General features: G+C 47.4%; 47 protein-coding genes and 1 pseudogene (1 of these 48 cut by a window edge). 37 read left to right on the plus strand and 11 right to left on the minus strand.

The features are described 5' to 3' along the window. Nucleotides 1–427 precede the first annotated feature (427 nt). The 3 genes from speB to FS373_RS00480 form a co-directional block, all read right to left on the minus strand. Complete coding sequence (speB, locus tag FS373_RS00470) at nucleotides 428–1,381, minus strand: agmatinase (RefSeq protein ID WP_152828845.1); 954 nt, start codon at nucleotides 1,379–1,381, stop codon at nucleotides 428–430. 68 nt (nucleotides 1,382–1,449) lie between these two features. Then, nucleotides 1,450–2,856, minus strand: coding sequence for a YjiH family protein (locus FS373_RS00475; RefSeq protein ID WP_144047602.1), 1,407 nt, complete (start codon nucleotides 2,854–2,856; stop codon nucleotides 1,450–1,452). A gap of 461 nt (nucleotides 2,857–3,317) precedes the next feature. Then, nucleotides 3,318–3,989, minus strand: a complete 672-nt coding sequence (locus FS373_RS00480; RefSeq protein ID WP_152828846.1) for a DUF2461 domain-containing protein — start codon at nucleotides 3,987–3,989, stop codon at nucleotides 3,318–3,320. Between the two features lie 272 nt (nucleotides 3,990–4,261). Here FS373_RS00480 and FS373_RS00485 point away from each other — a divergent pair, with 272 nt between their 5' ends. Further along, entirely contained in the window at nucleotides 4,262–5,665 is a 1,404-nt protein-coding gene (locus FS373_RS00485; RefSeq protein ID WP_144047600.1) for a sugar MFS transporter, read from the plus strand. Between the two features lie 394 nt (nucleotides 5,666–6,059). Continuing rightward, entirely contained in the window at nucleotides 6,060–7,883 is a 1,824-nt protein-coding gene (locus tag FS373_RS00490) for a S8 family serine peptidase (protein ID WP_152828847.1), read from the plus strand. A gap of 127 nt (nucleotides 7,884–8,010) precedes the next feature. On the opposite strand, the gene FS373_RS00495 is transcribed toward FS373_RS00490, so the two are convergent. After that, nucleotides 8,011–10,053, minus strand: a complete 2,043-nt coding sequence (locus tag FS373_RS00495) for a hypothetical protein (RefSeq protein ID WP_227992490.1) — start codon at nucleotides 10,051–10,053, stop codon at nucleotides 8,011–8,013. A gap of 198 nt (nucleotides 10,054–10,251) precedes the next feature. Here FS373_RS00495 and FS373_RS00500 point away from each other — a divergent pair, with 198 nt between their 5' ends. From FS373_RS00500 to FS373_RS00585, 18 genes are all read left to right on the plus strand, one after another. After that, nucleotides 10,252–16,737, plus strand: a complete 6,486-nt coding sequence (locus FS373_RS00500) for a hypothetical protein (protein WP_152828848.1) — start codon at nucleotides 10,252–10,254, stop codon at nucleotides 16,735–16,737. A gap of 53 nt (nucleotides 16,738–16,790) precedes the next feature. After that, entirely contained in the window at nucleotides 16,791–16,973 is a 183-nt protein-coding gene (locus FS373_RS00505; RefSeq protein WP_144047597.1) for a Flp family type IVb pilin, read from the plus strand. Nucleotides 16,974–17,029: 56 nt separating this feature from the next. After that, the gene (gene cpaB / locus FS373_RS00510) at nucleotides 17,030–17,896 is read left to right on the plus strand and encodes a Flp pilus assembly protein CpaB (RefSeq protein WP_144047596.1); all 867 of its coding nucleotides are present in this window, start codon (nucleotides 17,030–17,032) and stop codon (nucleotides 17,894–17,896) included. After that, nucleotides 17,889–19,286, plus strand: a complete 1,398-nt coding sequence (locus tag FS373_RS00515; RefSeq protein WP_322619443.1) for a type II and III secretion system protein family protein — start codon at nucleotides 17,889–17,891, stop codon at nucleotides 19,284–19,286. Before cpaB ends, FS373_RS00515 begins: the two co-directional genes overlap by 8 nt. 8 nt (nucleotides 19,287–19,294) lie before the next feature. After that, nucleotides 19,295–19,921 carry a CpaD family pilus assembly lipoprotein gene (locus tag FS373_RS00520; protein WP_144047595.1) on the plus strand — a complete coding sequence of 209 codons (627 nt, stop codon included), beginning with the start codon at nucleotides 19,295–19,297 and terminating at the stop codon, nucleotides 19,919–19,921. A 106-nt stretch (nucleotides 19,922–20,027) separates the two neighbouring features. Further along, nucleotides 20,028–20,882, plus strand: a complete 855-nt coding sequence (locus FS373_RS00525) for an AAA family ATPase (protein WP_152828849.1) — start codon at nucleotides 20,028–20,030, stop codon at nucleotides 20,880–20,882. A 125-nt stretch (nucleotides 20,883–21,007) separates the two neighbouring features. Beyond that, nucleotides 21,008–22,228 (plus strand): CpaF family protein, encoded by a 1,221-nt coding sequence (locus FS373_RS00530; protein WP_407695672.1) that lies wholly within the window; start codon nucleotides 21,008–21,010, stop codon nucleotides 22,226–22,228. Then, on the plus strand, nucleotides 22,228–23,160 hold the full coding sequence (locus FS373_RS00535) for a type II secretion system F family protein (RefSeq protein ID WP_227992491.1): 933 nt from the start codon (nucleotides 22,228–22,230) through the stop codon (nucleotides 23,158–23,160). Before FS373_RS00530 ends, FS373_RS00535 begins: the two co-directional genes overlap by 1 nt. Then, on the plus strand, nucleotides 23,157–24,026 hold the full coding sequence (locus tag FS373_RS00540) for a type II secretion system F family protein (protein WP_194165801.1): 870 nt from the start codon (nucleotides 23,157–23,159) through the stop codon (nucleotides 24,024–24,026). Before FS373_RS00535 ends, FS373_RS00540 begins: the two co-directional genes overlap by 4 nt. A gap of 70 nt (nucleotides 24,027–24,096) precedes the next feature. Further along, nucleotides 24,097–24,849, plus strand: coding sequence for a tetratricopeptide repeat protein (locus FS373_RS00545; RefSeq protein ID WP_221937435.1), 753 nt, complete (start codon nucleotides 24,097–24,099; stop codon nucleotides 24,847–24,849). Then, the gene (locus tag FS373_RS00550; protein ID WP_185976876.1) at nucleotides 24,846–25,283 is read left to right on the plus strand and encodes a TadE/TadG family type IV pilus assembly protein; all 438 of its coding nucleotides are present in this window, start codon (nucleotides 24,846–24,848) and stop codon (nucleotides 25,281–25,283) included. Before FS373_RS00545 ends, FS373_RS00550 begins: the two co-directional genes overlap by 4 nt. 4 nt (nucleotides 25,284–25,287) lie before the next feature. Beyond that, nucleotides 25,288–25,884 carry a tight adherence pilus pseudopilin TadF gene (tadF, locus tag FS373_RS00555; RefSeq protein ID WP_194165802.1) on the plus strand — a complete coding sequence of 199 codons (597 nt, stop codon included), beginning with the start codon at nucleotides 25,288–25,290 and terminating at the stop codon, nucleotides 25,882–25,884. Further along, entirely contained in the window at nucleotides 25,859–27,076 is a 1,218-nt protein-coding gene (locus FS373_RS00560) for a vWA domain-containing protein (protein WP_144047589.1), read from the plus strand. Before tadF ends, FS373_RS00560 begins: the two co-directional genes overlap by 26 nt. A 126-nt stretch (nucleotides 27,077–27,202) precedes the next feature. Beyond that, entirely contained in the window at nucleotides 27,203–27,676 is a 474-nt protein-coding gene (locus tag FS373_RS00565; RefSeq protein WP_144047588.1) for a TlpA family protein disulfide reductase, read from the plus strand. A gap of 132 nt (nucleotides 27,677–27,808) precedes the next feature. After that, on the plus strand, nucleotides 27,809–28,483 hold the full coding sequence (locus tag FS373_RS00570) for a DUF4266 domain-containing protein (RefSeq protein ID WP_227992493.1): 675 nt from the start codon (nucleotides 27,809–27,811) through the stop codon (nucleotides 28,481–28,483). Between the two features lie 32 nt (nucleotides 28,484–28,515). Continuing rightward, complete coding sequence (locus tag FS373_RS00575; RefSeq protein WP_152828851.1) at nucleotides 28,516–29,766, plus strand: DUF3570 domain-containing protein; 1,251 nt, start codon at nucleotides 28,516–28,518, stop codon at nucleotides 29,764–29,766. Further along, nucleotides 29,756–30,637 carry an FAD:protein FMN transferase gene (locus FS373_RS00580; protein ID WP_144047586.1) on the plus strand — a complete coding sequence of 294 codons (882 nt, stop codon included), beginning with the start codon at nucleotides 29,756–29,758 and terminating at the stop codon, nucleotides 30,635–30,637. The genes FS373_RS00575 and FS373_RS00580 overlap by 11 nt, the downstream gene beginning before the upstream one ends. Continuing rightward, the gene (locus FS373_RS00585; protein ID WP_144047585.1) at nucleotides 30,634–31,041 is read left to right on the plus strand and encodes a protein-disulfide reductase DsbD domain-containing protein; all 408 of its coding nucleotides are present in this window, start codon (nucleotides 30,634–30,636) and stop codon (nucleotides 31,039–31,041) included. Before FS373_RS00580 ends, FS373_RS00585 begins: the two co-directional genes overlap by 4 nt. A gap of 118 nt (nucleotides 31,042–31,159) precedes the next feature. Here the strand turns inward: FS373_RS00585 and FS373_RS00590 are convergent, their stop codons facing one another. Next, the gene (locus tag FS373_RS00590; RefSeq protein WP_144047584.1) at nucleotides 31,160–34,207 is read right to left on the minus strand and encodes a PKD domain-containing protein; all 3,048 of its coding nucleotides are present in this window, start codon (nucleotides 34,205–34,207) and stop codon (nucleotides 31,160–31,162) included. Between the two features lie 222 nt (nucleotides 34,208–34,429). Here FS373_RS00590 and FS373_RS00595 point away from each other — a divergent pair, with 222 nt between their 5' ends. The 8 genes and pseudogenes from FS373_RS00595 to FS373_RS00630 form a co-directional block, all read left to right on the plus strand. Next, complete coding sequence (locus FS373_RS00595; RefSeq protein ID WP_144047583.1) at nucleotides 34,430–35,152, plus strand: DUF599 domain-containing protein; 723 nt, start codon at nucleotides 34,430–34,432, stop codon at nucleotides 35,150–35,152. Nucleotides 35,153–35,468: 316 nt separating this feature from the next. Then, nucleotides 35,469–36,830: a Na(+)-translocating NADH-quinone reductase subunit A gene (locus FS373_RS00600; RefSeq protein WP_152828852.1), complete on the plus strand. Its 1,362-nt coding sequence runs from the start codon at nucleotides 35,469–35,471 to the stop codon at nucleotides 36,828–36,830. Then, nucleotides 36,831–38,090 (plus strand): NADH:ubiquinone reductase (Na(+)-transporting) subunit B, encoded by a 1,260-nt coding sequence (locus FS373_RS00605; RefSeq protein ID WP_152828853.1) that lies wholly within the window; start codon nucleotides 36,831–36,833, stop codon nucleotides 38,088–38,090. Beyond that, a complete protein-coding gene (locus tag FS373_RS00610; RefSeq protein ID WP_144047580.1) occupies nucleotides 38,090–38,872 on the plus strand; it encodes a Na(+)-translocating NADH-quinone reductase subunit C in 783 nt (260 codons plus the stop codon). Before FS373_RS00605 ends, FS373_RS00610 begins: the two co-directional genes overlap by 1 nt. Before the next feature lies 1 nt (nucleotide 38,873). Beyond that, the gene (locus tag FS373_RS00615) at nucleotides 38,874–39,497 is read left to right on the plus strand and encodes an NADH:ubiquinone reductase (Na(+)-transporting) subunit D (RefSeq protein ID WP_144047579.1); all 624 of its coding nucleotides are present in this window, start codon (nucleotides 38,874–38,876) and stop codon (nucleotides 39,495–39,497) included. A 9-nt stretch (nucleotides 39,498–39,506) separates the two neighbouring features. Next, entirely contained in the window at nucleotides 39,507–40,115 is a 609-nt protein-coding gene (gene nqrE, locus FS373_RS00620; RefSeq protein ID WP_077752588.1) for an NADH:ubiquinone reductase (Na(+)-transporting) subunit E, read from the plus strand. A 73-nt stretch (nucleotides 40,116–40,188) separates the two neighbouring features. Beyond that, nucleotides 40,189–41,406 carry an NADH:ubiquinone reductase (Na(+)-transporting) subunit F gene (gene nqrF, locus FS373_RS00625; protein WP_144047577.1) on the plus strand — a complete coding sequence of 406 codons (1,218 nt, stop codon included), beginning with the start codon at nucleotides 40,189–40,191 and terminating at the stop codon, nucleotides 41,404–41,406. A 452-nt stretch (nucleotides 41,407–41,858) separates the two neighbouring features. Beyond that, nucleotides 41,859–42,115: pseudogene (locus FS373_RS00630) on the plus strand (SulP family inorganic anion transporter); the annotation flags it as partial. Nucleotides 42,116–42,259: 144 nt separating this feature from the next. Here the strand turns inward: FS373_RS00630 and FS373_RS00635 are convergent. Further along, on the minus strand, nucleotides 42,260–43,654 hold the full coding sequence (locus tag FS373_RS00635; protein ID WP_144047569.1) for an endonuclease/exonuclease/phosphatase family protein: 1,395 nt from the start codon (nucleotides 43,652–43,654) through the stop codon (nucleotides 42,260–42,262). Between the two features lie 288 nt (nucleotides 43,655–43,942). Here FS373_RS00635 and FS373_RS00640 point away from each other — a divergent pair, with 288 nt between their 5' ends. Together FS373_RS00640 and FS373_RS00645 are read left to right on the plus strand one after the other, a co-directional pair. Further along, a complete protein-coding gene (locus tag FS373_RS00640; protein WP_144047568.1) occupies nucleotides 43,943–45,001 on the plus strand; it encodes a CobW family GTP-binding protein in 1,059 nt (352 codons plus the stop codon). 143 nt (nucleotides 45,002–45,144) lie between these two features. Next, a complete protein-coding gene (locus FS373_RS00645; RefSeq protein ID WP_144047567.1) occupies nucleotides 45,145–46,329 on the plus strand; it encodes a TonB family protein in 1,185 nt (394 codons plus the stop codon). Nucleotides 46,330–46,403: 74 nt separating this feature from the next. Here FS373_RS00645 and nadK read toward each other — a convergent pair whose 3' ends face one another. Next, the gene (gene nadK, locus FS373_RS00650) at nucleotides 46,404–47,282 is read right to left on the minus strand and encodes an NAD(+) kinase (protein WP_144047566.1); all 879 of its coding nucleotides are present in this window, start codon (nucleotides 47,280–47,282) and stop codon (nucleotides 46,404–46,406) included. 141 nt (nucleotides 47,283–47,423) lie between these two features. On the opposite strand from nadK, the gene grpE reads away from it, so the two are divergent. Next, nucleotides 47,424–48,053, plus strand: coding sequence for a nucleotide exchange factor GrpE (grpE, locus tag FS373_RS00655; protein WP_144047565.1), 630 nt, complete (start codon nucleotides 47,424–47,426; stop codon nucleotides 48,051–48,053). Nucleotides 48,054–48,293: 240 nt separating this feature from the next. On the opposite strand, the gene dxs is transcribed toward grpE, so the two are convergent. The 3 genes from dxs to xseB are packed head-to-tail and all read right to left on the minus strand — an operon-like array spanning nucleotide 48,294 to nucleotide 51,302. Continuing rightward, entirely contained in the window at nucleotides 48,294–50,159 is a 1,866-nt protein-coding gene (gene dxs / locus FS373_RS00660; protein ID WP_144047564.1) for a 1-deoxy-D-xylulose-5-phosphate synthase, read from the minus strand. Nucleotides 50,160–50,180: 21 nt separating this feature from the next. Beyond that, on the minus strand, nucleotides 50,181–51,062 hold the full coding sequence (ispA, locus tag FS373_RS00665; RefSeq protein WP_322619444.1) for a (2E,6E)-farnesyl diphosphate synthase: 882 nt from the start codon (nucleotides 51,060–51,062) through the stop codon (nucleotides 50,181–50,183). Continuing rightward, nucleotides 51,063–51,302 (minus strand): exodeoxyribonuclease VII small subunit, encoded by a 240-nt coding sequence (xseB, locus tag FS373_RS00670; protein WP_144047562.1) that lies wholly within the window; start codon nucleotides 51,300–51,302, stop codon nucleotides 51,063–51,065. It abuts the gene before it with no gap. A 342-nt stretch (nucleotides 51,303–51,644) separates the two neighbouring features. Between xseB and pomA the strand changes: the two genes are divergently transcribed. The 3 genes from pomA (at nucleotide 51,645) to thiI (ending at nucleotide 55,140) form a co-directional block, all read left to right on the plus strand. Next, nucleotides 51,645–52,412, plus strand: a complete 768-nt coding sequence (gene pomA, locus FS373_RS00675; RefSeq protein ID WP_144047561.1) for a flagellar motor protein PomA — start codon at nucleotides 51,645–51,647, stop codon at nucleotides 52,410–52,412. A gap of 4 nt (nucleotides 52,413–52,416) precedes the next feature. Continuing rightward, on the plus strand, nucleotides 52,417–53,394 hold the full coding sequence (locus FS373_RS00680) for a flagellar motor protein MotB (protein WP_144047560.1): 978 nt from the start codon (nucleotides 52,417–52,419) through the stop codon (nucleotides 53,392–53,394). A 291-nt stretch (nucleotides 53,395–53,685) separates the two neighbouring features. Beyond that, nucleotides 53,686–55,140 carry a tRNA uracil 4-sulfurtransferase ThiI gene (thiI, locus tag FS373_RS00685; RefSeq protein ID WP_144047559.1) on the plus strand — a complete coding sequence of 485 codons (1,455 nt, stop codon included), beginning with the start codon at nucleotides 53,686–53,688 and terminating at the stop codon, nucleotides 55,138–55,140. Between the two features lie 216 nt (nucleotides 55,141–55,356). On the opposite strand, the gene FS373_RS00690 is transcribed toward thiI, so the two are convergent. Then, nucleotides 55,357–55,584 carry a hypothetical protein gene (locus FS373_RS00690; protein ID WP_144047558.1) on the minus strand — a complete coding sequence of 76 codons (228 nt, stop codon included), beginning with the start codon at nucleotides 55,582–55,584 and terminating at the stop codon, nucleotides 55,357–55,359. A 182-nt stretch (nucleotides 55,585–55,766) separates the two neighbouring features. Between FS373_RS00690 and FS373_RS00695 the strand changes: the two genes are divergently transcribed. The 3 genes in view from FS373_RS00695 to FS373_RS00705 are tightly spaced (each overlapping or abutting the next) and all read left to right on the plus strand, a layout consistent with a single transcriptional unit that may run on beyond the window. Continuing rightward, the gene (locus FS373_RS00695; protein WP_144047557.1) at nucleotides 55,767–56,678 is read left to right on the plus strand and encodes a transcriptional regulator GcvA; all 912 of its coding nucleotides are present in this window, start codon (nucleotides 55,767–55,769) and stop codon (nucleotides 56,676–56,678) included. Continuing rightward, nucleotides 56,659–57,396 (plus strand): alpha/beta fold hydrolase, encoded by a 738-nt coding sequence (locus FS373_RS00700; protein ID WP_144047556.1) that lies wholly within the window; start codon nucleotides 56,659–56,661, stop codon nucleotides 57,394–57,396. The genes FS373_RS00695 and FS373_RS00700 overlap by 20 nt, the downstream gene beginning before the upstream one ends. Beyond that, nucleotides 57,389–57,671: the 5' portion of a DUF423 domain-containing protein gene (locus FS373_RS00705; protein WP_077752566.1), read on the plus strand. The gene runs 107 nt beyond the window's last position; the window shows 283 of its 390 coding nt (coding positions 1–283); the start codon lies at nucleotides 57,389–57,391; its stop codon lies beyond the right edge, outside the window. The genes FS373_RS00700 and FS373_RS00705 overlap by 8 nt, the downstream gene beginning before the upstream one ends.

Consider the following 57,671-nt stretch of genomic DNA (forward strand, 5'->3'; position numbering starts at 1 on the left):
CATTACTTAAAGACTGATTACAGCCTTCTCTGTATTGACCTGAGTCCGGTGATTTTTATTTCAATTAAGCTGCAAAGCAACTCTTCAGATGACCTAATAATGGGCCAGGAATTTAGTTATTCCTCTCATTCTTAGAACAGAGGTAAGGTAAGTCAGCTTTACTTACCTGTAAATCTACTTATATCGTCATTTTATGACAAACAGATGATTACCGGGTGCCTTTTATCAAGGGGATACCATTGGGGTCAACAAAGTAGCCTTTTAGTTTATTGACTACTGAATCTGCTATGTTCGAGCAATTTTATTTAAGCTGGGCACTAGGGTATTTTGTGTAACTCACTTTTGACATAGGTCCTGAAAGTTTCACGGACAAAGCGCTGGTACCAATTATCGGTACCGAACTCTTCACCTGTTTTGATCTGCTGATCTATTTATATTCAACTTCTGGCAATACGCATAACATTTCAAAAAGTAAATTAGCTGCAAGTAATGATGTATTACCACTTGTATCGTAAGGAGGAGAAACTTCGACTAAGTCGCAACCTATCACATCTAATCCACGGCAACCTCGAATAATTTCTAGAGCTTGAGGAACTGTTAATCCTGCTATCTCAGCCGTTCCAGTACCTGGAGCGTAGGCTGGGTCTATACCATCAATATCAAAACTAATATAGACCGGACCTTTCCCAAGCTTTTCTCTTAGCTCTGACATTAAAAGCACTAGGGATTTATTCCAACATTCTTCTACAGGAACAACTCTGAATCCTTGCTCTCTTGACCACTCAAACTCTTTGGATGAATATCCTGTACCACGTAAACCTATTTGTGCTACTCGGTTTCCATCAATTAGTCCTTCTTCTACTGCTCGTCTAAATGGAGTTCCATGAGCTATTTTTTCACCAAACATATGTTCGTTTGTATCAGCATGAGCATCAACATGGATCATCCCCATAGGGCCGTATTTTTTACTTAGAGCACGCAAGATAGGCAATGTAATAGTATGATCACCACCGAGGGTTAAAGGCTTACAGTTATTCGAGATAATCTCATCATATGCATGCTCAATAATGTCCATACTCTTTTGAAGGTTGAAAGTATTGATGGCAACATCACCTATATCAGCCACTTGAATGCTTTCAAAAGGGGCTGATCCAGTGTAGACATTGAATGGTCTCAACATTCGTGATTCATCTCGAATTTGGCGAGGGGCTAAACGAGCTCCTGGCCTATTAGATGTTCCAATATCCAGTGGTATTCCAATAAAACAAGCATTTAGGCCAACAGTGTTCGTTTGAGTTGGGAGTCTCATCATTGTAGCTGGGCCGCCAAAACGGGGCATTTCATTTCCACTAAGTGGCTGGTTTAACGCTTTTTTACTCATTGCCAATGCTCCATAACAGGGTTAATTGTTTTCTTTTTAATATTTACTCGTTAAGTTTAAAACGAATATCAAGGTACAAAAATATTCCCTAATAAGGTTAAAATCGGTAACGCTATTAGTAGACGAAGACACCAAATTGCGAGTAGGTTTAATAGATTTAAACCTATATTTGCCCTGATAAGTATTATTGCCACTTCAGATAAGAAAATGATTTCATTTATCGCCACACCAGCAACTACAAAACGAGTTAGCTCACTTTCAATGTGGGCACCTAAAATTGAAGGCATTAATATTTCTATTACTCCAGAAAGAATTGCGGTTGCAGCGAGAGAAGCTTCTGGTAGTTGGAGTAAATTAAGTAAGGGAATTAATGGTATTGAAAGGAATTGAATGACGTTGGTATATTCAATTAAAGCAAGCCCTCCTACTCCAATTAGCATCAGTGTTGGAAAAACCGTGATTGCGACATCTGAAGCAGTGTGGATACCGTCTTTAAGTTGTGTCCAGATTGAGGGAGCACAATCCGCACGCTCTATTCCTTTACGAAGTGCGAATTTAAAAGGGTTTCCATCTATATTAATTTCATCGCGAGGAGTCACGGGAGCATTAGTGAAAACATCATTTGGTATTTTTTTAAGTGGCGGTAGTTTCGGCACTATTATTGCGCAAATAATTCCAGTTATTACAACAGAGATGTACCATTGAATAAATAAGTGTTCAAGCTTAATAAACGATAACATGACATACGCAAAAGCAATACTAACGACAGAAAAATTAGTCGTTATCATTGCAGCTTCTCGTTTGGTATAGAGACCTGTTCGGTATTGTTGAATCGTTAGTATCATGCCTACACTAGAGGCTGATAGCCATGATGCAAGGGCATCTACTGCTGCAAAACCGGGTAAATTGAATATTCGTTTAAATCGTTTATTTAATAATGTTCCAATAAATTCCATTAAGCCATAATTTGTCAATAACGGTAAAAAAATAGCACTTAGGAAGTACAAAATTAGCAAGACAGGTGCTACATCTAACAGCATTACGCCACCGGTCTTACGATCCCAAATCCATTCTGGCCCTATATTTAGGTAAATCATAATAATGCTGATGGCACCTAATACCCTAATTAAAATCCAGATAGCTCCCGGATTGAACAATTGAATAAAGCGGTTTTTACTTTTTTCTAAGAGCGGAGTCATAGGAACAATGACTGATAAGACTGCTGATGTAATCGTCAACATAAGCGATATCGGTAGCATATATGCTTTGAAGTAAGCATTAAGGCTGGAGATTAGGTAAGCAATTATAACTGTAAATTTACCATCTATTATGAATGGTGTTAAAAACAATAGGACCCCCACTAAGGAAGGAAAAGCAAAACGTAGTAAGCGCTTTGTTGAATAGTTCTTCACTGCTGTCGCTTCGAGCGGATCAGACTCTGAATTTTTTGAGGCATGACCTATTTCATTATTCATGTGACTACGAGTCCTATTTTTAATTGTTTTTATGTAAGGTTTTAATGTCACAAGCCATATTTAAGAAAAGGCTTAAGCAGTATATTGTTGGAGTTTTTATTTTGAAGTGTTTCTATAGAGTATCTAGGTTTGCTGTGATCTTTCATGGCGATAAAGGTAGATTAGCTAAGATAGGGGGCTGTTTTTACTCGTTAGAAGGCAAAAGTATTGCGCCACAGTTATGCGGGCTTGTGAGTGAGAAACGGTAGTCACCAGAGCCAAATATTCTCAGTTTTTTGAAAGCATAGCCCTCTTGGCTAGCTGTTGTGTCTTGGGCCTTTCAACTTGAAAGGCCCACTCTTATTAGCATAGTTAATGCGATGGTCTTGTGGCTGTGCTTTTAAATGATGAGGGCGATTAAACATGCATATTCTTTTATCATTGTCCGCCAAGACTGGTAGGGCAGGTCATCATTGTTTGCTTTAGTAATCCAAATCTAGTGCGAAGCATAGGTAGCCCATTAGCTTTTGGGTGTGCTTAAATTCGTTGGCACACCAGGAGACAAAGTCTTTATCTGTGATCTGTTTAGCCTCTATCGATTTGATGGCGATAAAGTCTTTACGCTTTAACTCATCTAACATGGGGTGGGTCTTATCATATCCTCTTGGCGGGCGTACCAGGCTGCTGCCCTCCATCTCGAATCCTGCTTCTCGCAACTGAACTAATGCCTTCTTATAGGCATTGGGGTTTTCATCGATACAGGTACGTAGTTTGTTTAATGCCTTTGAGTCGGGATGCCAAATCCCCGCACCGATAAAGCAGCCATCGTTGGCAATATGCAGATATAGGCCTGGAGCGTGGACATCTTTGCCCTGAAAGTGACGAAATTGAATGCCGACATTGGTTTTATATGGGGTCTTGTCTTTACTGAAGCGGGCATCACGCTGGGGACGCATTAAGCTGCCACCGACTTTCTTGGAGGTGGCAGTTAATCTTGGTGATAGCGCCAGCACATGGGGCTGCATGGCTTCGATAAATTTAAGGGCCGGTGTGCGAACTTCATCTTCATATTGGGCCTGATTAGCCTTGAACCATTCCCGTTCGTTATTTGTACTGAGCAGGGAAAGAAAGGAGAAGCTCTTGGTAGTAAACATAGGTACGAGACCCTAATGATTGATAATGAAGTAAAAAATAACATAGGAGTAACAGGATTGGGAGAGTGAAGTGAATATGTGGCCACCTTTGTCTGATCGATGCTGATTAATAAGCCTAATATGGACAATTGACAGCGCTGTCATTAGGCGCTAGTGTGTAATTGATGTTCAGTTGTTAATAAGATGTTTTCTTGTGTTTGACGGGCTCTGTGTCGGTTTAGCCTTAACAGGGGAATGTCAGACAAATAAAATAATAATCTAAGGATGAGAATATGGCTGGCGGAACCCCAATCACGAGCTCAGGCTCTCAGTCACAAGACAGTAAGTCTCGAGTCGGCAGCGTGTTTGTCGCCTCCCAATACAAGGGAGCCATGGTGTTACTGGTCGTGCTCTACTTTATTATCGGTTTCACCACAGTATTGAACGATATTCTTATTCCTGTGATGCGAGAAATTCATCAATTGTCGAACATGGAAGCCATGTTTGTGCAGTCGGCTTTTTTCATCGCATTCGCCATCTGGGCTATTCCCGCAGGACTTGTGATGGAGAAGATAGGTTATAAGCGCTCCTTGGTCCTGGCATTGGGCATCATGGGTATCGGCTATCTCTTGTTTATTCCCGCCGCCCACTATATGGAATACATGGGAGTGTTGTTTGCACTCTTCGTGCTGGCCACTGGTGTCGCATTCTTACAAGTCGCCCTTAACCCTTTAATCGTCAAAGTTGGCCCGGAACAAACTGGATCGGCGCGGATGAATTTAGGTGGCAGCTTTAACTCCTTTGCGACTACGATTGGCCCGGTTATCGGCGGCGCCGTTATCTTATCCAGCGTGCAGGAGATAGACTTTACCTCCCATGGCGAATATATCATCGCCAAGGCGGCTGCGGTTCAAATTCCTTATTTGGTGCAAGCCGTGGCGATTATCGGTATCGCGGCACTTATCTATTTCACCCGACTGCCGAAAATCGACAGTGTTAGTACATCCTCGGCCGGTAGTCAGGTAAAGGGATCCTTTTTCGACCATAAGCACTTGATGTATGGCGCAGGGGGGATCTTCTGTTACGTGGGGGTCGAAGTCTCTATTGGTTCGATTCTCATGTTGTATCTGGCAACTCCAGAGATGGGCGGTCTTGGACACGAGCAGGCTGTGCCTTTGCTGGCGTACTACTGGGGCAGTACCATGCTTGGTCGCTTGATTGGCTTCGTGGTTTGTCAGAAGATCCGCACTCAATATCTATTGCAGATAGTCACAGTGGCTGCGTTAGTACTTATCTTGGGTAGTTTTATGCCCTTCGCACTGGAAAATACCCTGGCTATTCCCGTGTTATTCAGCGATATGGCAGCCATAGAAGTGCCGCTTGCTGCCCTGTTTCTTATTCTGTGTGGTTTGTGTCATTCGGTCATGTGGCCGGCGATTTTTCCCTTATCGATCGCAAATTTAGGCGCGTTCACTCCCAAGGCTTCGGGCCTGCTGTGCACCATGATAGTTGGTGGCGGTATTTTGCCACCACTCCAGGGTTTTTTGGCAGACTCTATCGGTTATAAGTGGAGCTTTATTCTCTGTGCACTCTGTTATGTCTATATCCTGTTCTTTGCCTTCATCGGCTATAAGGCAGGCCAGAGTAGCGAGGTAGATGAAGCAAGTACCGATGAGGTTTCGGTGGCTAGCACCTAAGGTTAGCGCTTGCTAGCAGGTGAGAGTTGACATGTAATCTTGATTGGATTGTTTAAAGAAAAACGCAGCGATGAGCTGCGTTTTTTTATGGACGGATAAAATGTTACTGCAGGTCTATATTGCAGCTGTAATTATAGACTTTGCCTCTGGGCCCAGAACTCTCGCCAAATGGACTGATATTTAATGAAATAGTTAGTCATCCATTGAATCAATATTCGTGAGATTTACATTCGTTATAATTACGTTGTTAACTTGTTGCTACCGTGATCTTCTGTTAGCTTCGGGAGCGTAAGCAAACGAAAATACCGTAAAAGGCGATAGTCGTAGCCGATAATTTGCGGTGTGTTCGAATCTAAATAGTAACTCTAAACAAAAAATATAATGGAGCAAATCTATGAAGTTATCTAAAATTGCAGGCGCAATCATGGCCCTGACCGTGAGTGTGTCTACAAGTGTAATTGCAGATGATGATCGATATATTATTCAAGTCGATAGCAGCAATAAAGGTGTCATTAAGGCACTGACTAAGCAACTCGGTGGTCAAATCCATGTGGACGGCAATGGCTTTATCGCCGCCACTTTTAGCGGTAAAGATCTTGCCCAAGTGAAAGGGCTGCTTAACAACCCACATATTAAGTTGATTGAAGCGGATCAGCGTCGTCAACTTATGTCGGCCTACAGTGATGATGCCGGTAATCCCATGACCGAGCAAGTCACACCTTATGCCGTGTATCAATCTCAAGCTAATCAAGTTGCATTCAATGCCAGTGCGGGCATGAAGGTGTGTATTATCGATTCTGGACTCGATGCCAGTAACACAGATTTTGAGTGGAATAATATCAGTGGCGACAATGATTCAGGCACAGGCAACTGGAATGAGAACGGCGGGCCACACGGTACGCATGTAGCTGGCACGATTGGTGCGGCAGACAATAATGTCGGCGTGATTGGTATGGCACCGGGTGTCGAGATGCACATCATCAAGGTGTTTAACGATGATGGTTGGGGCTACTCATCAGACTTAGCCCATGCAGCAGATCTTTGTAGCGCGGCAGGTGCCAACATTATTAGCATGAGTCTAGGTGGCGGAGGCTCTAACTCTACCGAGTCTAATGCCTTCCAGTCATTCGTCGATGCAGGTGGCCTGGTGGTCGCTGCTGCGGGTAACGATGGTAATAATGTTCGCTCATACCCTGCGGGTTACCCATCTGTGATGATGATTGGTGCTAATGATGCCGACAATAAAATTGCCGATTTCTCACAATTTCCTGGTTGTACGACCGGACGTGGCAAGCAGGTGAAAACAGATGAGACTATCTGTGTCGAGGTCACAGCTGGTGGAGTAGATACACTTTCGACTTATCCTGCCAGTATGGCTACGGCAGCGAATATGACTGCCGATGGTGCAGCGTTTGCGAGTTCAGCCATGGAAAACCCAGGTAGTGTCACTGGCAGCACTTACTATATGGGCACGGCAGAGGCAACCGATAGCGGTGCTAATGGTAATGTCTGTGTGATCGATCGCGGTAATATCTCATTCCACGATAAGGTGGCAAACTGTGAAAACTCAGGTGGCGTTGGCGCGGTTATCATTAACAACGAACCTGGCATGTTATATGGCACGCTAGGTGATACCAATGCCACTAGTATTCCGGCTGTTGGGGCTGCATTTGAGGATCGCAGTGCGTTATTAGCGGCGGGGAATATTGCTATCGACATCGGCACTTCAGATTATGGTTTTATGAGCGGTACCTCAATGGCAACCCCAGCAGTGTCGGGCTTGGCTGCTCTGGTTTGGTCTAACCATAACCAATGTACTGGCAGTGAAATCCGTGAAGCCTTAAAGGCGACGGCCATGGATAGTGGCGCTGCTGGTAATGATGTTTATTTTGGCTACGGTATCGTTAAAGCGGCAGCAGCAGATGCATACCTTACTGCTAATGGCTGCGGCGGTGACGGCGGCGGAGAGCCCGGTGGCGACTTTACTCTGAGCGCAAATGGCTACAAGAGTAAAGGCGTGAAGAAGGTCGATTTAACCTTTAATGGTGCTGCGGGGACGAATGTAGATGTTTACCGTGATGGCAGCTTGATTGTCACGACATCTGCCAGTTCGACGTATACCGATAGCATTAGTTCTAAAGGTGGTGGTTCATATAGTTATAAGGCCTGCGATGAGGGGACATCTACTTGTACTGCCGAGCAGACGGTTGTTTTTTAGGTGTTACTTGTTAAGTGACTTGCTAATTGATTTAACTTAAGTCGCTTGAAAACCCTGGTTTAACCTCAGCCTGACCGCAGCACTTTTGCCGTGGTCAGGCTGAGGTTTTATGGTTTACACCGGACCTTTATTTCAATACCTTGTATAAGCTGATGCGTTCGCCGCGATAGTAACCGGTTAGTTTGACCTGTTGTACCTGCGCAGCCGTGGTGGCATTGGTCGGTAACCATTGCAGATCGATCTCCCCGAACTGACGACTAGTGGCTTCGCTCTCCCCGTTAGTTCTTAATACATGAGCTAAGGTTGTGGAGTGCAGGCTTTTTTCGGAGCTGCTGAGCCAGAGAGTAACCAGATCCCGTGAGAGCATCTGATAGCCGACCTTTATCGATGAGCCAACAAGATTTGAAAATTGAATGTAATCGATTGCCCCATAACGAGAGATGATGATTTTATCTGTGAGCATGCTCATGCCGTACGGATAGGCCTTATCATAGATCATCGATTTGATTATTTTTCGTGCCGTATTATCGAGCAGATAGACGCGGTTAGCCGTTAGCACCGAGCTGTATTTGCCTTCGGGATCAGACACCACACGCTTGACTCGGCTATCGAGTTCTAAGCTGGCAATAGGCTGATATGAGGAGCGTGTATCGAGCCAGGATACGGTATTTGTGCCATCGCTGATCAGGAGCTCGCGATCATCATTGACGAAGCAGGCATCAAGAATATCCGCCTTAGCTATGTGGTTCTTGGGGGCCAGAGTCTCGGTATCCAAGATCATAGTTTGACCATAGCTCCCCTGAGTGACTAACAGCTCAGCTCCCTGTTTACTAAGTATCAGGCCAGGATCTGAGGTGCTCAGATTATAGACCTGATTGCTTGCCACTAAGGTTTCGCTGTTTAACAACTTCAACTCTGCAGTTTGTCCCGAACCATTGGTGAACACAGCCATCACACGTTTCTTACTGTAGATAGGGGTTAACCAATTGATATGGTTGTTGAGGCATTCGGCTTCAGACATCGGCAGTTCGGGTTTCTCTATCACTATGGGATCGGTTCCCGATGCGCCGCTGTAGCTGTCGATAATAAATTGTTTCTTCACGCCTGAGGGGCTGGGGGATTTAGCGTTCTTGCCTATCTCTGACAGATAGATGCCGTTATCCCCGGAGGCGTTACAGGTATTGCTGATTGAATTATCGCCGTATGCGGTTGGCTGATAAATTAAATAGGCCTGCTGATTACTCAGGCCCTGAGCGGCAAATGTGAGGCTGGAGGTGACCTGGATTCCTCCTGTGCCAGTACAGATACCATATTCACAATGATCATCATCATCATCATCGTCGTCATCATCATCGTGATCAGAGTCCTTAAGCAGAGCGGATCTCTGGGGAGATGCTAGTGCCGAGGTGGCGGGAAACGATGAATATGTACCTGTGCCAGTATTAATCTGTAGCAGTTTGTCATCTGAGGTTAGCGCCAACAAGAGACCTGTGTTCTCATTCATGGTGATCGATTTTGGCGATGTCAGTGGACTGAGTGGGTATGAACCGGACAAGAGATAGTGATTGTTTAAATTCACGAAACTGGTATCGAGATCCGCCTGACTGAGTGATTCCCTTATATCGAATGTTCTGTTTGTCACCATTTTATCGACGGCCGCGGCTATTTTTAAATAGGCCGAATCACCGGATAACGAGATGGCATGATGGAAAGAGGCGATTAATTGTGCAGTTTCATTTTCGGGTCCATGAATAACATCGAGATCGGTGAAATTAATATTATATTTGTCCCCGAATATCTTCTGTAAATAGGCTTTTGCCTGACCTGAGTTGCCCGAAACCATAGGGTTAAATAACACTTCATTTTGGATCAGAGTCGTAAATGGGCTGACGAGTTTCGCCCCACTATTGGCTGTAAGGAAGTAGCCATTCGAGTCGATTAAAAATGGCCCTGACGCGCTCGCTGTCAGGCTCTCAAGATTGGTTATGGTCTGTTCAAGAACACCGCATTCCCCGTTAAGATCAATATCCTGACAGACAGGGTAGTCTCCATAGGCATAGTGATTCTTACTCTGGGTATTTGTGCTGTCATCACCACCGCCACAAGCCGTCATCAAGGTACAACTGGCAACCAATAAAGCAATTTTAGATACTTTTAAACATTCACTCATAATATTTACATCGTCACCTATCGAAATAAAAGATCGCCAACCGCCACAAAGGCAGTCGATGTAATCGCTGTTACGTAAATTAACAGAATAAAACACCAAATGATATTGATAATGGATCTCATCCGCATTATCATCCGCCAAAATGTAAAGCCGATGTTTATTTGGTTAATAAAAAAATCTTCCTAGGGATCTATTTCAATGGTGTTCAGAAGTCAGCCATCATCTTTGGTTATAACACTCGTTTTAACGTCTTTCTTAGCCGCCTGCGGAGGTGCTGAGCCGGACAGTAAACTGACATCAACGACCGAGCCAGTGATCCCGAAAAATACGTTGACTGGGGTGGCACTGGACGGTTATTTGAAAGGTGCCAGAGTGTGTATCGATCTCAACCACAACTTGTATTGTGACAGCCATGATGGTGAAAGCGTACTGACCGGAGCGACAGGTGAATTTACCTTGGCCGTAACGGGTGAAAATCTGAGTCGTTACTCTGTCATCGTCGAGGCTATCCCTAATCAAACTGTAGACATGGATAACCCAGATAAGAAAATCGATAAGGCATTCGTGCTGTCGGCTCCGGCGACTCAAGCCGCACTGGTGACGCCATTTACTAGTCTGATCACCACCATAGCCGCACAGCGAGGCACACATTTCGATACGGCGAAGCTCATTCTGGCTCAATTGCTGGCTATCGATGCCGAAAACTTGATGTCAGATTATGTTGCCGGTCAAGACAGGATAGATAAAGAGCTGCATTTGCTGGCTCAGGGCCTGACCAAGATCATGCAGGCTGGTGAGCAGGCCTCGGTGGAGAGCGGTATCGGCAGGAGCATTGCTCGTCAGGGCACCAGAGCCAAGTTGGGCTTGCTGGATCTCTCAGTGCTGAAAAGTCGGACAGATAACTTGGTGGGGACCAATAATCCCCAGGCCATGGATGACATTGTCAGGGATCATGTCGGGGAAGTGCTGGTGTCGCCTGCTGAGATCTTGAACAATCGGGTGGTCATCATACCTAAGGCGCCTAAGTCAGGCCTGGTTAATGACGAATCTGACACTTTCTCCTGGAGTTGGGTCGGTCATTTTACCGACATAAGTGATTATGAATATTCACGCGATGGCGGTAAAACCTGGCAGGTGGTGAGTGCCATGCCCCTCTATGTGGGCCTGGATGCTTACGGGGTTGGCGCGATCCAAGTTAGGATCAGAGCCGATAAAAATCGAGGCCGTCAGGCGGGTCAGCCTGTGCTGTCAGACAAGGTATTCACTCGGGTACTTATGCCTTCGGCGCCTGCTAGCCTGACAATCAATGATGCGAGCAATGTTTTCGACTGGCAGTTTGTTCCTGAACATACTGATTATGCCTCCTATGAATATTCACTGGATACTGGAGTCAATTGGCAGCCGATAACGGCCAAGCCTCAGCCTGTTGAAGATTTCGCTATTACCGCAGGTGCTCTGCAGCTCAGGTTAACCGAGCGGTCCGAGATCAATATCCCGGCCGGTCACATCATCTCTTCAACGACTCCCTTCACTGTGACACCCGCTCGTCCCTTGGCGCCGATAATCCTTGCGGTCAATGATGAACATGACAGTTTCACCTGGGAGCTATTGGCGGCATTTCCTCGGGTAGCTAACTATGAAATTTATCTGGACGGCTCTTGGCGTCAGGCCAGTGGCAACCCAGAGTATATCGGCAATAGGGATTATCCGGCTAACAGCATAAAAATACGTGTGCCAGCTAACATTAACAATGGCATGCCAGCCGGGTTCTCTGCCGTGATCGCTCAGGTGTTCACCCGAGACTTAGGCAAGCCTGTTGCGGCGCTCAATAGTGTCGTGGATGATATCAATGACAGTTTCGATTGGGACTATGTGCCAGGGTTTGAGACTGCGGCACATTACGAGATCTCTACCGATGCTGGGAAAACCTGGGGCGGCGCCAACACTAAACCGGCCGTGATAGACGATGGGCAGTTTGGCATAGGTCAGGTGTGCGTACGTGTTATCGCCAACGCTATGGGAAGCCATGTAGCGGGAGGAATACTCTGCTCGGAGGCCGCTTTCACCCTTAAGTCTGTGGCTCCCGATGCGCCCACTGTGCCGGTCACCGATGATGTACTCGATACCTTCGGCTGGCAGTGGGCCCCGGGATTTGAGCGGGCCGCAGGTTACGAACTCATGACACCGGATCAAGACTGGAAAACAGTTAATGCCAACCCCTATCAACTGCCAATGGATAATATTTATCAGGCCGGTGAAGTCAGGGTGCGAGTCAAGGGGGATGCCTTATCTGGTCGGGAGCCTAGCTTAGCCTTGCTCAATACTCAGGCCTATACTGTCAAGCCGTCAACGGCCGCAGCGCCAACAGCCTCGGCTGTCGATGATGCTCTCGATACTTTTGGCTGGCAATGGACACCTGGGTTCGAGCGAGCCGAAGATTATGAGCTCATGACACCGGCTCAAGACTGGAAAACAGTCAACGCCAACCCTTATCAACTGCCGATTGATAATACTTATCAAGTTGGTGAAGTCCGTGTACGGGTGAAGGCCGATACAGTTTCGGGCCGGGAGCCCAGTTTACCCTTGCTCAATCCCCTGGCCTATACGGTTAAGCCAGCAATAGCTGTTGCGCCTACAGCCTCTGCTGTCGATGATGCTCTCGATACCTTTGGCTGGCAATGGACACCTGGGTTCGAGCGAGCCGAAGATTATGAACTTATGACACCGGTTCAAGACTGGAAAACAGTCAACGCCAACCCCTATCAACTGCCGATTGATAATACTTATCAAGTCGGTGAAGTCAGGGTACGGGTGAAGGCCGATGCAGTCACTGGCCGGGAGCCTGGCTTACCCTTGCTCAATATCCAGGTCTATACGGTCAAACCAGTCAGAGCGGAGGCTCCGACCGCGCCAGTTGTCGATGATGTACTCGATACTTTTGGTTGGCTGTGGACGCCAGGATTCGAGCGAGCCGAAGATTATGAGCTAATGACACCGGCTCAAGATTGGAAAACAGTCAACGCCAACCCTTATCAACTGCCGATTGATAGTATTTATCAAGTCGGTGAAGTCCGTGTACGGGTGAAGGCGGATACAGTCACAGGCCGGGAGCCCGGCTTATCCTTGCTTAATATCCAGAGTTATACGGTCAAGCCCTATAGAGCCGATGCGCCGACCGTGCCTGTTGTCGATGATGTGCTCGATACCTTCGGTTGGCAGTGGACACCGGGATTCGAGCGAGTCGAAGAGTATGAGCTCATGACACCGGATCAAGACTGGAGAATAATTAACGCTAACCCTTATCAACTGCCGGTTGATAATATTTATCAAGTCGGTGAAGTCAGGGTACGGGTGAAGGCCGATGCAGGAAAGGGCCGGGAGCCTGGTTTCTCCTTGCTCAATACTCAGAGTTATACGGTCAAGCCCTTAACAGCCGCAGCGCCGACCGTGCCAGTTGTCGATGATGTACTCGATACCTTCGGTTGGCAATGGACACCGGGATTCAGCCAAGCCGAAGATTATGAGCTTATAACACCGGATCAGGATTGGAGAACCGTTAACGCCAACCCCTATCAACTGCCGATTGACAATACTTATCAGGTCGGTGAAGTCCGCGTACGAGTCAGGGGAAATGCTATAACGGGCCAAGAACCCAGCTTACCTTTAGCTAATATTCAGGCCTATACGGTCAAACCCGTCAGAACTAAGGCTCCGACCGCGGCAGTTGTCGATGATGCTCTCGATACCTTTGGCTGGCAATGGACACCGGGATTTGAGCGGGCCGAAGATTATGAGCTCATGACACCGGCTCAGGACTGGAGAATAGTCAATGCCAATCCCTATCAACTGCCAGTCGATAATATTTTTAAGACTGGTGAAGTTCGGGTGCGGGTGAAGGGAAATGCTTTAACGGGCCAAGAACCCAGCTTACCTTTAGTTAATACTCAAGTTTATACGGTCAAGCCATCTCAGCCTGATGCGCCGATAAACCCACAGCAGGACGACAATCTCAACAGTTTCGATTGGGATCTACTCACTGACTTTTCTCACCCAAGATATTATGAATTTTCTGTCGATGGCGGCGCGACTTGGCTGATAGTCAGTGAGAAACCTTTGCAGCTGGGTGAAATAAATCTTGCGGCCGGCATGGTTCAGGTACGCGTCAAGGCGAATGCGACCAATGGCATGCCTGCAGGCAAGGTCCTTGTCAGTACCGTTGATTTCATCGGCGGCATGCAACCCGATGCCCCTACTCATCCGGAAATCGTCAATGCCAGCAGTGTCGGTATAACCAATGGCCTCAAGTGGAGCTGGGTTCCCGGTTTTGTTGAGGCTTCACATTATGAATATAGCAATGATGCAGGCCTGAGCTGGACTGCAGTAGGCAGTAATCCGCAACATATGGGCTCACAGGTTTATAGCAAAGATAAGCTGCAGATCCGTGTGCGTGGTAATGCTAAGGCCACAGAAGTGAATGCGCCGGGGAAAATCATGGATGCCACTGGTGCCAGTGGACAATTTATTGTTATGGAATTTGTCCCTATGTTATCTGTGGGCCAGGTAATGACTATCTCCGAGTCATCCAATGGCAGTAATCAATATCGTTTCGATACCAATCAAGGGTGCTGGGCACAGTTTGACTCTAATGGAGAAGGTGAGCCTAGGTATTGGGGCGGAAAAAGCAGTTACTTCGATAAGACAAAGCTTGTCGACGAGCTGGCTTCTTTGAACCTAAATTCTGTTTGCGGTCTGATCGGCTGGGATGCTCCCCCTGAGTCTCTGGTGATGGCATCAACGGCCATAAGCAGTTCGGGGAATAATAAACCTGTGAACATGAGTCGAGGCTATGGCTCGTTTTGGGCAAAGTCTGGTTCAGATTATGTGCTATATAACAATGGTGCCATAGCACAGCCGAGTTGGAGCAATTCGTATTATCCCTACTGGATACTGGGAGAGACCAGTGAGCTTGTAGCGCGTTTATTGGCCATTAAAAACGATGCGGTGACTGGGGTTAACTCCTTAGAGATCTTGGAAATCGACTTGAATACCAGCCTGCTAGCCGAGATGGTTAAAACTGACCCGGTACTTAATGATGTCGAGAAGATTCAGCTGGATATGCAGGCTTTGAACGGTGAGGCGAGGGCACTGGCAACTGAGCTAGATGAAGCTTATGTGGCATATCGACTCTATGTGGATCTGATCATAAAAAATCGCCCGACTACGACGAGTGTAGACTTGGCTTCGCTGCAATCTAGCTTGGTCGAACTGCAGGCGCAAAAGACAGACATTAACTTAGTATTGACCCGAACTCAGGCTTCGATAAAGGCGCTGCATGCCCTTAATTATCTGTTGATTCTGGGAAAAAATCTGGACGATGTGATCAATAAGATAACCTCGATAGCCGGAGACAATGGTCAGGTGCTACACGGCGCAGCGCTTGAGTTGTATCAGGCGATTCACCAGTTGCAGCTGACCCTAAAAGATTTCGATGCTATCTATACCCAGTTAACCGAAGCGCTGGACTCAGGAGGGCTCAGTGATGCCATCAATACTGAGCTCAATATTTTGCTTGCACGCTTAAATGCACTCGAGTCGGGCGCAGATGTGACATCGGCGCAAACGACGGCGATGCAAGCTTTAACACGGGCAAAGAGCGATGGCTATACCGTGCCCGCAGCCGATGCCGTGATCGGTACCCATTTCAGTAAGCTGGATATTAATGGTGACTATTTGCCGAGTAATACCAGCTTCGCCCAAGGCTGGCGTTGTGTATTCGACAGCAGATTTGCTAATTATTCGAGGATCTGGACCTTGCTGGGTGATGGTTTGCCTGGGGGCTCAGATAACTTGCCATTCGATGATGGCACTAATACAGAGTCGAACGTAATGGGCACCAGCGGCTTATTGAAGCGGCGCAATGATGCCAACTACTGCGGGCATAGCGATTGGCAGGTACCAGGCCTGACTCAGACAGAAACCTTAGCCACTTCAGGTAGCAGTTATTCTAGAACCATAGACACCAGTGTGTTTCCCAACCATCTGGCCCTGACTGATGAATATGATAAGTACAACGGCGGCAAACGTTTCTTCTATTGGCTAAGTAAGGCCCATGTCAGTGACGGAGCCAAGCAGCAGGCCTTCACCTTTAAAACAGCTAACAATTATGGCTCCAGCAAGGATTTTTTCGACAAATCTGTTGGTGAGCTCGATAACAAGATTTTTATCGCCCGCTTTGTCAGCGAAATCTCTCCCTATGAATTAATCGATATTAATGGCTCAGTGACATTGGTGTTGGCTAACGCCAAGTGCACCCGAGACAAGGTCAGTGGCAATTACTGGCAGTTATTCGATGATAAAGGCGGTGCAAGGTTTAAAAAATTCAACGATCTTGCAGCGATTGTCGATGAGGTTAATACCGCTTCACTGTGCGGTCTGACCACATGGGCGATACCAAGCTTCGATGAGATTAAAACTCTATATCCTTTTGATCAGTCAGTATTTATAAATAATGAGGTGAGTGGGAATTACAATAAACTAGCCTGTTATGTTTCATCGGATGAATCAAGTTTAGGTTATTCCGGCAAAAGAAAGAGATGCCTGAAAATAGATGGAACCGAGGCATATGTGACTTATGAGGGGGGCTATAATATGTATCCCTCTCTGTATCGATTACGCGGGGAATAACTAGCGTATATCGAATATTAATTCAAGCGTATTAACACCAGAGGAATAAAAATATGATGAATACTATCAAGAAAAAACAGCGCGGCGCAGCTGCAATCGAATATGCAATATTAGCGGCGGCCATGTCTCTGGTTATGTTTAGTTTCTTAGGCGAGGATGGGAAGTTGACTAAGGCTATCGATGCCGCCTACGAGACCATAGTGTCCAAGCTGGAAACGATTCAGGAAGAATCATAACGCTCACCTTTAAATAGATGGAACTGTTCCATCATCTCTAAATAGAAATACTCATAATGACAGTAAAACGTTTAATGTATTTCTCGGTTTTTATATCTCTGGCTGGCCTTATTGGCCTGTACCTGAGTATTTCTGCGCCCCAGAAGCAGGTAGATATAAAAACGGAGAATGTAATACACGAAATTCTCGTGGCTAAGCAGGAAATTAAATCCGGCCAGCGATTCAGTGCTTCTTTATTCGAATGGAAAGCACTGAATGAAGATGAATTGACTGGCTTAGTGGATCATATCGGTAAGGATAAGTTCGATATTCTCAAGTTTAATGGCTCAGTGCTTGTGAGCTCGTTTACTGCCGGACATATCATGAGTCTGTCGGATTTTCTTAAGCCTGAAGAGGGCGGCTTTCTGTCGGTGTCTCTTCGTCCCGGATACCGCGCGGTTTCTGTGCCAGTGGATCAGGTGACAGCTAACTCTGGCTTAGTGGGTCCTGGGGATTTTGTCGATGTCTTATTATTAGCCTCCCAGGAGCAGGAGCTTCGCACCCGGGGCAATGAAACACAGAGCTTGTATGTGAAAACAATAGCGAGGAATGTCCGTGTGCTTGCCTTTAACGATGCCGTCAAAGTCGAACAATATATAGCGGCGCAGAAGGAGAATAAAGGTTTTATTCCCGATGACAGTGCGGTGACATTAGAAGTATTAGCTAAGCAGGCCAACAGAATTATATTAGCCAATCAGTTAGGCATATTGACGCTAGTGTTACGCAGTAACAATGAGCTTGTTGATGAAGCCAATAGACAAGATGAAATTAATATCGCCGATATATTTCCTGATATTAAACGCGTTCAACCCAATATAGGTTTAGTTGAATTCAGAGCCAGTGATAAACGTGTGCTAAATCAAGCAGGGGACAAGAGTGATTAAAGTAATTACCTCCTTTTTGTGTATATTGTTATTTTGTGGGGCATCACAAGCAGAGTCATTAAATATGATTTTAGCCGTGACCCTAAATAAAGCTGAGTTGGTGCAATTGCCTAAAACGGCCAAATCAATATTCATCTCCAGTAATACCATCGCCGATTATCAGGCATTGACCAATACCAAGATCATGGTATTTGGCAAGCAAGCCGGCACCACTTCCCTCTACGTGCTCGATGCCGATGAAAATGTCATCTATTCGGCAAGCGTGAAGGTCAGTCATAACGTCGATGAACTCAATGGCTTGATCTTAAGTGAATTTCCCGATGCCTTAGTCAGCGCCGAATCTATCGCAGGCAAGCTATTTCTGAAGGGCCGGGTGCCGACGCCAACCATGGCGGAGAAGATAATTCGCCTGTCTGAAGGTTATGTCTCTCAACCTCAATCCTCGCAAGGCAAGCAGGGGGGGAAATCTTCGGATCAGGCTAAGGGAGCTAAGCAACAAGGTCAAAATGGCGGCGGGCAGCAGGCTAAATCGGGCACTGCCAGTAAAGGTGAGCTGATCAATCAGTTGCAGATCACCATGTCGACTCAGGTCAACCTGAGAGTGAGGATCGCCGAGGTATCACGTAATGTTTCCAATAAACTCGGTATCAAGTGGGGCTCCCAAGGATTTGGCACAGGCAAACTCGCCTTTATCGATGGTCTGGGCTGGAGCAACCTTTCGGTCATGGTCGACGCGTTAGCGACCAATGGCATGATATCAGTATTGGCCGAGCCTAACTTGACGGCGATTAGCGGTGAGAAGGCCTCCTTTTTGGTGGGGGGAGAGGTGCCCATTCCGCTGATCTATGGCGACACTGTCAGCATAGAATATAAGCCCTTCGGTGTGCGTCTGGATTTTAAACCTACCGTGTTAAGCCCTAATCGCATCAGCCTGCAGATAGAACCTGAAGTCAGTACCATATCCCAGAGCACCAATGTGGTGATGGGAGACTCATCATTTCCGATATTCATGACACGTAAGGCATCGACCACCATAGAGCTGGCCAGTGGCCAGAGCTTCGTTCTCGGCGGCCTGCTGCAATCCACCGACATTGAGCAGATGCAAAAGATGCCCTGGATTGGCGATATCCCCATTCTCGGGGCCTTGTTTCGCTCCAATGAGTTTAAGCGTGAGGAGACTGAGCTGATCATCATTGCCACTGCCTATCTGGTTGAACCCACCCGGGGGGATTCATTGCCTTTGCCTACCGACGGACTCATTCCCATGAGCGATGTCGAGCGCCTGCTGGCCTGGCCCCGAAGGGGAGTGCTCAGCTCGTTGGATACGCAAGTTAACCCGAACGATAATCGTCAGCTGCGTCTGCTTGGCGACAACGGATTTTATTACTGAGGTGAGTCATGCGCTTAATTATTTTATTGCTGCTTAGCAGTCTGCTCTTGGCTTGCTCTGGCGATCCGATAAAACGTCAGCCCGATATCGCCATCGAGGCGGTGACCCATGTGTTTTCTCTGCGGTTAATCGCAGAAACACTCGATAGCGAAGACAGGGCGGCATTGGAAGAGTTCCTGCTGCGCCAGGGCGATCCAGCCAACTTAAGAGTACGTATCGAAACTCACTCTTCACGGGGAGAAAAGGTGCTGAACTCGGTGCAGGAATTATTGCACCGCAGAAATATATATCCCTCGCAGATCCGGACCCTTCGGAGGGAGTCTGCCAGCACCTCTGAAGATCTGACTCTGGTGGTCGAGTCGTATCGCACCTTAGTTCGCCATTGTGATGCGGGCAAAGAGCCTAAGACGATTCTCAACAGTTTTAAACGTTCGGCTAACTTTGGCTGTGCCAATGCCAGCGCCTTGGCTCAGATGGTGGCAAACCCTCGGGATTTGGTGGTGGGCGAGACCTTGTCTGCGACCGAGGGCCGCAAGGCTGTGTCGACTCTGGAAGCATATTATGCTCAACCCAATGCCCCATTGAGGGAGTCTTCACCAATCTCAGGCGCGCTATCAGGCGGTTCTGGAAATTAATTATGAATACATATTTTAACCAGCTTCCAGCCCTAGTCGTGGGAGGCAAAGTGCTTGTCTTGCAATTTAGGATATCTCTCAACATGAGTCTAAGGTCCTACTCTAGATGACTTCAAATATTTACAAGATTCAGGATAGCGGCTCTCAGACCGATTATTCACAATACCGGGTAGCATCGGGTGAGTTAGGCAAACGTATCGCCGTTGCCAGCGCCAAGGGCGGAGCGGGTAGCACCAGTGTCGCGGCTAACCTTGCCTGGGTGTTGTCACAGCAACTCGACAAGCGGGTCGCCTGCGCGGATCTGGACTTTGTTAGCGGCGACTTAGATCTGCATCTGAATATCAGTGCCAATAATAGGCTCACCGAGATGTTGCAGTATCCCGAGCGTCTGGAGCCTATAGTGTTCGAGCGTAGCGGAGTGAAGGCGGCGGAGAAATTGTACGTTTTTACCGGCTATAGTCAGCAGTTGGCCCAGGAGTTTTGGCCCGACTCGGAGGCCTTAGAAGCGACTTCACAATTTTGTCAGCAACAGACAGATTATCTGATCTGGGATATCCCCTCTTTCTGTCTGCGTGACAGTGTCGGTTTCGAGGCTATTCGTAGCGCTGATATTCGTATCGTCATCGTAGAGCCGACACTGGCCTCGATTCGTCATACCAATCAATTATTGACTCAGCTGGCGACAGATCATGATCAGCAGACGATTCTGATCCTTAATCATACTAAGCCAGAGAAGGCTTCTTTGATCTCGTTAACCGACGTCAATCAAGCTCTGGGCCAGAGCGTAGATCTGGTGATCCCATTTAGCCCGGAGAAGATGTTATCCACCGCGACTCTGGGAAGCCATGTTGCCGACGATAACGGTCGACTCGGTAGGGTGTTTAAGCAACTCGCTGCCAGAGTGACGGGTGAACAAGTCGCTCCTGTGAGCCGAATGAAACTTTGGTTCAGGAGAGACTGATGTTTGGACGAAAAATATCGGCTAATCAGAGCCCGTCGCCTCGCTCTGGTTCGGTAGCTATGAGCGAGTCGGTCAAAGATTCCGAGCGTCAGCAGAGTCGATTCGCCTTGATCCACAGTGAAGTTATGCTCGCTATCGAACCCGCCGTTGTGATCCAACTCTCCCGTGAGGAGCTAGAGACTCGGACCTTCGAGGCCGTGGGCGATATAGCCCAGCGTCATCAACTGCCCATGGGAGGCCAGGAACAGAAGCAGATCATGCTGCGCCTGGTGGACGAAATGTTAGGCCTGGGGCCGCTGCAAGTGTTGATCGATGATCCCGATGTCACCGACATCATGGTCAACGGCCACAAGGAAGTGTTTATCGAGCATAAAGGTAAGCTCAAGTCGGCGGAAATCAGCTTTCGCGATGAGGAGCATGTGCTCAATTTAGCCCGACGAATTGTGAGCCGCATTGGCCGCAGGATCGATGAGACGAATCCTATGGTCGATGCCCGCCTGCCCGATGGCAGCCGGGTTAACGTACTCATTCCACCTCTGGCCCTGGATGGCACTTGTATCTCGATCCGTAAATTCAGCGATAACAAACGTAGTCTGAGCCAGTTAGCCGAGCTTGGGGCCATGTCGGCGGATATGGTGACCTTGCTGGACATCATAGCCCGTTGCCGGGTGAATGTGCTGATCTCCGGCGGCACGGGTGCGGGTAAGACTACGCTACTCAATGCTATGTCGTTTGGTTTCTCACCCGAGGAGCGGATCATCACCATAGAAGATGCGGCAGAATTAAAATTGGCGCAGCCCCATGTCATACGTATCGAGACGCGTCCGGCGAGCGCTGAAGGTCTGGAGGCCGTCGATCAGCGTCGTTTATTGAAGAACGCCCTGCGTATGCGTCCGGATCGCATCATTCTCGGCGAAGTGCGTGGCGCCGAAGCATTTGACATGATGCAGGCGATGAACACTGGCCATGATGGTTCCATGTGTACCTTGCACGCCAACTCGCCATCCGATGCGTTGATCCGTCTGGAAAACATGCTGTTGATGGCGGAAGTTAACCTGCCGGCACAGGCCCTGCGGCGTCAGGTAGCCGCAACCATAGACATTATTGTGCAGATCGAGAGAATGCGGGATGGTCGACGTCGGGTGACCAATATCACCGAACTGGTTGGTCTGGAAGGAGATCAATATCTTACCCATGATCTGTTTCGCTTCGATTATCAGGGGCAGGACAGCCAAGGCAATGTGTTGGGGCAATTCTTGTCTGCACAAAAAGTGCCTAAATTTATCGAGAAGGCCAGATATTACCAGCTAGATACCAGACTCAAGCAAGTGATGGGAGTGAATTGATGTTTGCTCTGTGCGCCATTTTTCTCCTAGTATTGAGCCTGACGGTCAGTGCTGTTTCTTCTTGGTATTACATTGGCCAGCGTCGTCAGACTCGAAGGCGCCTGTTGAGCGTGACTAAGTTCAAGGCCCAAGATAAATCTGTGTCTAAGTCACTCTTTGGTTGGGAGCAGGAAGTGAGTCCTTGGCTACGCTGGCTCAGAAGACTGGAGTCTCGTATCGATAACCTATTCGGGCTCAAGGGGAAAACTTTCCTTTATCTGGGTCTGGTTACGTCGGCTATCACCAGCTGGATAATGAGTGGTTTCTTGCCTGTTTATGTGCGCCTGGCACTGTTGATATTGGTGCCGACTATCGGCTTCTTAGGTTTTTTCTGGTTGATGCGCTCGATGCAGATGAAGCAGTTCGATCAAGCCTTTCCTCAGGTGTTGGGTCAGATCTCCCGCGCCGTGGCGGCCGGCATCTCAGTGCCCCAGGCCATAGCCCAGGTATCTGAGTATCAGCAGGGCTTCCTCGGTCGTGAATTTGAGCTTATCCGCGACAGACTCGCCATAGGAATCGGCCTTAAGCAGGCCCTGGAACAGGCCTGTTATCGTTTGCCCTATGCAAGTTTTCACTTCTTCACTGTGGCACTTATTTTGAACCAGGAGAACGGTGGTCAACTGAGGGAGGTACTCCATAGCCTGGGCCGAACCCTGCACGATAATAGTGCGATCAAGATGAAGATCAAGAGTCTGACCGCAGAGCCAAGAATGACGGCGTTGATTCTAGCTAGCTTGCCTTTAATCTTGATTAGCATCATGTTCTTCAAAAATCCCACCTCCTTCGCCGTGCTCACCGACACGCCAGCCGGGCACAATGTCTTGTTATATGTGGTTTGCAGCATAGCTCTGGGGCTTGGCATCATCAATGTGCTGACTAAGGTGCGACCATGATGACCTTATCCTTGTGGGTATCGTTTATGTTATTGCTCGCCGGGGGCTCCTTAGCCTTGCTCAGCAGCGTTAAGGCGCGGCAGAGAGATGGGGTCGTTGCACGTTTACAGCTTGTGGAACGCGGGGCTATGGCCTTTGCTAAGCCTCAGAACCAGCTCCAATCTAAGATTAAGGTCAGCGATGATATCAAGGCCTTGTTGCTCAGAGCTGGATTCTACTCTGAGCATGCTGCCAGCATCTTTGTGGTGGCCAAGTTATTGGTGGCGATAAGCTGTTTCATCGGCTGGATGGCATATTCTGGCTTCAGTTTCGACAAGGTCATCTTGGCCAAGGGGGTGGTGTTTGCCGTTATCGGCGGGATTGGGGTGGAGCATTGGGTCAAATTCAGGGCGCGGCTTGTCTCTTCTCGCATCGCCGGAGCGACCCCGGATGCACTGGACCTTATGGTAGTGTGCGTCGAGTCCGGTCTTACTCTGGAGGCGGTATTTGGTCGGGTAGGTCAAGAGATGGTGAACTTCTCCCCGGAACTGTCCCGAGAGTGGTTGATCACCGAAGCCGAACTGCGTCTGCTCGATTCCCGGCCCCAGGCATTGAAAAACCTGGCCCTTCGCACTGGCATCATTGAAATTGAAAACATGGTTATCGCCCTGTCTCAGGCAGAAAAATACGGCAGTCCCATCGCTAAGAGCATGCGCCTTATCGCCTCGGATAGCCGTCAGCACCAGTATCTGGCGTTGGAAGAGAAGGTCGGCAAGATCCCCGCCAAGATGTCCATGCCACTCGTGGTGCTGGTCATGATACCTGTGGTAGTCCTGATCGTGGCGCCGACAATCATTGAACTTATGACATCGATAGGTGAACTTTGAAATGCCTAATTTACTCGTTGCCGCAAACATCTTGCCGCCAACGAATCAATCTCAGTTCGATAGGTGAACTATGAAGCGTTTAATATTTTTATTCCTGTTAACCCAGCTTATGGCCTGTGGCTCTTCAGGCTCACTCTCAGCAGAGCAGCTCAAGGCTAATGATCGTCACTTGGCCGAGGTGGCAATGACGAATGGCCGTCCGGGGAGTGCCATAGAGATCTATCAAGCATTGTTAGATAAAGCTCCCCACGATGTGGAGCTGCTCTATCTACTGGGGAGCGCCTATAACCTGAGCGGTGAGTATGCGATGGCATTGCACCAACTTAAGGAGGCGAGTCGAATCAACCGCGAGGCTGGCTATGCCAGCCGGGGAGAGATCCAGCGAGAGATAGGCCGGGCGCAGCTAGCCTCCGGTGATACGCCCAAGGCTTTGATTGCGCTGCTGCAGGCAAGCTCTTTGTTGCCCGGTGACGCCGTGGCCCACAACAGTCTGGGTGTGTGTTATGCCCTGCATCAGGAATACCAGCAGGCTCGCGGCGCGTTTCAGGCGGCGCTTAATATCGATCCCGGCAGTCTGGAATATCGCAATAATTTAGCTCTGGCCTGGATACTCGATGACAAGCCGCAGCTGGGCATAGATGTTATCTACCCCAGTTATTTACGCGGAAAAAGCACGGTAAAATTACGCCAGAACTTAGCCCTGGCCTTCGCGATGAAAGGCGATATAGAGGCGGCTAAGGCCATAGCCAGACAAGATCTGACTAAGGCGGAGCTAGAGCGAAATCTGGATTTCTATGGCCAATGGCAGAGAAAGGAACTGTGAAGTCGAAGCAAGAGGGGAGTCAAACCCTGGAATTTACCCTGACTCTGATCCCTTTTTTCATTCTTTTACTCCTGGTTGTCGAGCTGTGCCGTTTCATGTTAACGGCAAATCTGCTCGATGCGGCCCTGTCTACGGCCGCCAGACAGGTGGTCAGGCTGAATGATAAGCAAGATGTTCTGCAGCTGTTGAGACAAGAGATCGATGCGCAGGATTGGCCACTATTTGACAATGGCAGAATGAAACTTGAGGGACGTTATTATGAGGATCTTGAGGCCTTAGTGCTGGATCAATACGATTCGGATTATAAGGACCAGATGTATGGTGAATATCGGCTTACTTACACCTATCAGATGTTATTTATCGAAGGCATGGGTGATGGCAGCGCCATCAATAAGTTTGAGCGAACCGTGTTGGTAGCCCATGAGAGGCGTTAATTCCATGGCTAAATATCAGCAGGGGATCAGCGTTATCGCCTTGCCTGTGATCATCTTAGTGATGGCGGCTCTGGCCCTATTCGTGTTCAGAATTAACCATGCTCTGCTGACTAAGGCCAAGTTGGACCGCCTGTCCTATTCACTGGTGACTGTGGTCAGTGTCGAGCCCTTGAAGCTGCCATGGGTGACAGATAAGCAAGCGATCACTCAGAAGCTAGCCGATGATCTACTGACCTTAGCTAAGCGCCACTTGGATGGCATCAGCAGTGACGGTAATACTCAAGTCGGTATCGAGCTGGAGCAGCTTAAGTTCCTGGGAGAAAAAAATAGCGAGCAGTGGTACGGTTTTCAATCTGGCAGCAAATGTCAGGGCAATACCGGGTTAACGGGTCTCGCCGACTTATCTCCTAAGGGCAGTGTGGAGGGATACAACTTAGGTAAATATGCTCAGCTGTTTCAGGTGACCGTGTGTTTGACAGGCGTTAAATCTGTCAATGGCGTGCTGGGTATCGTGGATTTTTCCAATTTTACCCAAGATTATTATAAGAGCTCTTCTTTGATGATAGGGAGGCATTATGACAAAACGTCTTGGTTACGATAGACAGCATGGGGATATCTCCCTGATGTTTGTGATCTGTTTACCTTTCATGTTGGCGATGATTGCCATCAGTATCTTACTGGCCATGTATCTGCTGACGGTGACCCGGGCCGGTCAGGCATCGGATGCAGCGTCTCTCGCCTGCGGTTATTCACAGCGGGCCGATCAAGCCCTGCTTGTGGGTATCTTGGATTATTATCGTCCCGGTTTTGTGATCCATGATGGTGAAGCCCAGATAGCCATCGACGGCAGAAATCGCTGCAGCATAAAGGCGAGTTATCGCTTCAACCCGACCATGATGGCGCTGCTTCCAGAGTCGGCGCGCACAGATGTATCTCTCTCCTCAGATACTGGTGCAACTTCACACTTGGTGATCAACTCGACGCCCTTACCCATGGATCTCGCTTTGGTGTTGGATATCTCTGGATCCATGTCCGCTCAGTTACCTCAGTTGAAACGCATCATCAATGGCGCCCTCGAAGATATTCGACAGCAAGATGCAGATGAAGTCGGTGCGGTGAGGTTTTCTTTGGTGCCCTTCGAGACTGGAGTCGGTGTGCTCAATGCTCCCTGGATGCCAAAATCTGCGGACAAGGTCACCTGTGTCGATGGTCTGAGTTATGGCCAATACAGTGTGGATTATGCCGCAACGGTGAACGATCTTGCTGAGCCCGCCGCCAACCTGAATATTAATACGACATTTGCCAGCAAATGGCTGGACGCCTGCAGCATGGATGTGACTATCTTGCCCCTGACGCAAGATCTCGATTTGGTGAAACAGAGGGTCGATGCCCTAGTCACCAGTGGCACGACTTCCTCCTATCAAGGTTTGATCTGGGGCGTGCGCACCTTGCTGCCCCAGTGGCAGGAGGAATGGCAGATCCCCCCTGTTGAGTCGCCAGAACTGATACAGCGTTTGGTGTTGTTCACCGATGGTGCAGACCAGGGCTTTCATCTGGATGATCTGATTGAACAAGGCTTGTGCCGGGCTATCCAGGATAAACATCATATCGAGATGAGCTTTATCGGCTTCGGAGTCAGCGATCGCCGCCTGCAGCAATTCAGGGAGTGTGCCGGTGTTAAGGGCAAGGTGTATGACGCGCAAAATACCCAGGAGCTGGAAGCCTTCTTTCGTGAGGCACTGCAGACTGAGACTAAGGCTAGCTTAGTATTGCGGGAGGAAATAGAAACTTAAAGCCAGGAGTTTTAAATCGGAACCTAAGGCTTAGGACTTGAGATTAGGAACTAGGATCAGAATCTAGAATCGCATTCATATCTGTGAATGCTTGAATGAAAATAATTCGTTTTATTAGAGGTGTTTATGTTTAAAAGGTGGGCCGTGATCGTTTCTTTAGTGTTTACAACGCTTTCGCCATCGGCGTATGGCTATCAACAGGGAGACTTGCTTTCATCTAAGGCGATGCAGGAGTTAGGTCTGAACCCCAATGAGCTGACTATCATAGATTTCTTTGCCCAGTGGTGCGTGTCATGCCGTGAAGAACTGCCCGAGGTTGAGATATTGTCTCGTCAGTTAGCCGGGCGCGGAGTAAGCATAGTCGGTGTCGATGTCGATGAAGACGTCGACGTGGGACTGGCATTCCAACGGGAATTAGGTCTGACTTTTCGAGTGGTAGCCGATCCGGAGCAAGTGCTGGTCGCAGATTTTCAGCCCACTGGTATGCCGGCTTTGTATTACGTCTACAAAGGCAAGGTTCTCAAGGTGAGATACGGCGCTATCAATAATATTCGAAAAGTGATCATCGAGGATATTCGGTCTCTGGATTTAGCCGAATAATGAATAATCGAATGAAGGGAAAAATGAAGATACGAGCAATATGAATAACATCAGACAAGTGATAATCGATGATATCAGATCCCTGGGATTGGCTAAATGAAGGGCGGAGATACGAGTAATATGAAGAAAAAAATGAAATGTAAGTTAAGCCTGATATCCGCTCTCTTGAGCGTGTCATTCGGTGCAAAGGCGACATTGGATATTGATCTTAGTGGCTTGGGTGAGGGCGAAAATCCGCCTGAAATTAACACTAAGAAGCTGAATCAGACTATTGGCTCAGGAACTGCGCAGGCCTCTGTACCAGAATCAGTACCAGGCTCGATACAAGAGACGGTCAGCGCCAATGGTCGTTATCATCAGTCCACTAGTGTCTCCTCTTCCGTGTATTCCAGTCAGGGGGCGATCACAGGCCTGAGACGTAATGTCGAGCTAGTCGCTCCTAAGCGGCCAAGTCTGCTGTTATCTGCCCCTGAAGTTTTGGCGAACGATATCTCGTTCGGCCCAGGTGTTTCACCGACTATTTCGCAGCCTATGTCTCCGACTCTTTCATCTACTCTCTCCTTCGAGAATATGCCAGAAATTGAGGTGGCAGATGCAAAAGATGATGAGTCCATGTTGTCATTTCTCGATGAGTGGCTGGGGATAGACCCGGTAAAGCCTTGGGAGAAAGGCACATTGGCCGAGAAGGCGATGAAGCCCGGCGGCGTAGTGCCTGAGTTTGACCGCTTCTCGGAGAAAGTCTTCTCCTATAAGCAAGGTTCTGTGGGTGGCAGTGGCGTCGGTGGCGGCGGCTGTGGTTGTAACTAGTATCAATGGCTTAAACTTAAATAAGAATACCAATGAGTAAAAAATTAACACTGACAATCCTAAGCGGCGTAGCAGCCTCAGGCTTAGGCGCATTATCCCTCCCGGCTCAGGTCGAGGCGGCGGATCATATTTCGATTCATCATATGAACTTCGAGGAGTACGGCGATAAGGTCAAGGCTGGCGACAATCTGCTCTCTATTGAGAAAAACTTCGGTTTGGATTGGACCCTGACCGCAGAGCTGGGTTATGACACGGTTTCGGGTGCATCTCCCGCCTGGGGGCCGACAACTCCGGTATCGGGCAACCAGGACTTGCTCAATCGAGCCAAGAAAACCCAGTTGGCACAGGGGCAAACTACTGAGGTGATTCGTGCGGGTTATGACCCTTATCGGGATGCCTATGCCGTGCAGGCCTATGAGCTCGAAGATACCCGCTACTCTAGCAGCGCTAACCTGACTTACAGAGACAAGAAGCGTGATGAGTGGAGCCTAGGCCTTAACTACTCTCAGGAGGAAGATTATGAAAGCATGGGCATCAATGGTCAGGTGCTCATCTATGCCGACAGTCGTAAGAATCGCTCCTATACCATAGGAGGCTCCTTACTGCTCGATAAGACCTTGGCATTTGAGGAATATGAGAACTTCGGTAACACCCAAGAGTGGCAAGATATCTTTAACAGTGATATCGAACTTGGGCTATCTCAGATTTTTACCGCAAACTTTTATGCCACATTTACCCTTTTTTCCGGATACAAGTCCGGGTATTTGAGCAATCATTACCTGACTGTGTTGCGTGAGATAGACATAGATGACGATGGCGTGATAGCGGACGATGAGGTCTTTCTAGGTCAGGATACCCGGCCCGATAAACGACTCTCCGGCGGGATTAATATTCAGACCTTCTACAGCTTTAGCTCATCTGTGGTTATTCGCCCACGTTACAAGTATTTTACCGATGATTGGGGGGTCACCTCCCACCAAGTTGGTGGCAAATTAAGTATCGAACTGCTGGATTGGCTGACATTGACTCCGGGATATTTTTGGTACTCTCAGACTGCGGCAGACTTCTTTGTCGATCCAGATTCCGCCGACCCTTCATTTGCGGCTACCGGTTATGCCACATCGGATCTGCGTCTGGGGGATTTCGATGCCAATGCCTATGAGCTTGGTGTCAGTGTAAAGGCGACTAAGCGACTGCGTCTTAATGCTTTGGCGGCCTACTATGACAGGAGTAATGGCTATGAGAGCCAGTGGTGGGTAGTTGGGGCAACCTATGAGTTCTAACCTTGTTTATGTTCATCGTTTCACCGCCATGACGGTTCCCTGTGAAGTTATCTTGTTCGCCGATGAAGCCGAGCCTCTGGCTCTGGCTATCGAAGACAATACCCGGCGACTGGAAGCTAAATATAACTTCCATGACAAGGACTCCTGGCTAAGTCGGCAGATTAATTCTCGTGGGAGTGATAGGGTGGAACTCGATCATGAAACATGGACTATTCTAAGGCTGGTACGTCAGTACTGCGAGGCTACCCAAGGCATCTTCGACATCACAATCGGTAGCCTTAAATACCTTAAGGCCTGCCAGCCAGACCTGAGCCGGGAGGAGTTATACCTCAGCATTGAGCCCTATATGGGGCTCAATTCCTGGTCACTTGAGGGAATGAATCTCAGTTTTACTCATTCTCAGACTCGGTTTGACTTAGGCGGGGTGATTAAGGAGTACAGCGTCGATCAAGCAGTGGATTTAGTGAAAGCCGCCGGCGTCACCGGGGCCTTGATTAATTTCGGCGGTGACATTCGCACCTTTGGTCAAAAGCTTGATGGCAATCCGTTTGTTGTGGCCGTGCTCAACCCTAAAGACACCCAAAAACCTTTCTTCTCTTTGCCCCTGAATAATCAGGCGCTCACCACTTCGGCTCATTATCAACGTCATTACCAATTCAGTGATGGCCAGACGTCACATATATTAGCCAAAGGCGGGGTACATCCTCAGGTGCTCTCATCCACAGTGGTCGCTGACACGGCATTAGAGGCGGGAATATACAGTACGGCACTAACCATAAAGCCGACTCTGGATGTCCCTGATTCGATTGGTTTTGCCTTTATCGACGACAAGTTAACCCTTCATCAAGACGCGGAGTTTATCCAATCATGAGACTGTTATTTATCATATCTTGCTTTATGGCCAGCATGTTCGCACAGGCGCAAACTCAAAAGGAGTTTCTGCCTGTGAAACAGGCTTTCCCCTACAGTCAAAGTGTGGTCGGAAATGAGTTGATCATAAGCTTCGATACCGTTCCCGGGTATTATCTCTACCAGAAGCGGTTGTCGTTCAAGTCCGCTTCACCCGAATTAACCTTAGGTGAGCCAATATTCTCTGTCACGGCGCAGCAGAAGCAAGACCCCTATTTTGGTGAGGTGGGTGTCTTTCGTCAGCCATTAAGGGTGCGGGTTCCCTTCGAGGGTGCGGGCAAAGTCAAGGTGCGCTTTCAGGGCTGCGCCGATGATGGTCTATGTTATATGCCCCAGACCAAGTCGGTAGAGTTACAGGCCTTGTGATATTGAGGCTTAAAATCAAGGTTTAGCCCCGTGACTTAGCCTGAGTCAGAGAGATAAAAACGCGGCCTATAGCCATGTTTTGCTTAAAGTTTACTATGACTGCTCTTATTGGATCGGGTTAGAAGAGCACTGTAATCTCCTGTGAGCAGTCATTACTGTCGGCATTACATACCTTAACCCTATGGCTTGTGCCTCCTTTGATACCTGTGTTGATATCATACTCGTAAGGGCTGGTAGTGAGTTCAGCTTCTACGTCCGAACCATATAGGTATGGTGAGTTCATATCATCGAGATAGATATCTATGAGGGGATAGGCAGCCCAGGTAATATCTATATGTTTTACCCCTCTCTGTTTACGTCCTGTAGCTGTTAAATTGAAATCACTCGCTGCCAGAGTCTTAGTCGCAATGCCTGTGGTGGACATACTTGAGTTACCGGCGCCATTAGAGGCATAGACTCTGTGATAGTAGTCGGTGTTGGCGGCGAGGCCTGTATCACTGTAGCCACTCGTGTCGGCAGCAACGGTACCAGCAGCTGCCCAGTCAATGTTATTCAGGGAGCGCTCTATGTGAAATGCCGATTCATCTGATGAATTATCAGTCCAGTTCAGAACTATTCGGCTAGATGAAACCGGACCAGTGACTATATTCGAAGGTGCATTGGGTTTAGTTTGACTTGCATCCGTTTCCGAACGGATATAGAGATTAGAAACTGTAATACTATCGAATGAGGTATTGTTTCCCGCAGTCTGATCGCTGTCTGTTACGCTTACTCTTACTTCTCCGCTGACACCTTGAGGCAGCATGGCGCTGTAATGGCCATTATCACTGTTTGAAAGTGTGGCAAAATTGGAGAAAGAGACTCCATTGTCGAGCGAGTAAGACAGTATTATTTGATCGTCGGGCAAGGTGGGTAAATCGGGGGGACTGGACATACTGGCATCCAGATGTAATTCCACTAAGTTGCCCGATGTGATGCTAAATAACCAAGTATGGGTCAGGTAGCTGAATCGGTTCTGCTTCTTACCGCCAGATTGGCGTTCCGTAATCGTCTGACTCGAGCCGCTATCGAGGGCCGAGTCTTGGTAGTTGCCGCTAACATTGCCTGCTGTGAATATCTCACCATAAGCAATTTGGTTGATAAAGGGAGGTGCATCCACGCTAATATTGATATTAACTGAATCACTGGCCCCTAAATTGTCGGTGACTGTAAGAGTTGCGGTATAGCCACCAGCGGCTGTATAAAGGTGTGTTGGCATCGCCTCCGTTGAGCTTGCGCCATCACCAAAGTCCCAATTGAAGCTGATACTGCTTTGGGGATCATCATCTTTTGAGCCTGTGCTATCAAATGTGACCTCCAATGCTGCCTGGCCCGTAAGTGGATCTCCTGCTATTACCGCAATTGGTGCTCGATTCAGGACTGACACTGCAATAGAGTTTTGGTCACTTAAGCCATCATTATCGGTGACTGTTAAGGTGGCAGTGTATTCCCCTGGGACTAGGTACTCATGAGTAGGATCATCGACAGGATTTGTGGTTGTGACTTCAGTCTCGTCACCGAAAAGCCAGTCATAACTCACAATGTCGCCATCGTCTGTTGAGCCTGTACTACTAAATGACACAGAGGTAGGTGCAAAAGTTGGTGAATAACTTATGGTGCCGATATTAGCCGTTGGTCCTTGAAGATTTGATGAGCTTTGAACCGTTGCCGAGATTATATATTGGCCTAAGCTGCCGTAATCGGGATAGCCCGTATCCAGAGGATCCCCCTTACCTACACCATCTATCATCAGGAAGTAGGTTCCGGCACTGGCGAAGCTGCCGCCCAGTGATGCCGATAGAATATTTGCGACATTGTCAGTTTGCAGTAAGGCTCCGCTGCTGTCATAGAGGCTGGCCTCTATGTCTAAATTTGGGCTAACATCGTCAGGATTGATTGAGATGCTGAAGCTACCTGCCGCCGCATCGAACTTAAACATATCTTGATCGCTACTGAGGTGGATAAGACCAAATGCATCGAGTTGGTTTGTTGCGCCATTATCTGTGACAGTCATGGATGTCACATCGTCGACGATACTCATGTCATCGACATGGTCATCAGATATCAAAGGGGCACCATAGTATTGAATGTCCGAAATATCATTTTGAGGCTGATTTGCCAGTGGATAGGTGTTCATACTCCACTGCACTAATTCTTGATAATAGCCCACCCCCATAATCGGTGCCCAGCCTGTTACGCCAGAGCCATGGCCTGTGTAATAACCGGTTCCGTCTGTTTGTCCATCATGGCTTAGCCCTAAGTTATGACCTGCTTCATGGGAGATAGCCTCACCAGCACCGACAACACTCGAGTTAAATACGAAGGCGGGTTTTAGGTAATTGGTATTGGATCCGTAATCATCGAATGCTCTGAGGTAGGCAAAGCCACCACAGCCACAGTTGGAAAAGGTGTTCTGAGTTATTACCACTCGAGTGCCGAACAGTTGATCGCCTGACGTTTCACGGGCTATAGGATCGGCAGCAAGGTCATCTGGGTCAGTGAGATCTTCTGTGGTGACATCGACATTAAAGGGGGCAAAGTCTTCGGCGACCTGTCGCCACATCAGGTAAATTCTATCGAGCTCGTCCTGTGTAAAGGTCTCGGGAACACCATAGGGGTTGTAAGGGGGTGACACAATAGGTGTGCCATAGGAGTTGTTCCAGGCTGTGCCTGTTGTAGTGTGGCCATCAAAATCTAACAATATGGTTCTGGGCGCTCCAGGCCTGCTATGTAACTTGAACGTTTGCTCTTGGTTAAGTGCTGTTTCTGGTGTAATCAAAGGCTCTGTCATGCTTTGTTGACTAGGCTCTTCGATCTCTACATAGAAAACTCGCCCTTGTTTATCTAGCCAGACACTCGTGTCCTGTCTGATCATCTTGGCAAATTGGGCGGGAGTTTTACCGTACCAAGCCGCCACTTCAGGAAGTTTAGTACCAAGTAGACCTATGGCATGTTCACCGTTAGCGGGTTCTGGAAGTGTTACAGAAGGGAAGACACGATGGGAGTTCGACGCATCTTGCGACTCAGATGTCGCGTTGGCTGCGGCCGCATCAAATCCTGATAGCCCCGTAGCAGATAAGAAAAAGCTTAACAGCGCAAGCTTAAAGAATCTATTTGAGTAATCCATTACCGTTCCTTTTTTAGCGTTCGATAGTTAATTTAAAGTGTAGCAGGGGATAAGGTGTTCGCACGCCAAAGCTAGATAGACTCTAGGCTTGCTAATGTTTTTAATTGTTTAAACTTGACCAAACGATTGTTAATTAAAAAACATATTTTCCCATTAGAGTGATGGTTACTCGAGCGTAAAACTGGTTTAATAGCCTTAAGTTTATGACTTTAGTAGGTCTGTATGTCTTTTTCGGTTCTAGATGTAGTCTCTTTTGTGTGTTTTTTCTTTTGCTGGGTGGGCTATACCACCTTTGCGCGCCGTAAGGCTAAAACCACTAACTGTATCGCCAGGTGCTTACATCAACATAGAATTCATTGGATGAATGAGCTGATGACTCGTGAAATTCGAGTCGGAGAGGCGGCCTTACTGGCGAACCTGGAACGTAACATCACTTTTTTCGCTTCTACAACAATGCTGGTACTCGCGGGGGTGCTCACCCTGTTTGCTCAAGTGGAGCGCTTAGAAGCTGTGATAACAACCATTCCTTATACCGCCACTCCGGTGCACTTGTTAATCCAAGTTAAATTGGCCTTATTGACCTTCATCTTCGTGATGGCTTTCTTTCAGTTTACCTGGTCTATGCGCCAATATGGCTTTCTTAATGTGATGGTGGGGGCGGCGCCTTTCGAGCCGAGCGGCTGTAATGAAAACCTTAAAAACTACGCAAAGCAGATGGCGATAGTGCAAGATCAGGCGGCGCACTCCTATAATTATGGCTTAAGAGCATACTATTTTTCGATGGCAGTCATGTGCTGGTTTTTCCATCCCGCTTTATTTATTTGCGCTAGCCTGTTCGTTGTTTACACTCTCTATCGCCGTGAGTTTAAATCTAAAGCTGTAATGGCGATTACTGCGGGTATGCAAGCGTTAGATATTGAAAAGGAGCAGGCGAGCAAACATTAGTCATGTACTATTTTATTCGTCCAAAAAGTGAGGCTTAGGCAACTTTATCCACTAAGTATTAACTTCTGTAGATGATTTTTAAACTATGTATTCTAATTTATTCCGGATCTATCCTCTTTCGAGCCCTATGTATTTATTTTGTTGTAAAGCTACATTGTGGTTCTCATATTTATTCGATTGTAAATCTATCTCACAAATCTGAGCTAAATTCCGTTGTTGGCTTACAGTTCTGGAATGTAATGTGACCTCAATATCGGTATTTTAGTTAACAAGCATTTACCATTCATTATCCTAATTTTTATGGTTGATGATTGTGATGTCAGGTTTCTCAGATCAGGTTAAAACAATAAAGAAGGGCCTAGATGTCCCTATTGCCGGAGAGCCCAGGCAAGAGATTGAAAATTTCTCCAGGTCATCTCATGTGGCCATTCTTGGCGAAGAGTACGTTGGCTTAAAACCTAGTATGTTGGTTGAAGTGGGTGCACAGGTTAAGAAAGGCCAGCCGCTGTTCGAAGATAAGAGAACACCTGGTGTGATATTTACCGCTCCCGCTAGTGGTGAGGTCGTGGCGATTCATCGTGGCGAGCGTCGTGTACTTCAGTCTGTGGTGATTAGATGTCACGGCTATGACAGCATCAGCTTCGAATCCTATGACGATCTTGCTCAAGTGAGTCGTGAACTTGTTCAAGCCAACTTAGTTAATAGTGGTTTATGGACAGCCCTGCGTACTCGCCCTTTTTCTCGGGTTCCAGAACTCGGTTCATCGCCTGCAGGCATATTCGTCACTGCTATGGATACCAATCCGTTAGCGGCAGAGCCACGTATTATCATTGCCGAACAAGAAAAAGCGTTTTTAACCGGTATGCAGGTGCTCACTCGCTTAACCGACAATAAGGTTTACCTGTGCCATGACGAAGGCGATAACCTGCCGGGTCATGATCTTCCTCGAGTCGAAACCAAGCGCTTTAGTGGAGTTCACCCTGCCGGATTAGTGGGTACTCACATTCACTTTACTCTGTCAGTGGGTATCGAACGACCTGTTTGGCATATTGGCTATCAGGACGTGATTGCCTACGGCAAGCTATTTCTGACCGGTGAGCTTTATACCGATCGTGTCGTATCTATTGCCGGCCCGGATGTGGTTAACCCTAGGCTTATCCGCATTCAACTCGGCGCCGAGCTTGTTGAAAGTATTAAGGATGAGTTAACACCAGGTTTTTCCCGGGTGGTTTCAGGCTCTGTACTCTCGGGTCACACAGCCTCAGGTCCACACAGCTACCTTGGCCGATTTCACCATCAAATCACCGCATTGACCGAAGATTCTGAGCATGAATTGCTGTCTTGGATCCGCGGTGGCTCGGATAAATTCTCTATCACTCGCGCGGTAACCTCACGTTTCAATCGTTCGAAGAAGCTATTCAATATGACCACCCACACTGGTGGCTCACAGCGCGCCATGATGGCATTTGGTCAGTTAGATCGCGTGATGCCCTTGGATGTGTTGCCTACCTTGTTGGTTCGCGACTTAGTGGTCCGTGATACCGATGAGGCGCAGGAGCTTGGCGCATTAGAGTTAGACGAAGAAGATTTAGCATTATGTACCTTTGTTTGTCCGGGAAAATACGATTTCGGTAAAGAGCTTCGTGCTTGTCTGGACATAATAGAGAGGGAAGGGTAAATGAGTAATAAAGACAAAAAGCCTGACGTTCAGGAAGACTACTACGCGCCGGGTCAGGCGATGAAGGGGTATCTTAGATCCTTAGTTATCGCAAACGGCCGCAGCACTAAAGGTAAGGTGCACGTTCGTGATGCCATCGATGTGAAACGTACCATGACCTTAGTGGGTCTTTGCTTAATGCCTGCTATTTTATTTGGCTTATACAACTTAGGACTTCAGGCACAAATCGCAATTGCATCTGGCTTGTCCACCCCGGATGTATGGCAACTCGCGCCTTTTGACCTTATTTTTGGTGGCCTCACCGAACAGACGGGTCTTATCGGCTTGTTTCTCTATGGCGCAAGCTTCTATATTCCAATCTATCTTACGGCGCTGCTAGTGAGTCTGCTTTGGGAGATGGTGTTCGCTAAGGTGCGTGGCCAAGAGCTGCACGAAGGCTTCTTCGTTACCGCCTTATTGTTTACCTTGATATTACCTGTATCAACGCCGCTATGGTTAATCGCCATGGGGATCACCTTCGGCGTTATTATCGCTAAAGAGCTCTTCGGCGGTATGGGATATAACTTCCTTAACCCGGCATTAGCGGGCTTAGCCTTTATCTTCTTTGCTTACCCGACTCAGATTGCTGAGCCTGCGCTTTTAGTCGCAGCCGATGGTTTCTCGGGAGCGACAGCGTTAGCCCAAGCCGCGGCGGGTAAGTTGAGCTTTGCCGATTATACCTGGTATCAAGCTTTCTCTGACCCTCAATGGTGGAACGCCTTCTTTGGTTTTACCCCAGGTGCAATCGGTGAAACCAGTACCTTGGCCTTGCTGTTAGGTGGTTGCTTACTGCTTGCCACGCGTTTAGCCGATTGGCGCATCGTTGCCGGCGTTATGCTTGGCATGATCTTAACCTCTGTCATGTTTAACCTTATCGGTTCAAGCAAGAATGATATGTTCGCTATGCCTTGGACTTGGCATCTTGTGACCGGTGGTTTTGCCATCGCCATGATGTTTATGGCCACGGATCCGGTGACGACCTCTTATACCCGTCAGGGCAAGCTGGCATACGGCATCTTGATTGGTTTTATGACTGTGCTCATTCGGGTGATGAACCTGAAAATGCCAGAGGGGATCATGCTAGCCATCTTATTCGCTAACTTGTGGTCGCCTCTGTTCGATTACATGGTTGCTCGCGCCAATATTAAGCGCAGAGCTAAGCGCAGAGCTAAGCGCACCGCTGCGCTATTAAGCAATGACAATTCGGGAGCTAAATCATAATGGCCTTGAAGAAAGATTCTGTGGTGGGAACCATGATTTTCATCATCACCCTCAGCCTCTTGTGCTCATTTATGATCACAGGAACCGCCGAGCTACTCAAAGAGCGCAAGCTGGTTAAGAAGCGTGATGAACTTAAGCGTTATGTACTGATGGCATCGGATGTGGATATCCAAGGCGATAAAGATTTCCGCGCCATCTTCGAAAAATCAGTAACGCCTTTGCTTATCGATATCGAATCTGGTGCCATCGAGCCAAAAGAGCGCGTCGAAGTGATGGATTTCGATGAGCGTATGGCGGCCATTAACCCTGAAACATCACATAAGCTAAAGAAAAAGATAGATAAAGCTAAGATTAAAACCCGTGCCGATCAAGTGCGAATTTTCCAAGTATTTGACGAAAATGGCAAGTTGGTGAGTCTTGTCTTACCTATTTATGGTAAAGGCCTGTGGTCGATTATCTATGGCTACGTTGCATTGAAACCCGACTTTAACACTATCGAGAATGTGGTGTTTTATGAACATGGTGAGACCCCAGGTATCGGTGACTTTCTTAACGAGACTGAGTGGACTGATAAGTTCCGCGGCAAGCAAATTTTCGACGCTAAGGGTAAGCCAGTATTGAAAATTGTTAAGGGCGGCGCAAAAGAGGGGGATATTCATGGTGTCGATGCCGTGAGCGGTGCAACCATGACGGGGCGTGGTGTACAGCGTTCGATTCAATTCTGGTTTGGTAGCGAAGGCTTTAAAGTCTTCTTAGACAAGCTAAAAGCTGCGGAGGTTTAAGATGAGTAAAAGTTTAGCTGCCACTCGGGAAGTGCTGTCTACTCCTATTTTCAAGAACAACCCGGTTGCCATGCAGGTGCTTGGGGTCTGTTCTGCGCTAGCGGTCAGTAATTCGATGCAAACGGCATTGGTGATGACCTTAGCCGTGACCTTCGTTCTGGTGTTCTCGAATCTGATCATCTCGACCATACGCAACCTTATCCCCAACAGCGTGCGCATCATCGCGCAGATGACGATTATCGCCTCATTGGTGATCATCGTCGACATGGTGCTGCAGGATATCGCCTATGAGTTGTCTCGCCAGCTATCTGTGTTTGTGGGTTTGATTATTACCAACTGTATCATCATGGGCCGCGCCGAAGCCTTCGCCATGAAGAATAAGCCGCCGATGGCCGTGGTCGATGCCTTAGGTAATGCCATGGGTTATGGCGTGATCTTACTCGGCGTGGCTTTTGTCAGAGAACTGATAGGCAGTGGCACTCTGTTTGGTCATGAGATTTTGAAAACGGTGGAAAATGGAGGCTGGTACCTAACGAACGAAATGTTCAAACTGCCACCGATTGCCTTCTTCCTGATCGGTTTGATGATCTGGGCTATCAATGTCATTCAGCGTAAGAGAGGGTAAGAGAAGGTTATGGAACACTATATAAATCTATTTGTTCAGGCGGCTCTTATCGACAATATGGCGCTGTCATTTTTCATGGGCATGTGTACCTTTCTCGCGGTCTCTAAGAAGGTATCCACCTCCTTCGGTCTAGGTATCGCGGTGATAGTCGTGATGATGCTTGCGGTACCCTTAAATCAGCTGATTTACGCCAACGTACTGGCTCCGGGAGCGCTGGCTTGGGCCGGATACCCTGAGATTGATTTGAGTTACCTGCAGCTGATCACCTTTATCGGTGTTATCGCGGCGTTAGTGCAGATCCTCGAGATGTTCTTAGATAAATACATCCCTAGCCTCTATGACTCGCTGGGGATCTTCCTGCCACTGTTAACCGTTAACTGTGCCATTTTTGCCGGGGTTATTTTTATGGCTAACCGGGATTACACCTTAGGTGAGTCCGTGGTGTTTGCCGCGGGTTCAGGTTTTGGTTGGGCCATGGCGATTGTGATGTTGGCAGGCCTGCGTGAACGAATGAAGTTTCATGCCATACCCGAAGGGCTTCAAGGTGTAGGCATTACGTTTATCACCACAGGCTTGATGGCATTGGGCTTTATGGCGTTCGCAGGTATCTCAATTTAATTCAGTGAGCTAATCGTGTACTTGGATTAACGAAATTGAATTAACGAAATTGAATTAAGAGAAGGTAGATTCGATGGAAATGGCAATTGGTATCGGTATGTTTACCTTAGTGGTGAGTATGCTGGTGATGGTGATTCTATTCGCCAAGAGTAAACTGGTTTCAACCGGTGATGTAAGAATCGGCATCAATGATGACGAAGAAAAGAGCATCACAACGCCAGCCGGCGATAAGCTGCTTGGGGCATTGGCCAATAAGAATATCTTTATTCCATCCGCCTGTGGTGGCGGTGGAACCTGCGGTCAGTGTCGCGTAATCGTTAAGTCTGGCGGTGGGGATATCTTGCCGACAGAGCGCGACCATATTACCAAGAAAGAGGCTAAAACGGGTTGTCGTTTAGCCTGTCAGGTGGCGGTTAAAACCGATATGGAACTTGAAGTCGAAGAGGAGATTTTCGGTGTTAAGAAGTGGCAGTGTGAAGTTATCTCAAACGATAATAAAGCCACCTTCATTAAAGAGTTATTGCTGAAGATACCCGAAGGCGAAGACGTTAAATTTAAGGCGGGTGGTTATATTCAGGTAGAAGCGCCGGCTCATCAGGTCAACTACAGCGATTTCGATATTCCGGACGAGTATCGTGGTGACTGGGATAAGTATGACCTGTTCAAGCTGGTATCTAAAGTCGATGAAGATGTGCTGCGTGCTTACTCTATGGCGAATTACCCGGACGAGAAAGGCCGCATCATGCTCAACGTGCGTATTGCTACGCCGCCTTCAGACGGTGTGCCACCGGGCAAGATGTCATCTTACATCTTTAACCTTAAAGCCGGTGACATGGTAACGATATCCGGCCCCTTCGGTGAGTTCTTCGTTAAGGAGACCGATGCCGAGATGGTGTTTATTGGCGGTGGTGCAGGTATGGCGCCAATGCGCTCACACATCTTCAATCAGCTTAAGGGCGAGAAGACTAAACGTAAGATGAGCTTCTGGTACGGCGCACGATCTACCCGAGAAGTCTTCTATCAAGATGAATTTGACAAGCTAGCTGCCGAGAATGAAAACTTTGTCTGGCATGTAGCACTGTCCGATCCTCTCCCCGAAGATAACTGGGATGGCTACACCGGCTTTATCCACAATGTGATTTATGAGAACTATCTTAAAAATCACAAGGCCCCGGAAGATTGTGAGTTCTACATGTGTGGCCCTCCGATTATGAACACCTCTGTCATTAATATGCTGGAGAGCTTAGGCGTCGAAGAAGAAAACATCCTGCTAGATGACTTCGGTGATTAGCCACCAGTGTTATAAGTAGAAACGGATAGATTAAATGCAGCCTTAGGGCTGCATTTTTGTTTTAAGTCTCAGAGAAGTTTACTTGTGCAAAAGATACACTAGTGAAGAAAAAGCCATAAAATTAGGGTGAAATTTAGTTTCAAAGGCGTAGACCAGCGCCTTTACTGCAGATGAAAGGAGTTATTAAATAACGTGATAATTACGCCACCTTAGCCCAGCCCCCTCTCTTAGCTTTATAGCTACCAAGCTCCACACGTACACTAGCGCTCCATTTTTACTGCTTCTTGCAGTGACTTCTTGCGCCTAAAATTTATAGCTTAATCTTTCAGATTTCTGAATCAGGCTTTGGCTGCTTGACGAAAAGTTCGGTCGTCTGATGAAAAGTAGAGGTTTAATGTTTACACAATTTAAAATCGATTGGATGTCTAACATCCGCAGGCGACCTGCTGTCAGGTATTGTCGATGACTTGACTGACACCTATAGCAATAAGAGCCGTGAGTGTAAGGGTCAAGGTATTGCGAATATTGGTGCTTCCCTGATGGGGGCATGGCGGGATGTGCCATGATTGGTCAATCGATTATCAATATCAAGTCTGGCGGACTGGGTAGGCTATCTAGCCTAGCTGCGGGAATATTCTTGCTGTTCATGGTGCTGTTTTTAGATGAATGGCTGAAGTTAATCCCCATGGCAGCCCTAGTGGCTGTGATTTTCAGCTGCTGGTTTAACCAGATTGACTCAAAGATCAGATAAGTTGGTTTAACCCATTTTTCAGTCATAAAAAACCGCCAACTATGGCGGTTTTCACTTATCTCTGAATAAAGCGCTTATTCTTGTGCTTTCAAAGTGAGCTAATTACAGCTCAGCTTCAATCCATACCAAACGGTGATCGGAAGAGATATCCTTGCCGTTGCCCCATTTTCCAACACGCTCATCATTCATAAGCATGTAGCCGTCTTCGAAACTTGCAGGCCAAAATACGCCTGAGTCTGTGATGTTAAGATCGTTTGACGGAATAGCATGGTCGACACGTAGACCGAAGGTACTGGTGATGCGATCTGGGTAGGTGCTATCGCCACAACCACCAAGTGCTACACATTCAGTAGACCCTAGGCTGTTAGGCGCGTAAACACCATCGGTTGCCAGTACGTTTACACGTTCATGATGCATTAGGTTTTGAATTGAATCGAGGAAGCCATCACCATTTTCTGGATCGGCGTTAAGATCGCCCATAACGACGAAAGAAGCATCTAGCCCTAGGCCGCCTTTGACACCGGCATCATCATAGATGTAGTCGGCATTTGATGCATAGTCACTCCAGAATTTAATCTCTGCACGGTTAAGCATCTTGTTGTTCTGTGTGAGCGTATCAAAAACGGGTGGCGTCGGGTGAGAGAGTAGTAAGTGAACCACTTTTTCACCATCGGCAGTAGGGATTAGGATAGGCGCATCCACATGGTTTTTAGAAGACAATGGCTTTTCGGCCCAAGCTTCTGCTGTATACCATTCATCGCCACACTTCATGCCTTCTGGAATTGGATTGTTTTCATCTTCACAGTTAGTGATTGTTGGGTTAGTTTCACCCGGCATGTCTTTCCACTTGAAGGTTTGGAAAGTGCGGATGTTATCAGTATCGATTGGGTACTGAGACAGTAAGCCAAAGGCATATTGGCCGTGGTAGAAACCGAAGCCCCAAGCATCGCCTGGTAGTGCTACAGTTCCGTTTCGGTCTAGATCGAATTCGCTGAGCAGACCTGTGTTGGTTGAGAAGTTCTCGAAATAAGCGAATTGAATCGGTTCGAGCATCTTCTTATCATCAGAAGTGGTCCCTAGACCATTTTGTGGTACCGCTAAGTAGTTTAAGCGAAAACCTTTAATAGCGTCTTGATTCTCACCCATGCCATCGTTGTTAAATTCGCCCATCATCAATACTGCCGGACGTTCAGTCTGGATTATAGCTGCGACGTTACGGATCTGAATGACTTTTTCTGCCACTTTAAGTTCGTCTTCAGTTAAGGTTTCATCGAACCACTTCTCCATTAAGGCTTCTTGCTCAGGAGTGGTTAAAGCCATCTCTGCAGCAAGTTGTTCGAAGCTGCTGCGATCGAATGATAAGTTATAAGTACCGAAGCGAACATTAGTGCTATCTGGTGTAGGTTCAACGGGGTTGTTGATAATTGTTTCGTCATTACATCCTGATAATAACGCAATCGAGATCGCAGCCGCAGCTGCAGTTTTTAGAAAATTCATATTTTGTGACCCATCAATAATTATTATGTTGAGCTCATTTATTTGAGCTTCGATAGGATTCTATACAGGTGTCCATTAACTGGATATGAAACAGATCAAAAAATGAGTTCAATCGCACTGTTTTTATGCGTATGTTGCGCTTGTTGGCTGATTAAGTATCTAAGTTGTGATGTTGGACCTTGCGCTTGAACGATTAGGAGAGGGATCTTTGTAACAGGTATTGAGACTTGTAAGATTAATTACTACACTGGACGGCTACTTTACTTCTAACTCGTTCTGGGCCTTAAGATGATCATTAAGCCAATTGCCACCAATGTTATTACCGGTTTTCTAGGAGTTGGCAAGACCACGCTAATCAAGCGTCTGTTAGCCGATAAGCCAGTGAATGAGAAATGGGCCGTGCTAGTCAATGAATTTGGTGAAGTGGGCATAGATGCCGCTTTGCTGGGCGGGAGCGGTGAGACTGTGGAAATTCGTGAAGTAGCTGGTGGCTGCATGTGCTGCGCAGCAGGTGTGCCTATGCAGGTTGCCATCAATCAGCTTATCGCTAAGGCAAAGCCAGATAGACTGCTGATAGAACCGACGGGGTTGGGCCATCCAAGGGAAGTGCTTAAGGTGCTCAGTGAGCCTCACTATCAGAATGTGATTAAATTAAAGTCCACCCTGTGTCTGGTCGACGCCAGAAAAGTCACCGATGCACGTTATCGGGAACATGATATTTTCAATCAGCAGCTCGAGGTCGCGGATATCATATTGGCGACTAAGGCCGACCTCTATACCCGAGATAGTTTGGCTGATCTTAAAGATTATCTGCAGCAGAAAAGCCTGCTAGGGCCGAAGTTTAACAAGGCCAGCAGCTTACTCACTGTCAGCATGGCTGGGGTTGATTCTGCGGCATTGCCTCACGAGTTAATGACCCTGTTAAATGAACCTGCGGTCATACCTGCAGCAAAACCCAGTAAGCCAGTATCCTTGTTAACTCCTAAAACCAGTGTGTTTGAGCTCGATTATAATGCCGGTGTATTGGAGTTTGACGAACGTGGCATTGTGTCTAAATCAAATGTGGGCGAGGGAGCTTATAGTTGTGGCTGGGTATTTGACCCAAGTTATGAATTTAACTTCGATGAGCTTCTGGTTTGGGTGAAAAGTTTAGATGTATTACGCTTTAAAGCCGTAGTTATTACCGACGAGGGCATTGCCGGAATTAATCTGGTTGATGGTGAGATGACGATTACCGAGCTAGATGATGTGATGGACTCCCGACTCGAGCTTATCAGTTTGTCGCAGATAAATGCTAAGGTGATAGAAGCTGAACTGATTAGCTTGTCTCGCCAGCTTAGCTTTTAGTGCCATACACGTTTTATCTTTATTGGTTAAACTTTGTAAATCTAAAGTTGTAATTGCTGGAGTCATGGTGGTGTTTCAGTTAGGGTGATGTAACAGAGACCTCTGGTCTCGTTATTATTCACTTTGTATAAATATGGATATTTATGATGTCACCTATTCATCTTCTAGCTAAACCTAAGCTTTTAGGCCTTACTCTTTTAATCGCTGCCCCAAGTTTTTTGCTTTCAGCCACTGAGTCTACCCCGGTGCTTGGCTTAAAGTCTGCCTCAGATATTAGCCCAGTGTCTGATGTGGCAGTAACCTTCAATGATAGTTACAAGGCGTATAAGCATGCTGTGACAGACAATGATGCTGCTGCAATGCTCCAGTATTCGGCCGAGTCATATGAATTGGGCCAACAAGAGTTCGGTGATAAGAGCTTAGATACTGCCAATCTGGCGTTAAATTATGCGACGGCCTTACAACACAAAGATAAGAGTCTAGACAGGAAGTCTAAAAATGAACGTGCAGAGAAGGCTCATCAGCTTTACCTGATTGCCCTAAGTATTTACGAAACTGAGTTTGGAGAGGACTCTTTAGAGACTATCGATCCTTTACTTGGTGCTGCGCAGACAAGCTCAGATGCAAGAAAAGCCAAATCTCAATATCATCATGCGGTAGGGATAGCCGAAGACAGTGAACGTCCACTACTGTTAGCCAGTGTGCAAATGAGTGCCTTTAATGGGCTAAAAAACTCTGAATACTATGATCGTAGAGTGCGCGATTATGCGCTTGATGCCTTCGAGATTTACCAGGAAAAGTTGCCACAAGATGCTTTGAAAAGAGTGGAGGCGACTTACACTGCTGGCATGATTTGGTTTGCAGAGAGGAGAGAGAGTAAAGCCATTCCACTTTTTGAAGAGGTGATAACCCAGTTCTCAAAACTGAATTACAGCCATCCCTATGAACTGGCGTCACATGCTCGTCTAGTTGAGCTATACGAAAAAGAGGGGGATAGTGAATCTTCAACAAAGCACTGCATCGCAATAGGCAGTATGCGCCCTTGGCAGGAAAATCAAGAGCAAACTCCCCTGTATCGTATCAATCCAAAGTATCCCATGTCAGCAGCTAGCACTGGAAAAGAGGGCTGGGTACAAGTTGCTTTTACTGTCAATGAGTCTGGTTTTGTGACAGATCCCAAAGTGGTTAATTCTAAGGGAAGTTCAGGGTTTGAACGAGCATCCCTAAAGGCGTTGGAAAAGTGGCGCTATGCACCCAAATTTGTTGATGGGAAACCTGTTGCTGCAGACAGCCTGGTTCAATTAGATTTTACCTTAGATAGAAGTTAACTTACTTTGTAATAAAATAAAAAAATGGCCGCGAGTAATTCGAGGCCATTTCTGATATGTCTGATAACTAATCGCTAGAAGAGTTTACTTCCCCAGCCTAACTTGCTTCTTAGCACGTGGAAGTAGTTATGGCCCTTGGGGTGGATTAGCCTGAGTCGCTCATGACTGCGCTTGATCAATATCTCGTCACCGGGAAGGACAGGTAAGGCGACGTGTCCATCACAGCTCACCTCCAAATTATCACCATTGTCGGGTGAGACAACTAACTTAATCTTGCTACAAGCATCGACCACTATGGGGCGGCAAGAGAGCGTGTGGGGAAACATGGGCACTAATATCAAGGCTTCGAGATTGGGTGTCAGTATGGCTCCGCCAGCAGAAAGCGAATAGGCGGTCGAGCCAGTCGGTGTCGACACTATCATGCCATCGGCGCGTTGACTGTACATGAAGACATCATCGATATAGACCTCAAATTCTATCATATGAGCGACTTTGCCTGGATGCAGTACCGCCTCGTTGACGGCTGTATTACTGGACTTCATATGGCCATGGCGATGAACCTCGGCTTCGAGCAAGAAACGAAATTCAGTTTCGAAACTGCCATTGAGCACTTCGCCCAAGGCGTTCTCGAAAGAATCGGGAGGAAGGTCAGTCAGAAACCCCAGGTTACCTCGGTTGACACCGATAACACCTATGTCGAATCTGGCAAGTACTCGAGCGGCACCTAACATATTACCATCACCGCCAACGACGATGGCTAAGTCACATCGCTCACCTAATTCGAGTAGATCGACTGATTCGCATTGAGGGCCAACCTCGGCGGCGACTCTTTCTTCCACCAATATATCGAAGCCTTGCATAGACAACCAATGGTGTAAACGTTTCAGAGTGAGATGGGTGCCGTGATGGTTCGGCTTTCCAATTAGGCCGATAGTTTGAAATGTTTTAGGCATAATTATCTGCTAGGCCTTGAATCCGGTAATTTGATCCCCATAATATGTTCAAACAACTTGGTATGCGAGATCGAGCATTTTCAAGTTAATTGAGTATATGCCCAGAGCAAGCAGAAACAAAGCATTTTAGCTGGAGTAAGAATGAGCAACGAATCGAGTAAAGCGGAACAAGAACAAGTCGATACTGTGGTAGAAGGTGAAATTCTAACTGCTGATGAAGCTGAAACTGGCACAGATGGAGCAGGTTTGATGGATGAGTTAACCCAAGCCAACTTTCGTATTGAAGAGTTAGAGCAGGCACTAGCCGAGTCTCAAGCTAAAGTCGAGGAGCAGGTAGACTCAGTGACTCGCGCTGCAGCATCTGAGGCCAATATTCGTCGTCGTGCAGCTCAAGATGTTGAGAAAGCTCGTAAGTTCGCTCTGGAGAAGTTTGCCAATGAGCTACTTCCTGTGATCGATAATATGGAGCGTGCGCTTCAGGGAACAGACGCAGAAGCCGAAGAGACTAAAGCTATCTATGAGGGCGTTGAACTGACACTCAAGAGTTTTATCTCTACCGTGGATAAGTTCGGTCTGAAAGTGGTAGACCCACAAGGTGAAGCTTTCAATCCAGAGCATCACCAGGCTATCGGCATGCAGCCTAGCGCTGAATTCCCCGCGAATACGGTAATGATGGTCATGCAGAAAGGTTACATCTTGAATGAGCGTCTATTGCGCCCTGCTATGGTGATGGTGTCTCAAGGCGGTGGTTCGGTAGATACGAAGGCTTAACGTTAGAAGTACCTAGTTTCTAGGAGCTAGATACAAAATCCCCTCTTAGGCCTTCCATGGCCTCCGGGGATAAGTACATCCAGACACAAAAAAGACTGCAATTGCAGTCTTTTTTGTGTCTGGAACACTTATGTATATTTCCCATGGGTCAAAGATGCTCTAGGCATCTAGATGACATTCCCTCCATCCCTAGAGGTCATGGATAGAAATATACGTTTGTTTTCAAGATACCAATCAAGCTTATTTAAGATACTCTTCTATTTGTGCAAGAATTCCCGCACTGTCGAGTCTAAGTTCGGCCAAGATCTCTTTCTGCTCGCCATGCTTAATAAACTCATCCGGTAAGCCTATTTGCAACACAGGCATAGGACGTTTCAGTTGTTGCAGTTCCTCTAATACTCCGGAACCTGCGCCGCCCATGATGGCATTCTCTTCTACCGTGACAAGCAGATCATGGCTTTCGCTAAGCAGTTTGACCAGCTCAACATCTAAGGGTTTAACGAAGCGCATATCGGCGACTGTTGCATCGAGAGATTCGGCTGCGACCAAGCTACTGTCTAAGAGTGTGCCGAAGTTGAGTATGGCAATTTTAGTGCCTTGTCGTTTGATCAAACCTTTGCCAATTGGCAGGGCTGTCATCTCTTCGACTTGTGGCTCACCCGTGGCGCTTCCTCGAGGGTAACGCACGGCAGTAGGACCGTCTTTATAGCAGTAACCTGTGTAGAGCATCTGACGACATTCATTTTCATCGGATGGCGCCATGATGACCATGTTGGGTATGGCACGCATAAAGCTCAGATCGAAGGCGCCCTGGTGAGTCGGGCCATCTGCCCCCACTATGCCACCACGATCTATAGCAAACAGCACAGGGAGTTTCTGCAACGCAACGTCGTGTATCAGCTGGTCGTAACCTCGCTGAAGGAACGTCGAATAGATAGCGACGACAGGCTTGAGCCCTTCACAGGCAAAGCCTGCAGCGAGAGTGACGGCATGCTGCTCGGCGATAGCTGCATCGAAATACTGCTTGGGGAATCGCTGAGAAAATTCAACCATGCCTGAGCCTTCGCGCATCGCGGGGGTGATGCCAAGGACCTTGTCATCTTGCTCCGATATATCACACAGCCATTTTCCAAACACTTGTGAAAAGGTCGGATGACTAGGCTTAGATGCTGGCTTCTCGAACGTTGATGGATCGAACTTGGGCACGGCGTGCCAGCCGATAGGGTCTTTCTCTGCAGGTTCATAACCACGACCTTTTTTGGTCATGATATGTAAAATTTGTGGTCCGGACAGATTACGCATATTGCGCATCGTTTCGACCAAAGCATCGACATCGTGGCCATCGATTGGGCCGATATAGTTGAACCCTAGCTCTTCAAACATGGTGCCTGGGACAACCATGCCCTTGAGGTGCTCCTCGGTGCGCTTTGCCATCTCTTTGATGACTGGCATGCCTTTGAGTACCTTCTTACTGCCTTCTCTAATCGTGGTGTACAATCGACCAGACATGAGTTGGGCTAGATGATTATTGAGTGCGCCCACATTCTCTGAGATCGACATCTCATTATCGTTAAGCACGACCAGCATGTCATTGTGAAGATCGCCGGCGTGGTTCATGGCTTCAAATACCATTCCGCCGGTCATGGCACCATCACCTATGACTGAAACGACTTTTCGTCCGGCCTGCTCTTTCTCTGCGGCAACGGCCATAGCCAATGCTGCACTGATCGATGTACCCGAGTGACCGACGCTGAAGGTATCGTACTCACTCTCTTCACGCCATGGGAAAGGATGTATCCCCCCTTTTTGACGTATGGTATGCATCCTGTCACGGCGTCCAGTTAAGATTTTATGGGGGTAAGCCTGGTGGCCTACATCCCAGATCAGACGATCAAACGGCGTATTATAGACGTAATGAAGGGCCACTGTGAGCTCAACCGTACCTAGTCCGGAAGCGAAGTGACCACTTGATCTACCCACTGATTTCAGCAGAAAGCTTCTTAACTCGTCGGCCAATTGTGGCAACAAGTCTTGAGGAAGCTGTCTTAGCTCATCTGGGGTATTAGCCTGTGCAAGCACAGGGTATTGGGAAATATCCAAACTCATCGAGATACATTGTCTCTTTTATTAAACTCTTCGCTCTATAATGTAACGGGCGAATTCGGCAATTAGCTGACTATTGTATGGTAATTTGGTCAGCGCTGATAGAGCATCCTCAATCAAACTCTTGGCTGTAGTCTGTGCGCCTGCTAATCCGAGTAGTTGAGGGTAGGTACTTTTGTTTGATTCGCAATCAGAACCTTGTGGTTTTCCGAGCTCTTCTGTACTAGAGATAATATCCAGTACATCGTCTTGCACCTGAAATGCTAAACCTATGGCATCGGCAAACTCCATTAGAAGTGTCTGTTCTTCCTTGGATACTTGCGCCGCAATCATAGGCAGTTCAACGGCGCAGCGTATTAGAGCGCCGGTTTTTAATTTGTGCAGTTGGGTGAGCGTCGCTAAGTCTATTGGTTTATTCGTGGCACTTAGATCCATGGCTTGGCCGCCACACATACCCGAATAGCCTGAAGCCTTGGCTAAGGCGCGAACCATGGCTAAATTTTGCCTAGGCGCTATTCCGTTAATAGGCTCACACATGACTTCAAAGGCAAGGGCTTGCAGTGCATCGCCTGCCAGAATCGCCGTGGCCTCATCGAAGGCTACATGAACCGTAGGCTGTCCGCGGCGGAGCGCATCATCATCCATGGCCGGGAGGTCGTCATGGATGAGAGAATACGCGTGAACACATTCGATAGCGGCGGCACATGAATCCAGCTTTTCCAGTGGGATGCTGAGCATATCGCCGATGGCATAAACCAAGAAAGGTCGTATACGCTTGCCACCGAGTAAGGCGCCGTGCTTAATCGCAGCAAGGAGTTTAGGGTCTGTGACAGTTTGACTATCAATGATCTTTTTTAGCTGGCTATCGACACGTTGCTGGTATCGAGTGATCGTATCGACTAACACTTATTCTCCCTCAGAATCAAAAGGGGTCAGCGATGATTTTTCATCTTCTTGCATCAATATAGACACTTTTTGCTGGGCTTGTTCCAGCTTTCCCTGACTGTTTCGAACCAGCTTTATGCCTCTTTCAAACTGTTTTAGGGCATCGTCGAGTGACACATCTCCCTGTTCAAGATCTGAAACTATGCGTTCGAGTTCGGTGAGGGATTCTTCAAAAGTGAGATTTTCAGGTTTTTTAGCCACGACAAGGATTCCTAGAAATTAGCGTGAGACAAGGTATCGCAGCCAGCGGCAAGGGTCAAATCTGCCTGCCCTAAATTTGTGCAATAGCACGCTTTCTAGAGGTTTTTTTATAAAAAATTGAATTTGAAGCTAAACTTGCGTGTAAGCTGTCCGATAATTGAAGGTAAGGTATTATTTATTTTGCCATGATGGCTTAATTGATAATCGTTAAAATCAGATTTTCATTACATCACTTTCAATATACGTGTGTGTCTAAGTACATTGGCCTCATGTTGAACATTTACCTATTTCATGCTGATCAGAGCCTATGTCTCTGGAATCAGTTTCATTTGAGGAGCAGTTGTGGATTTAGCGACCCTGATCGGCCTTATCGGTGCATTTGGATTTATCCTTGGGGCTATGGCCACGAGTGGTGGTATTGGTATTTTTATCGATACCGCTTCTGTGTTAATTGTAATATGCGGTACGTTTTTTGTCGTGATGATGAAATATAACCTCAAGCAGTTTTTGGGGTCAGTGAAAATTGGCGCTAAGGCATTTATATTTAAGATAGATAAGCCAGATGAGCTTATCGAGCAATCTGTGACCATGGCAGATGCCGCCCGCAAAGGTGGTTTTTTAGCCTTGGAAGAAGCCGAAATTAACAATAGTTTTATGCAAAAAGCGGTTGATATGTTAGTCGATGGACACGACGGCGATGTGGTACGAGACGCGTTAGAGAAGGATATCGCACTCACTGAGCAGCGTCATAAAATGGGGATTAGTATTTTTACGGCCATTGGTGATGTTGCCCCTGCCATGGGAATGATCGGCACCTTGGTAGGGCTAGTGGGTATGTTGTCGAATATGGATGACCCTAAGTCAATTGGCCCAGCGATGGCGATTGCGTTGTTAACTACGCTCTATGGTGCGATGATCGCTAACATGGTTGCGATACCTATTGCGGGGAAACTGGGGCTGCGTATGGATGAGGAGATGCTTAATCGTAATCTGATCATGGATGCGGTGCTCGCAATTCAAGATGGGCAAAACCCCAGAGTGATAGAAGGTTTCTTAAAGAACTACCTTTCAGAGAAGCTGCGACAGATAGATACGACGGACGGGGAATAGCCGGATGGCTAAGAAGGTTAAGTGTGACTGTCCTCCAGCAGGCGCGCCCTTGTGGTTGGCAACCTTCGCCGACCTGATGTCACTGCTGATGTGTTTCTTCGTACTCCTGCTTTCATTTTCTGAGATGGATGTGATGAAGTTCAAGCAGATTGCTGGCTCGATGAAATATGCCTTCGGGGTGCAAAATAAAGTTGAAGTCAAAGATATTCCCAAGGGCACCTCGGTTATAGCCCTGGAGTTCAGACCTGGCCGCCCCGAACCTACTCCAATCGAGATAATTAACCAGCAAACCAACGAGATGACTGAGCCGACACTGGAATATCAAGCCGGTGATGATGACAGCGCCGGTGGTGTGCAGCAGCAACGTGGTGAGCAACGTGGTGGTGAAGCTTCTGCGACGGCGCAAGAGCAAGCCGAAGCCAAAGCCGAGTCTAAGGCCGAGTCGGAATCTAAGGCGAGGGCAGAGGAGGAGTCCAAAGCACAGGCTGCCGCTCAGGAAAACATCAACGACCAAGTGAAGAAGATGGCCCAAGAGCTCAATAAAGAGATTGTTGATGGGGCAATTGAGATAGAGTCTCTCGGGCAACAGATAATCATTCGGATCCGTGAGAAGGGGGCGTTCTCTTCCGGCTCCGGCTTCTTACAGCCTAGGTTTAAGCCTGTGGTTCGCAGGGTTGGCGAGCTACTCAGGGATATTCCTGGAATAGTGACTGTGTCGGGCTACACTGATGACATGAATATCAGCAATGAGCTCTATAGCTCTAACTGGGACTTGTCGAGTAAGCGTGCGGTTGCCGTCGCTCATGAGCTTATTAAAGTGAGAGGCTTTGACCAAAATAGGATGAAAGTGGTTGGCATGGCTAATTCAAACCCGTTAGTTGACAATAATTCGGCGAGTAATCGGGCTCGAAATCGTCGAGTTGAAATAGCCATTGAGCAAGGAAAGCCCAAGTACTCAGATGAGATACTCGTAGGGCAATAAGTAGCTTGGCCCAAGTTCACCGCCGAAAAACTAAATATAAGGAAGTGCAGATGCACTTCCTTTTTACTTATTTCTTTTTAACTCCGCCCTTTCAACTCTTTCTTTAACCGCTCTGGTTTTATCTCTTTTACGCTTAGCAAACACTGTGAATTCAACATAGGCAATCTCCCTCGCTTCTGGTGTAATACCAATTCCATTAAATTTATGATCGCTGAATGATCACTTACTTAATGGAACTGGTATAATACCGCCCAATATTATTTAATGGCTTTATCCCCCCGGAAGACCCTGATGAAATTTATCGTAAAATTGTTCCCTGAAATCATGATGAAAAGCAAACCGGTAAGAATGCGTTTTACCAAAATGCTTGAAACCAATATCCGTAACGTACTTAAGAAAGTCGATGAGACGGCTAAGGTTAAGCGCGAATGGGATAAGATCATGGTGATGGTACCAAGCGATAGACCCGATCTGATTGAAGCATTTGGGGAGCGTTTAGCTTGCATTCCGGGTATAGCCCATATTCTGCAGGTCAATGAGAGTACATTCGAGTCGATGGATGATATTTACCAGCAGACATTGGCCTTGTATAAGGATGATCTCGCGGGTAAGACATTCTGTGTTCGCGCTAAACGTGTGGGTAATCATGATTTCAAGTCAATTGAAGTTGAACGTTATGTGGGTGGCGGCTTAAACCAGTTCACCGAGGCTAAGGGCGTTAAACTCAAGAATCCCGATATGACGATTAACTTAGAGATCGACAGAGAAAATCTTTATCTGGTGGTGAAGCGCATTCCTGGCCTGGGCGGTTTCCCTATGGCGACCCAGGAAGATGTGCTTTCGCTTATTTCTGGTGGTTTCGATTCCGGTGTCTCTAGTTATCAGTTTATCAAGCGTGGCTCCAGAACTCATTACTGTTTCTTTAACCTAGGTGGCGATCAACATGAGATCGGCGTTAAGCAAGTGGCTTATCATTTGTGGCAGAAGTACGGTGAGTCGCACAAGGTAAAGTTTATCTCTGTGCCGTTCGATCCTGTGGTGACTGAAATACTGGAAAGAATAGATAACGGTCAGATGGGCGTTATCCTCAAGCGTATGATGATGCGAGCAGCCACTAAAGTCGCCAATAAGATGGGGATTCAAGCCTTGGTTACTGGTGAGGCCATGGGACAAGTGTCCAGCCAAACTTTGACTAACCTCAATGTTATCGACCGTTGTACCGAGCAACTCATTCTTCGTCCCTTAATTGCCATGGACAAGCAAGATATCATCGATATCAGTCGTGAGATAGGTACTGAAGATTTCGCTAAGTCTATTCCTGAATACTGCGGCGTGATCTCACAAAAACCGACAGTGAAGGCTGTACTTGCCAAGATTGAAGCCGAAGAACTCAAGTTCTCTGAAGATCTTATCGATCGTGTTATCGAGGCGGCTGTGATCATAGATATCCGCGAGATAGCCAAGAGCGTGGATGCTCAGATAGCGGAGACTGAAACCGTTGATTCAGTCGATTCCAGCGAAGTGATCATAGATGTCAGATCGCCGGAAGAGGAGGAGCGTGATCCACTCAAGGTGGACGGTGTTGAAGTTAAAACTATTCCTTTCTTTAAGTTAGCGACACAATTTGCCGACTTAGCCAAGGATAAAACCTATCTGCTCTATTGCGATCGTGGTGTGATGAGTAAGCTGCAAGCGCTTTATCTTCAAGAGCAAGGCTATGAGAACGTAAAGGTATACCGTCCATAAGCCCCAGTGCCTGGATTGTTATCAAGTGGCTGGGCCATTTAGCCCATGTTTCAGTCGCCATATTTAAGTCACTGACAATTAAGCTCACAAGCCGCATCTAATTAGATGCGGTTTGTTATTGCCTTGCTTTCAGACACAAAAAAGCCGCATTAGCTGGAAGTAAGCTATGCGGCTTCTAGAACCTAGAGAGTTCATGCCTGGCTTGGTTTAAAAGTGTTACTCGGAACGCGTTACATTCGCAGTGGCTTCAGCTGCTTGATCTGTGGCTATTAGCATACTGGTCATGTCTTCATTCAGGTTTTGCTGCATCATCTCCATGCCCTCAGCAAGATCTGTGGCTATAGTTGCGTGAAGATCGATTGTGTCTATGGCGAATTCATCGGCACTGACACTCGTAGCAGTTGTAAGAAGAGCGAGTACAAAAACAGTTTTAAGATTTATCATATTAAGACGCCTCCGGGCGGGTCATTCGTGTTGTCAGACACTCCCCAGTTACGTCGTAGAGGCTGTCTAACTATAGTCATTTTATTGGTGCGAAATTTAACCAAAAACGCATTCCTTTACAAACGATAAAATGTAACAATACGGATTAGAAAAACTAATTAAAAAATGAGATCCTGATCACTATGTCAAGACGCTTACCTCCATTGAACGCGGTGAAAGCATTTGAGGCCGCAGCTAGGCATCTCAGCTTTACTCGCGCCGCAGAAGAATTGTTTGTGACCCAAGCTGCAGTGAGTCATCAAATTAAGGCGCTGGAAGAGTTTTTAAGCCTAAAATTATTTCGCCGGAAGAACCGTTCTTTATTGTTAACGGAAGAAGGTCAGGGCTATTTTCTCGACATTAAAGATATCTTCGTTCAACTTGCCGATGCGACCGATAGGTTGTTGGCAAGAAGTGCCATAGGCTCGCTCACAGTGAGCATGTCGCCAAGTTTTGCCATTCAATGGTTAGTGCCAAGGTTGGCCAAATTTAGCGAGAACAATCCAGATATCGATGTCAGAATTAAGGCTGTGGATGATGACGCTGCCGCGCTCTCTGATGATGTCGACGTTGCCATTTTTTATGGGCAGGGGAATTGGGCTGGATTACGCGCCGATAAGCTCAAAAATGAGGTGTTGATCCCGGTTTGTTCTCCTCTTTTATTAAACGGTTCTAAGCCATTAGATAAGCCAAGTGACCTTAAACATCATACCTTACTGCATGATACCAACCGTCATGATTGGCAAGCTTGGTTTAGACAATGCGGGATTAATGATATTAATGTGAACCAAGGGCCGATGTTTAGTCATTCTTCTCTGGTCTTGCAAGCTGCGGCTCATGGACAAGGTGTGGCCTTAGGGTACAGCGTACTGGCTCGTCCCGATATTAAGGCAGGCAGGTTAGTGTGTCCTTTCCCCGAAGTTTTGGTCAGCAAAAATGCATATTATTTAGTTTGTCAGCAGAACCATGCCGAGATTGGCAAGATCGCGGCTTTTCGTGAGTGGATGTTGGATATGTTTGAAGAGGAGTCTCGCAGTGAACTGCTCCCAGGTTAATAAGACCCTCGAAGATGAAGTGGCCGTAGAGAGTAAATGTTTTCTGATTAAAGTCCCTTTAGAAACTGAGGACTTGCTAGAGAGTGAGTGTATGCTCGATGGGACTCCCAATGAGACCTTGATCATTTTTACTCATGGCGCCGGCGCTAATATGCACAGTGACTTTATGCAAGAGATGGCGAGAGGACTCTTGGATAAAGGTGCCGAGCATGGCATAGGTGTATTGAGATTCAACTTTCCCTATATGCGAGCCAATGTCTTGGACGGTAAGCGTCGTCCACCGGATCGCGCGCCCAAGATACTCAAAGATTTTAATATTCACATCAAAGCCATCAAACGAGAGTACTCCCCTAAGCGAATTATCTTGATGGGGAAATCTATGGGGGGACGCATGGCGGCCATTCTTGCGGCCGATACGCCAGTTGATGGTGTGATCTGTCTGGGGTACCCCTTTATCGCACTCAAAGGCGGTGAGCCGAGGCTTGCACCCATCGAAGAGTGTCAGGCGCCTCTGTGCGTGATTCAGGGCGAGAGAGATAAGTTTGGCGGGAAAGGGCAAGTTGAACTCTGGTCTGTGATGGAGAAAGTCAGATTACATTGGTTAACCGACGGCGATCATAGTTTTAAGCCAAGAAAGTCGTCAGGCAGCACCCAAGAAGCTAACATTAATGCTGCAATTTCTCATAGTATCAATTTTATCAGGGGGCTAGATGCGTAAAGGGTTTCTATTATTGGCGGCGTTGAGCGGCTTCATGTCGGTGGCTTTCGGCGCCTTTGGTGCGCACGGTTTAAAACAGATCGCCACGCCAGAGATGATTGCTATCTTTAACTTAGGGGTGGAATACCAGTTTTACCATACCTTTGCCTTGATCGCCGTGGCCTTTGCGGGACATTGGCTACCGTCTAGGTTGATCGATTGGGCGGGTTATTTGTTTATGGGGGGCATAGTGCTGTTCTCGGGCTCTCTGTATGCCTATGCAATACTGGGTGCTA

The sequence above is a fragment of the Shewanella sp. YLB-07 genome, from assembly GCF_009377275.1.

Excerpts from the sequence above, each read along its gene's own strand:
- speB (WP_152828845.1), bottom strand. The coding sequence starts at position 1,381 with ATGAGTAAAAAAGCGTTAAACCAGCCACTTAGTGGAAATGAAATGCCC.
- FS373_RS00475 (WP_144047602.1), bottom strand. The coding sequence starts at position 2,856 with ATGAATAATGAAATAGGTCATGCCTCAAAAAATTCAGAGTCTGATCCG.
- FS373_RS00480 (WP_152828846.1), bottom strand. The coding sequence starts at position 3,989 with ATGTTTACTACCAAGAGCTTCTCCTTTCTTTCCCTGCTCAGTACAAAT.
- FS373_RS00485 (WP_144047600.1), top strand. The coding sequence starts at position 4,262 with ATGGCTGGCGGAACCCCAATCACGAGCTCAGGCTCTCAGTCACAAGAC.
- FS373_RS00490 (WP_152828847.1), top strand. The coding sequence starts at position 6,060 with ATGAAGTTATCTAAAATTGCAGGCGCAATCATGGCCCTGACCGTGAGT.
- FS373_RS00495 (WP_227992490.1), bottom strand. The coding sequence starts at position 10,053 with ATGAGTGAATGTTTAAAAGTATCTAAAATTGCTTTATTGGTTGCCAGT.
- FS373_RS00500 (WP_152828848.1), top strand. The coding sequence starts at position 10,252 with ATGGTGTTCAGAAGTCAGCCATCATCTTTGGTTATAACACTCGTTTTA.
- FS373_RS00505 (WP_144047597.1), top strand. The coding sequence starts at position 16,791 with ATGATGAATACTATCAAGAAAAAACAGCGCGGCGCAGCTGCAATCGAA.
- cpaB (WP_144047596.1), top strand. The coding sequence starts at position 17,030 with ATGACAGTAAAACGTTTAATGTATTTCTCGGTTTTTATATCTCTGGCT.
- FS373_RS00520 (WP_144047595.1), top strand. The coding sequence starts at position 19,295 with ATGCGCTTAATTATTTTATTGCTGCTTAGCAGTCTGCTCTTGGCTTGC.
- FS373_RS00525 (WP_152828849.1), top strand. The coding sequence starts at position 20,028 with ATGACTTCAAATATTTACAAGATTCAGGATAGCGGCTCTCAGACCGAT.
- FS373_RS00530 (WP_407695672.1), top strand. The coding sequence starts at position 21,008 with ATGCTCGCTATCGAACCCGCCGTTGTGATCCAACTCTCCCGTGAGGAG.
- FS373_RS00535 (WP_227992491.1), top strand. The coding sequence starts at position 22,228 with ATGTTTGCTCTGTGCGCCATTTTTCTCCTAGTATTGAGCCTGACGGTC.
- FS373_RS00540 (WP_194165801.1), top strand. The coding sequence starts at position 23,157 with ATGATGACCTTATCCTTGTGGGTATCGTTTATGTTATTGCTCGCCGGG.
- FS373_RS00545 (WP_221937435.1), top strand. The coding sequence starts at position 24,097 with ATGAAGCGTTTAATATTTTTATTCCTGTTAACCCAGCTTATGGCCTGT.
- tadF (WP_194165802.1), top strand. The coding sequence starts at position 25,288 with ATGGCTAAATATCAGCAGGGGATCAGCGTTATCGCCTTGCCTGTGATC.
- FS373_RS00560 (WP_144047589.1), top strand. The coding sequence starts at position 25,859 with ATGACAAAACGTCTTGGTTACGATAGACAGCATGGGGATATCTCCCTG.
- FS373_RS00565 (WP_144047588.1), top strand. The coding sequence starts at position 27,203 with ATGTTTAAAAGGTGGGCCGTGATCGTTTCTTTAGTGTTTACAACGCTT.
- FS373_RS00570 (WP_227992493.1), top strand. The coding sequence starts at position 27,809 with ATGAAATGTAAGTTAAGCCTGATATCCGCTCTCTTGAGCGTGTCATTC.
- FS373_RS00575 (WP_152828851.1), top strand. The coding sequence starts at position 28,516 with ATGAGTAAAAAATTAACACTGACAATCCTAAGCGGCGTAGCAGCCTCA.
- FS373_RS00580 (WP_144047586.1), top strand. The coding sequence starts at position 29,756 with ATGAGTTCTAACCTTGTTTATGTTCATCGTTTCACCGCCATGACGGTT.
- FS373_RS00585 (WP_144047585.1), top strand. The coding sequence starts at position 30,634 with ATGAGACTGTTATTTATCATATCTTGCTTTATGGCCAGCATGTTCGCA.
- FS373_RS00590 (WP_144047584.1), bottom strand. The coding sequence starts at position 34,207 with ATGGATTACTCAAATAGATTCTTTAAGCTTGCGCTGTTAAGCTTTTTC.
- FS373_RS00595 (WP_144047583.1), top strand. The coding sequence starts at position 34,430 with ATGTCTTTTTCGGTTCTAGATGTAGTCTCTTTTGTGTGTTTTTTCTTT.
- FS373_RS00600 (WP_152828852.1), top strand. The coding sequence starts at position 35,469 with ATGTCAGGTTTCTCAGATCAGGTTAAAACAATAAAGAAGGGCCTAGAT.
- FS373_RS00605 (WP_152828853.1), top strand. The coding sequence starts at position 36,831 with ATGAGTAATAAAGACAAAAAGCCTGACGTTCAGGAAGACTACTACGCG.
- FS373_RS00610 (WP_144047580.1), top strand. The coding sequence starts at position 38,090 with ATGGCCTTGAAGAAAGATTCTGTGGTGGGAACCATGATTTTCATCATC.
- FS373_RS00615 (WP_144047579.1), top strand. The coding sequence starts at position 38,874 with ATGAGTAAAAGTTTAGCTGCCACTCGGGAAGTGCTGTCTACTCCTATT.
- nqrE (WP_077752588.1), top strand. The coding sequence starts at position 39,507 with ATGGAACACTATATAAATCTATTTGTTCAGGCGGCTCTTATCGACAAT.
- nqrF (WP_144047577.1), top strand. The coding sequence starts at position 40,189 with ATGGAAATGGCAATTGGTATCGGTATGTTTACCTTAGTGGTGAGTATG.
- FS373_RS00635 (WP_144047569.1), bottom strand. The coding sequence starts at position 43,654 with ATGAATTTTCTAAAAACTGCAGCTGCGGCTGCGATCTCGATTGCGTTA.
- FS373_RS00640 (WP_144047568.1), top strand. The coding sequence starts at position 43,943 with ATGATCATTAAGCCAATTGCCACCAATGTTATTACCGGTTTTCTAGGA.
- FS373_RS00645 (WP_144047567.1), top strand. The coding sequence starts at position 45,145 with ATGATGTCACCTATTCATCTTCTAGCTAAACCTAAGCTTTTAGGCCTT.
- nadK (WP_144047566.1), bottom strand. The coding sequence starts at position 47,282 with ATGCCTAAAACATTTCAAACTATCGGCCTAATTGGAAAGCCGAACCAT.
- grpE (WP_144047565.1), top strand. The coding sequence starts at position 47,424 with ATGAGCAACGAATCGAGTAAAGCGGAACAAGAACAAGTCGATACTGTG.
- dxs (WP_144047564.1), bottom strand. The coding sequence starts at position 50,159 with ATGAGTTTGGATATTTCCCAATACCCTGTGCTTGCACAGGCTAATACC.
- FS373_RS00680 (WP_144047560.1), top strand. The coding sequence starts at position 52,417 with ATGGCTAAGAAGGTTAAGTGTGACTGTCCTCCAGCAGGCGCGCCCTTG.
- thiI (WP_144047559.1), top strand. The coding sequence starts at position 53,686 with ATGAAATTTATCGTAAAATTGTTCCCTGAAATCATGATGAAAAGCAAA.
- FS373_RS00690 (WP_144047558.1), bottom strand. The coding sequence starts at position 55,584 with ATGATAAATCTTAAAACTGTTTTTGTACTCGCTCTTCTTACAACTGCT.
- FS373_RS00695 (WP_144047557.1), top strand. The coding sequence starts at position 55,767 with ATGTCAAGACGCTTACCTCCATTGAACGCGGTGAAAGCATTTGAGGCC.